Origin of the sequence: Brevundimonas sp. VNH65 (genome assembly GCF_049445955.1) — a bacterium.
Lineage (GTDB): Bacteria > Pseudomonadota > Alphaproteobacteria > Caulobacterales > Caulobacteraceae > Brevundimonas.
Genome location: NZ_JBMSDX010000005.1, coordinates 1 through 56,305 on the forward strand (window position 1 = coordinate 1; position 56,305 = coordinate 56,305).

50 protein-coding genes (1 of these 50 cut by a window edge) are annotated in these 56,305 nt (G+C 68.4%); 22 read left to right on the forward strand and 28 right to left on the reverse strand.

From position 1 onward, the window contains the following. Positions 1-130: 130 nt before the first annotated feature. Positions 131-1,219, reverse strand: a complete 1,089-nt coding sequence (locus tag ACO2Q1_RS09680) for a PA0069 family radical SAM protein (protein ID WP_409020795.1) — start codon at positions 1,217-1,219, stop codon at positions 131-133. Between the two features lie 388 nt (positions 1,220-1,607). Then, complete coding sequence (locus ACO2Q1_RS09685; protein ID WP_423329301.1) at positions 1,608-3,182, reverse strand: amino acid permease; 1,575 nt, start codon at positions 3,180-3,182, stop codon at positions 1,608-1,610. A gap of 306 nt (positions 3,183-3,488) precedes the next feature. On the opposite strand from ACO2Q1_RS09685, the gene hrpB reads away from it, so the two are divergent. Both hrpB and ACO2Q1_RS09695 read left to right on the forward strand, forming a co-directional pair. Further along, positions 3,489-5,942 (forward strand): ATP-dependent helicase HrpB, encoded by a 2,454-nt coding sequence (gene hrpB / locus ACO2Q1_RS09690; RefSeq protein ID WP_423329302.1) that lies wholly within the window; start codon positions 3,489-3,491, stop codon positions 5,940-5,942. 58 nt (positions 5,943-6,000) lie between these two features. Continuing rightward, a complete protein-coding gene (locus ACO2Q1_RS09695) occupies positions 6,001-7,293 on the forward strand; it encodes an MFS transporter (RefSeq protein ID WP_423329303.1) in 1,293 nt (430 codons plus the stop codon). Positions 7,294-7,410: 117 nt separating this feature from the next. On the opposite strand, the gene ACO2Q1_RS09700 is transcribed toward ACO2Q1_RS09695, so the two are convergent. From ACO2Q1_RS09700 to ACO2Q1_RS09730, 7 genes are all read right to left on the reverse strand, one after another. Further along, positions 7,411-7,878, reverse strand: a complete 468-nt coding sequence (locus ACO2Q1_RS09700) for a low molecular weight protein-tyrosine-phosphatase (RefSeq protein WP_423329304.1) — start codon at positions 7,876-7,878, stop codon at positions 7,411-7,413. Then, on the reverse strand, positions 7,875-9,725 hold the full coding sequence (gene mutL, locus ACO2Q1_RS09705) for a DNA mismatch repair endonuclease MutL (RefSeq protein ID WP_423329477.1): 1,851 nt from the start codon (positions 9,723-9,725) through the stop codon (positions 7,875-7,877). Before mutL ends, ACO2Q1_RS09700 begins: the two co-directional genes overlap by 4 nt. A gap of 46 nt (positions 9,726-9,771) precedes the next feature. Continuing rightward, entirely contained in the window at positions 9,772-10,656 is an 885-nt protein-coding gene (locus tag ACO2Q1_RS09710; protein WP_423329305.1) for a WcbI family polysaccharide biosynthesis putative acetyltransferase, read from the reverse strand. Then, the gene (locus ACO2Q1_RS09715; protein WP_423329306.1) at positions 10,653-11,735 is read right to left on the reverse strand and encodes a GSCFA domain-containing protein; all 1,083 of its coding nucleotides are present in this window, start codon (positions 11,733-11,735) and stop codon (positions 10,653-10,655) included. The genes ACO2Q1_RS09710 and ACO2Q1_RS09715 overlap by 4 nt, the downstream gene beginning before the upstream one ends. Positions 11,736-11,772: 37 nt before the next feature. Further along, positions 11,773-12,561, reverse strand: coding sequence for a pseudouridine synthase (locus ACO2Q1_RS09720; protein WP_423329307.1), 789 nt, complete (start codon positions 12,559-12,561; stop codon positions 11,773-11,775). Between the two features lie 69 nt (positions 12,562-12,630). After that, the gene (locus ACO2Q1_RS09725; RefSeq protein WP_423329308.1) at positions 12,631-13,122 is read right to left on the reverse strand and encodes a GlcG/HbpS family heme-binding protein; all 492 of its coding nucleotides are present in this window, start codon (positions 13,120-13,122) and stop codon (positions 12,631-12,633) included. Positions 13,123-13,153: 31 nt separating this feature from the next. Then, positions 13,154-13,768, reverse strand: coding sequence for a DUF938 domain-containing protein (locus ACO2Q1_RS09730; RefSeq protein ID WP_423329309.1), 615 nt, complete (start codon positions 13,766-13,768; stop codon positions 13,154-13,156). 220 nt (positions 13,769-13,988) lie between these two features. Here ACO2Q1_RS09730 and ACO2Q1_RS09735 point away from each other — a divergent pair, with 220 nt between their 5' ends. Beyond that, positions 13,989-15,836, forward strand: coding sequence for a phosphoenolpyruvate carboxykinase (GTP) (locus ACO2Q1_RS09735; RefSeq protein WP_423329310.1), 1,848 nt, complete (start codon positions 13,989-13,991; stop codon positions 15,834-15,836). Positions 15,837-15,900: 64 nt separating this feature from the next. Next, a complete protein-coding gene (locus ACO2Q1_RS09740; RefSeq protein ID WP_423329311.1) occupies positions 15,901-16,941 on the forward strand; it encodes an NAD(P)/FAD-dependent oxidoreductase in 1,041 nt (346 codons plus the stop codon). Here the strand turns inward: ACO2Q1_RS09740 and ACO2Q1_RS09745 are convergent, their stop codons facing one another. Then, positions 16,942-17,667 (reverse strand): TonB family protein, encoded by a 726-nt coding sequence (locus tag ACO2Q1_RS09745; protein WP_423329312.1) that lies wholly within the window; start codon positions 17,665-17,667, stop codon positions 16,942-16,944. It lies immediately after the preceding gene. Positions 17,668-17,840: 173 nt separating this feature from the next. On the opposite strand from ACO2Q1_RS09745, the gene ACO2Q1_RS09750 reads away from it, so the two are divergent. Further along, positions 17,841-18,659: a transglycosylase SLT domain-containing protein gene (locus ACO2Q1_RS09750; RefSeq protein ID WP_423329314.1), complete on the forward strand. Its 819-nt coding sequence runs from the start codon at positions 17,841-17,843 to the stop codon at positions 18,657-18,659. 60 nt (positions 18,660-18,719) lie between these two features. Then, entirely contained in the window at positions 18,720-19,865 is a 1,146-nt protein-coding gene (locus ACO2Q1_RS09755) for a DUF2336 domain-containing protein (RefSeq protein ID WP_423329315.1), read from the forward strand. A gap of 68 nt (positions 19,866-19,933) precedes the next feature. On the opposite strand, the gene ACO2Q1_RS09760 is transcribed toward ACO2Q1_RS09755, so the two are convergent. From ACO2Q1_RS09760 to plsY, 3 genes are all read right to left on the reverse strand, one after another. After that, positions 19,934-20,410, reverse strand: coding sequence for an Hpt domain-containing protein (locus ACO2Q1_RS09760; RefSeq protein ID WP_423329316.1), 477 nt, complete (start codon positions 20,408-20,410; stop codon positions 19,934-19,936). A 77-nt stretch (positions 20,411-20,487) separates the two neighbouring features. Beyond that, the gene (dprA, locus tag ACO2Q1_RS09765; protein ID WP_423329317.1) at positions 20,488-21,576 is read right to left on the reverse strand and encodes a DNA-processing protein DprA; all 1,089 of its coding nucleotides are present in this window, start codon (positions 21,574-21,576) and stop codon (positions 20,488-20,490) included. Next, positions 21,576-22,214: a glycerol-3-phosphate 1-O-acyltransferase PlsY gene (gene plsY / locus ACO2Q1_RS09770; protein ID WP_423329478.1), complete on the reverse strand. Its 639-nt coding sequence runs from the start codon at positions 22,212-22,214 to the stop codon at positions 21,576-21,578. Before plsY ends, dprA begins: the two co-directional genes overlap by 1 nt. Before the next feature lie 139 nt (positions 22,215-22,353). Here plsY and ACO2Q1_RS09775 point away from each other — a divergent pair, with 139 nt between their 5' ends. Continuing rightward, complete coding sequence (locus ACO2Q1_RS09775) at positions 22,354-23,286, forward strand: glycerophosphodiester phosphodiesterase family protein (RefSeq protein WP_423329318.1); 933 nt, start codon at positions 22,354-22,356, stop codon at positions 23,284-23,286. On the opposite strand, the gene pyrC is transcribed toward ACO2Q1_RS09775, so the two are convergent. The 4 genes from pyrC to ruvX all read right to left on the reverse strand — a co-directional run bounded on the left by pyrC (position 23,283) and on the right by ruvX (position 26,999). Continuing rightward, entirely contained in the window at positions 23,283-24,560 is a 1,278-nt protein-coding gene (gene pyrC, locus ACO2Q1_RS09780) for a dihydroorotase (RefSeq protein ID WP_423329319.1), read from the reverse strand. The genes ACO2Q1_RS09775 and pyrC overlap by 4 nt on opposite strands. Beyond that, entirely contained in the window at positions 24,557-25,537 is a 981-nt protein-coding gene (locus tag ACO2Q1_RS09785; protein WP_423329320.1) for an aspartate carbamoyltransferase catalytic subunit, read from the reverse strand. Before ACO2Q1_RS09785 ends, pyrC begins: the two co-directional genes overlap by 4 nt. A 77-nt stretch (positions 25,538-25,614) precedes the next feature. Next, complete coding sequence (locus tag ACO2Q1_RS09790) at positions 25,615-26,538, reverse strand: AEC family transporter (RefSeq protein WP_423329321.1); 924 nt, start codon at positions 26,536-26,538, stop codon at positions 25,615-25,617. Continuing rightward, a complete protein-coding gene (ruvX, locus tag ACO2Q1_RS09795) occupies positions 26,535-26,999 on the reverse strand; it encodes a Holliday junction resolvase RuvX (protein WP_423329322.1) in 465 nt (154 codons plus the stop codon). Before ruvX ends, ACO2Q1_RS09790 begins: the two co-directional genes overlap by 4 nt. Positions 27,000-27,096: 97 nt before the next feature. On the opposite strand from ruvX, the gene ACO2Q1_RS09800 reads away from it, so the two are divergent. The 4 genes from ACO2Q1_RS09800 to ACO2Q1_RS09815 all read left to right on the forward strand — a co-directional run bounded on the left by ACO2Q1_RS09800 (position 27,097) and on the right by ACO2Q1_RS09815 (position 30,408). Then, positions 27,097-28,155, forward strand: coding sequence for a tetratricopeptide repeat protein (locus ACO2Q1_RS09800; protein ID WP_423329323.1), 1,059 nt, complete (start codon positions 27,097-27,099; stop codon positions 28,153-28,155). A gap of 112 nt (positions 28,156-28,267) precedes the next feature. After that, positions 28,268-28,555 carry an Asp-tRNA(Asn)/Glu-tRNA(Gln) amidotransferase subunit GatC gene (gene gatC / locus ACO2Q1_RS09805; protein WP_423329324.1) on the forward strand — a complete coding sequence of 96 codons (288 nt, stop codon included), beginning with the start codon at positions 28,268-28,270 and terminating at the stop codon, positions 28,553-28,555. A 148-nt stretch (positions 28,556-28,703) separates the two neighbouring features. Beyond that, positions 28,704-30,182 carry an Asp-tRNA(Asn)/Glu-tRNA(Gln) amidotransferase subunit GatA gene (gene gatA / locus ACO2Q1_RS09810; RefSeq protein WP_423329325.1) on the forward strand — a complete coding sequence of 493 codons (1,479 nt, stop codon included), beginning with the start codon at positions 28,704-28,706 and terminating at the stop codon, positions 30,180-30,182. A 4-nt stretch (positions 30,183-30,186) separates the two neighbouring features. Then, positions 30,187-30,408 carry a hypothetical protein gene (locus ACO2Q1_RS09815; protein ID WP_423329326.1) on the forward strand — a complete coding sequence of 74 codons (222 nt, stop codon included), beginning with the start codon at positions 30,187-30,189 and terminating at the stop codon, positions 30,406-30,408. 41 nt (positions 30,409-30,449) lie between these two features. On the opposite strand, the gene ACO2Q1_RS09820 is transcribed toward ACO2Q1_RS09815, so the two are convergent. Then, positions 30,450-32,051 carry a leucyl aminopeptidase family protein gene (locus ACO2Q1_RS09820; protein ID WP_423329327.1) on the reverse strand — a complete coding sequence of 534 codons (1,602 nt, stop codon included), beginning with the start codon at positions 32,049-32,051 and terminating at the stop codon, positions 30,450-30,452. A 120-nt stretch (positions 32,052-32,171) separates the two neighbouring features. Here ACO2Q1_RS09820 and gatB point away from each other — a divergent pair, with 120 nt between their 5' ends. Beyond that, positions 32,172-33,683: an Asp-tRNA(Asn)/Glu-tRNA(Gln) amidotransferase subunit GatB gene (gene gatB / locus ACO2Q1_RS09825; protein WP_423329328.1), complete on the forward strand. Its 1,512-nt coding sequence runs from the start codon at positions 32,172-32,174 to the stop codon at positions 33,681-33,683. A 15-nt stretch (positions 33,684-33,698) separates the two neighbouring features. On the opposite strand, the gene ACO2Q1_RS09830 is transcribed toward gatB, so the two are convergent. From ACO2Q1_RS09830 to ACO2Q1_RS09840, 3 genes are read right to left on the reverse strand one after another with little or no spacing between them, the layout of a single operon-like run. Next, a complete protein-coding gene (locus ACO2Q1_RS09830) occupies positions 33,699-37,046 on the reverse strand; it encodes an error-prone DNA polymerase (protein ID WP_423329329.1) in 3,348 nt (1,115 codons plus the stop codon). Then, the gene (locus tag ACO2Q1_RS09835) at positions 37,043-38,596 is read right to left on the reverse strand and encodes a Y-family DNA polymerase (protein WP_423329330.1); all 1,554 of its coding nucleotides are present in this window, start codon (positions 38,594-38,596) and stop codon (positions 37,043-37,045) included. The genes ACO2Q1_RS09830 and ACO2Q1_RS09835 overlap by 4 nt, the downstream gene beginning before the upstream one ends. Beyond that, positions 38,508-39,230 (reverse strand): ImuA family protein, encoded by a 723-nt coding sequence (locus ACO2Q1_RS09840; protein ID WP_423329331.1) that lies wholly within the window; start codon positions 39,228-39,230, stop codon positions 38,508-38,510. The genes ACO2Q1_RS09835 and ACO2Q1_RS09840 overlap by 89 nt, the downstream gene beginning before the upstream one ends. Before the next feature lie 232 nt (positions 39,231-39,462). On the opposite strand from ACO2Q1_RS09840, the gene pyk reads away from it, so the two are divergent. From pyk to ACO2Q1_RS09855, 3 genes are read left to right on the forward strand one after another with little or no spacing between them, the layout of a single operon-like run. Further along, positions 39,463-40,899 carry a pyruvate kinase gene (gene pyk, locus ACO2Q1_RS09845; protein ID WP_423329332.1) on the forward strand — a complete coding sequence of 479 codons (1,437 nt, stop codon included), beginning with the start codon at positions 39,463-39,465 and terminating at the stop codon, positions 40,897-40,899. 48 nt (positions 40,900-40,947) lie between these two features. Continuing rightward, a complete protein-coding gene (locus ACO2Q1_RS09850; protein WP_423329333.1) occupies positions 40,948-41,976 on the forward strand; it encodes a DNA adenine methylase in 1,029 nt (342 codons plus the stop codon). A gap of 51 nt (positions 41,977-42,027) precedes the next feature. Next, a complete protein-coding gene (locus ACO2Q1_RS09855; RefSeq protein ID WP_423329334.1) occupies positions 42,028-42,282 on the forward strand; it encodes a hypothetical protein in 255 nt (84 codons plus the stop codon). A gap of 30 nt (positions 42,283-42,312) precedes the next feature. Here ACO2Q1_RS09855 and ACO2Q1_RS09860 read toward each other — a convergent pair whose 3' ends face one another. Continuing rightward, a complete protein-coding gene (locus ACO2Q1_RS09860) occupies positions 42,313-43,395 on the reverse strand; it encodes a 5-(carboxyamino)imidazole ribonucleotide synthase (RefSeq protein ID WP_423329335.1) in 1,083 nt (360 codons plus the stop codon). Continuing rightward, positions 43,396-43,884: a 5-(carboxyamino)imidazole ribonucleotide mutase gene (purE, locus tag ACO2Q1_RS09865; protein ID WP_423329336.1), complete on the reverse strand. Its 489-nt coding sequence runs from the start codon at positions 43,882-43,884 to the stop codon at positions 43,396-43,398. 131 nt (positions 43,885-44,015) lie between these two features. On the opposite strand from purE, the gene ACO2Q1_RS09870 reads away from it, so the two are divergent. From ACO2Q1_RS09870 to ACO2Q1_RS09880, 3 genes are all read left to right on the forward strand, one after another. Further along, entirely contained in the window at positions 44,016-44,621 is a 606-nt protein-coding gene (locus ACO2Q1_RS09870; RefSeq protein ID WP_423329337.1) for a GGDEF domain-containing protein, read from the forward strand. A 114-nt stretch (positions 44,622-44,735) separates the two neighbouring features. Next, positions 44,736-46,136 carry a pyridoxal-phosphate dependent enzyme gene (locus ACO2Q1_RS09875; RefSeq protein WP_423329338.1) on the forward strand — a complete coding sequence of 467 codons (1,401 nt, stop codon included), beginning with the start codon at positions 44,736-44,738 and terminating at the stop codon, positions 46,134-46,136. A gap of 4 nt (positions 46,137-46,140) precedes the next feature. Then, positions 46,141-47,301 (forward strand): cystathionine gamma-synthase, encoded by a 1,161-nt coding sequence (locus ACO2Q1_RS09880; protein ID WP_423329339.1) that lies wholly within the window; start codon positions 46,141-46,143, stop codon positions 47,299-47,301. Positions 47,302-47,311: 10 nt separating this feature from the next. Here the strand turns inward: ACO2Q1_RS09880 and ACO2Q1_RS09885 are convergent, their stop codons facing one another. From ACO2Q1_RS09885 to ACO2Q1_RS09895, 3 genes are all read right to left on the reverse strand, one after another. Beyond that, positions 47,312-49,864 carry an ATP-binding protein gene (locus tag ACO2Q1_RS09885; RefSeq protein ID WP_423329340.1) on the reverse strand — a complete coding sequence of 851 codons (2,553 nt, stop codon included), beginning with the start codon at positions 49,862-49,864 and terminating at the stop codon, positions 47,312-47,314. Between the two features lie 65 nt (positions 49,865-49,929). Then, a complete protein-coding gene (locus ACO2Q1_RS09890) occupies positions 49,930-50,643 on the reverse strand; it encodes a TorF family putative porin (protein ID WP_423329341.1) in 714 nt (237 codons plus the stop codon). Positions 50,644-50,676: 33 nt separating this feature from the next. Next, positions 50,677-51,609: an NAD(P)H-dependent flavin oxidoreductase gene (locus tag ACO2Q1_RS09895; protein WP_423329342.1), complete on the reverse strand. Its 933-nt coding sequence runs from the start codon at positions 51,607-51,609 to the stop codon at positions 50,677-50,679. A 143-nt stretch (positions 51,610-51,752) separates the two neighbouring features. Here ACO2Q1_RS09895 and queF point away from each other — a divergent pair, with 143 nt between their 5' ends. Both queF and ACO2Q1_RS09905 read left to right on the forward strand, forming a co-directional pair. Further along, positions 51,753-52,214: a preQ(1) synthase gene (gene queF / locus ACO2Q1_RS09900; protein ID WP_423329343.1), complete on the forward strand. Its 462-nt coding sequence runs from the start codon at positions 51,753-51,755 to the stop codon at positions 52,212-52,214. 68 nt (positions 52,215-52,282) lie between these two features. Next, a complete protein-coding gene (locus ACO2Q1_RS09905) occupies positions 52,283-52,888 on the forward strand; it encodes a hypothetical protein (RefSeq protein ID WP_423329344.1) in 606 nt (201 codons plus the stop codon). A 3-nt stretch (positions 52,889-52,891) separates the two neighbouring features. Here the strand turns inward: ACO2Q1_RS09905 and ACO2Q1_RS09910 are convergent, their stop codons facing one another. After that, entirely contained in the window at positions 52,892-53,776 is an 885-nt protein-coding gene (locus tag ACO2Q1_RS09910; RefSeq protein WP_423329345.1) for an oxidoreductase, read from the reverse strand. A gap of 152 nt (positions 53,777-53,928) precedes the next feature. On the opposite strand from ACO2Q1_RS09910, the gene ACO2Q1_RS09915 reads away from it, so the two are divergent. Together ACO2Q1_RS09915 and ACO2Q1_RS09920 are read left to right on the forward strand one after the other, a co-directional pair. Next, positions 53,929-54,822, forward strand: coding sequence for an AraC family transcriptional regulator N-terminal domain-containing protein (locus ACO2Q1_RS09915; RefSeq protein ID WP_423329346.1), 894 nt, complete (start codon positions 53,929-53,931; stop codon positions 54,820-54,822). 9 nt (positions 54,823-54,831) lie between these two features. Next, positions 54,832-55,692, forward strand: a complete 861-nt coding sequence (locus tag ACO2Q1_RS09920) for a DUF817 domain-containing protein (RefSeq protein ID WP_423329347.1) — start codon at positions 54,832-54,834, stop codon at positions 55,690-55,692. Here the strand turns inward: ACO2Q1_RS09920 and ACO2Q1_RS09925 are convergent. Next, positions 55,689-56,305: the 3' portion of a methyltransferase domain-containing protein gene (locus tag ACO2Q1_RS09925; RefSeq protein ID WP_423329348.1), read on the reverse strand. Its footprint extends 322 nt past the window's final position; the window shows 617 of its 939 coding nt (coding positions 323-939); its start codon lies beyond the right edge, outside the window — the gene reads right to left on this strand; its stop codon occupies positions 55,689-55,691. The genes ACO2Q1_RS09920 and ACO2Q1_RS09925 overlap by 4 nt on opposite strands.

Below are 56,305 nucleotides of genomic sequence, written 5' to 3' on the forward strand. Positions count from 1 at the left end.
ACCGGCCTCCTGCTCCCGCAGGATCCCGATGATCTGCTCTTCCGTGAACCGTGACCGCTTCATTCTGTCCGTCCTTTCGAGGGGCGGACTCTAGCTATTCCTGGAGGAGTTTCAGGGGGTCACGTCATTGCTATTCGAACAAATCTCGTTGAGCTCTTGCATCGGCTGGAACGCGAAAGCGGCTCTCGTCGAGAGTTCGGCGAGGACTATCCAAACTATAACGTCTCACCGCCGCCTTGAAACGGGACGCGATCAGGTCTGCGACCGGGCCGGTTCCCCTCATGCGCTGGGACCAGTCGGGATCGTAGTCGCGGCCGCCTCGGGTTTGGCGGATCAGGGACATGACGCGCCGGGCGCGGTCGGGGCGGGCGTCCGCCAGCCATTCGCGGAACAGGTCCTTGATCTCCAGCGGCAGGCGCAGAGTCACATACATGGCGCTCGTGGCGCCGGCTTTCTTCGCGGCCTCCAGCACTGCTTCCATCTCGTGATCGTTCAGACCGGGGATAACGGGGGCGAAGCCGACGCCCACCGGGCAGCCCGCGTCGGCCAGGCGGCTGACGGCCTCCAGCCGTTTCGCCGGGGTGGAGGCGCGGGGCTCCATCGCTCGGGCTAGGCCCCTGTCCAGGGTGGTGATGGAGATGAAGGCCGAGCACAGTCCTTCGCGCCCCATGGCCCCAAGAATGTCGGCGTCGCGGGCGATCAGCACCGACTTGGTGATGATGCTGAAGGGATGGCTGAAGCGCTGCATTACCTCCAGCACGCCGCGCGTGATCTTCAGGTCGCGCTCCACCGGCTGATAGGGATCGGTGTTGCCACCTATGTGGATGCGTTTGCAGACGTATTTGCGTGCTGACAGCTCCTGTTCCAGGAGACGCGCGGCGTCGGGCTTGAAGAAGATCCGGCTCTCGAAATCCAGGCCCGGGGATAGGCCCATGTAGGCATGGGACGGGCGAGCGTAGCAGTAGGAACAACCATGGGCGCAACCTGTGTAGGTGTTGATGGAACGTTCGAAGCCGACGTCGGGGCTCTGGTTCCGGCTGATGATGGTGCGGGAGCGGAGCGGGGCGACCGTCGTCTCGACCTGGATGGAAGCGGGGGCGTCGTCGGCGGTCCAGCCGTCATCGAAGGCCTCGACCTGGGTGGCTTCGTAGCGGCCGCTGCGGTTCGATTTGGCTCCACGGCCCCGGGCGGCGGGTGTCAGTTTCGGGGCAGCGGTCATGTCGGTGTAACCAGGTGGTAAAGCCAGCCATGTTCACAGCCCTTGTAGGGGTTGATGGACCGGTCGAAGCCGACGTCCGGGCTCTTGTTGCGGGCGATGATGGTCCGGGCGTTTTCCGGGGTCAGAGTCGTCCGTAGAGTCGGGATCGCGGGATCGTCGGAAGTCCATCCGTCGTCGAAGTCCTCCCTGATTTGGGGTTCGTAACGGCCGGTTATGTTGGACCGGGCGCCACGTCCCTTGGTCGGCAGAGGTTTCGTCGCCGGAACGGACATGACGCCAATGTAGTGCGACGAAAGAACAAAGCAAGAACATTTGTTCCGCTGTCCGCAGATAAGCAAAAAGGCCCGGGATCGCTCCCGGGCCTCTCTGTGGTTCGATTGTCGCTGGATCAGCTGATCGGCGGAACCGGCGGCGGCGGAGCGTCGGAGTCCGTCTCGTGGACCTCGACCAGGCCGCGACCGACATGGCTCTTGCGGATGCCGTAGGCCAGATAGATCAGCAGGCCCACGCCGCCCCAGATCGGCAGCACCATCTTGGCGTCGTGCGGCAGGTTCCAGAACAGAGCCAGACAGCCGATCGCGGACAGGGGGGCGATGATCCAGACCGCCGGCGTCTTGAACGGACGATGACGGTTCGGCTCCCTCACCCGCAGCATCAGCACGGCGATTGACACCATGAAGAAGGCGAACAGGGTGCCCGAGTTCGAGATGTCCGCCAGCTTACCCACCGGGAACAGGGCGCCGGCGATGGCGACGGCGATACCGGTGGCCAGGGTGACGATATAGGGCGTCTTCCATTTGGGATGGATCTTGGTCAGCCCTTCCGGCAGCAGGCCGTCACGCGCCATCACGAAGAAGATGCGGGTCTGGCCATAGATCATCATCAGGATGACCGAGGGCAGGGCCAGCATGGCCGCGAGGCCCAGGCCGTTGCCGACGACCGGCCAGTTGATCTCACGCAGGACGTGGGCCAGGGCTTCGTTCGAGCAGACCAGGCGGCTGGCGTTTTCGGCCAGCGAGCAGGCGGCGACGAAGGCGGGCGAGCCCGGCTGGACCGCCTCGCCGGCGGGGCCGACGACCGGCTGGGCGCCGATCGCGCCAATCGCCCCGACGGCGACCAGCAGGTAGAAGATGGTGCAGATCGCCAGCGAACCGATCAGGCCGATCGGCACGTTGCGCTGCGGATTCTTGGTTTCCTCGGCCGCCGTCGAGACGGCGTCGAAGCCGACGTAGGCGAAGAAGATCGAAGCGGCGGCGCCGACGATGCCCATGCCCGACGACGTGCCGAACAGGCCGTTCGGGGCGAAGGGGGTGAAGTTTTCGGTCTTCAGCACCGGCAGGGTCAGGACGATGAAGATCGTCAGGGCCGCGACCTTCACCGCCACCAGGATGGCGTTGACGCGGGCCGATTCCGTCGTGCCGATCATCAGCAGGCAGGTCACGCCCAGGGCCACGATGATGGCGGGGACGTTGATGATGCCGACCGAGAAGTCCGGGCTGGGGATGAAGCCGTTCATGCTCCAGGCCGGCCCGGCCTGTAAGGCGTCAGGCCAGTCGAACCCTAGCGCGTTTTCTATCAACCCCAGCACATAGCCGGACCAGCCCACCGACACGGCCGAGGCGGCGACGGCGTATTCCAGGATCAGCGCCCAGCCGACCATCCAGGCCAGAAGTTCGCCCATGACGGCGTAGGTATAGGTGTAGGCCGAGCCCGAAACCGGCGCCATCGACGCCAGTTCGGAGTAGCAGAGCGCCGCCACGGCGCAGACGGCGCCGGCGATGACGAAGCTCCACATCATGCCCGGTCCGGCCTTCTGCGAGGCCGCCGCGGTCAGGACGAAGATGCCGGTGCCGATGATGGCCCCGATGCCCAGAAGCGTGAGTTGGACAGGACCCAGCGACCGATGAAGCGATTTCTTCTCGGCCGTGGCCAGAATCGCGTCGAGCGATTTAACGCGCCACATGAATTACCCCTCGATGAGTTTCCCGGCCCCCCGCCCGTTGCTGGCGCGCCGGTTTGGGCGGACGCTAACCACGGACGCGGCCAGGCGCAACGCGCATTTCGGGGGTGTGGCGTCATGACGACGCTTTCGTGAACGCTGAAACGAGGCGTTTGGCCTACCGCGCCTCGCGCGACTTGAGGCCGGGATGGTTCGGTCTATCGCGCATTGCGCTACATGAGGCCGGGGATGGGTGCGGCCTACCGCGCTTCGCGCTAGTTGTGGCCGGGATGGGTGCGGCCTATCGCGCTTCGCGCTAGTTGAGGCCGGATGCTGCCGATCCACGCCGTTCTCGATGACCTGACCGCCGCCATGGCCGAGCATCCTGCCGTGGTCCTGGCGGCGCCGCCGGGCGCGGGCAAGACGACGGTCGTGCCCCTGGCCCTGCTGGATCAGCCCTGGCGGGGCGACGGACGGGTGCTGGTGCTGGAGCCGCGCCGCATCGCCGCCCGCGCCGCCGCCGAACGGATGGCCGCGACCCTGAATCAGGCGACGGGTGAAACCGTCGGCTATCGCACCCGTCTGCAAAGCCGCGTCGGGCCGAACACGCGTATCGAGGTCATCACCGAGGGCGTCTTCACCCGGATGATCCTGGACGATCCGGAGCTGTCGGGCGTGGCCGCCGTCCTGTTCGACGAATTCCATGAGCGAAGCCTGGACGCCGATCTGGGTCTGGCGCTGGCGCGTGACGCCCAGTCGGCCCTGCGGCCGGACCTGCGACTGCTCGTCATGTCTGCGACGCTCGATATCGCCGGCGTGTCGCGCCTGCTGGCGGCGGAGGATGGGACGCCTGCGCCGGTCATTCAGGCCGAAGGTCGCGCCTATCCGGTGACGCCGGTCTATCTGGGTCGCAACCCGGCCGAGCCTTTGGAAGCCGCCGTCGCCCGCGCCGTGCGCCAGGCGCTGGCGGGGGAGAGCGGCTCCGTTCTGGTCTTCCTGCCGGGACAGGGCGAGATCCATCGCACCGCCCGGCTGCTGGCCGATCAGGTCCGTGACCCGTCGGTCGATGTCGTCGCCCTGTACGGCGCCCTGGACAAGGCCGAGCAGGACCGGGCCATCGAGCCGGCGGCGCCCGGACGCCGTAAGGTGGTGTTGGCCACCTCGGTCGCCGAGACCAGTCTGACCATCGAGGGCGTGCGGGTGGTGATCGACGGCGGCCTGTCGCGCGTGCCGCGTTTCGATCCGGCGGGCGGTCTGACCCGGCTGGCGACGGTGCGCGTCAGCCGGTCCTCGGCCGAACAGCGGATGGGGCGCGCGGGCCGGACGGAGCCGGGCGTCTGCTACCGCCTGTGGGACGAGGAACAGACGCGCGGTCTCATTCCCCACCAGAACCCGGAGATTCGCGAGGCCGACCTGACCGGATTCGCGCTCGATCTGGCCCGCTGGGGCGCGCGGTCGGCCGAGGGGCTGGACCTGCTCGATCCGCCGCCCGCCGGGGCCTTCGCCGAGGCGCGGAAAGTGTTGACCCGGCTGGGCGCGCTGGACGCCGCCGGCGGCCTGACCGCCCACGGGCGCCGTCTGACCGGGATTCCCCTGTCGCCGCGCCTGGCCCATCTGGTCGCGACCGCCGCCGACGACGGTCAGGCCGCCCTGGGCGCCCGGGTCGCCGCCGTTCTGTCCGAGCCGGGGCTGGGCGGAAACGACCCGGACCTGCGTGAGCGGCTCCGCCACCTCACGCGCGACCGCTCGCCCCGCGCCCGCGACGCGCTGAAGCTGGCCGAACGCTGGGCGCGGGCGGCGGGGGGCGGGAAGGGGGACGAGGCCGCCGCTTTCGACACCGAACCGGGCCGACTGGTCGCGGCGGCCTTTCCCGAACGCATCGCCAGGGCGCGCGGCAAGCCGGGGGAGGTGCTGCTGGCCTCTGGTCGCGGGGCGTTCCTGGATCCGACCGACGCTCTGGCCCGTGAACCCTTCCTGGCCGTGGCCGAGGTCGGCGGCGGCGACGCCCGTGATCGCATTCGTCTGGCGGCGCCCGTCGACCCCGCCGATCTCGAGGCGCTGGTCCAGGAAGAGGAACGTGTGGTCCGCGAACCCTCGGGCCGCATGACGGTGCATCGGCTGCGCCGCATCGGCGCGGTGGTGCTGGAGGACAAGATCGTCGGCCCCGCCGATCCGGCCCGTCTGGCCGAGGCCCTGCGGTCAGAGGTGCGGGATCGGGGTCTGGGCGCCCTGAAGTGGGGCGAGCGGTCCTCGGCCCTGCGCGCCCGGCTGGGCTTCGTCGCCGCGTTTGAAGAGGGCTGGCCGGACGTGTCCGACGACGGCCTGATGGATCAGGTCGAGACCTGGCTCTGGCCCGTTCTGGATCGGGCCCGGACGCTGGAGACGATTCCTGATGCGGCGCTGGAGGACGGTCTGCGAACCCTTGTGCCCTGGGACCGCCATCAGGCGCTGGACCGGCTCGCCCCGCCGCACCTGAGCACGCCTCTGGGCTCGGTCGCCATCGACTATGGGGCCGAGGGTGGTCCGCGCGTGGATATCCGGGTGCAGGAACTGTTCGGCGTGACCAGCCACCCGACCATCGGCGACGGTCGCGTTCCCCTGACCCTGGCCCTGCTGTCGCCCGCCCGGCGGCCGATTCAGATGACGAAGGACCTGCCGGGATTCTGGCGCGGCTCGTGGAAGGACGTTCGATCCGAGATGCGCGGCCGCTATCCGCGTCATCCCTGGCCCGAAAACCCGGCCGAGGCCCCGCCGACGAACCGGGTCAAGCCGAGGGGGACGTAGGACGGCGGCCCAATCGGCGCTTGACGCGCCTGAGAGCGGGTCGCATCCAAGCGAGACCATGACCGACGTCGCCGAACCGAAGAAGACCTCCAACGCCCGGGTGCTGTTCGCCAGCCTGATCGGGACGACGATCGAGTTCTTCGACTTCTACATCTACGCCACGGCGGCGGTGCTGGTGTTCCCGACCCTGTTCTTCCCGGGCGGCGATCCGACCACGGCGATGCTGAGTTCGTTCGCCACCTTCGCCATCGCCTTCTTCGCCCGACCCGTGGGGGCGCTGGTGTTCGGGCATTTCGGCGACCGCATCGGGCGCAAGGCGACCCTGGTCGCGGCCCTGATGACCATGGGTCTGTCCACCGTCGCGATCGGCCTGTTGCCGACGCACGCCCAGGCGGGGGTGATCGCGCCCCTGCTGCTGGCCCTGTGCCGCTTCGGCCAGGGGCTGGGTCTGGGCGGGGAGTGGGGCGGGGCGGTGCTGCTGGCGACCGAGAACGCCCCTCCGGGCCGCAAGGCCTGGTTCGGCATGTTTCCGCAACTGGGCGCCCCGATCGGCTTCATCCTGTCGACCGGGACCTTCATCGTGCTGACCGCCGTCCTGCCGGAGGCGGACTTTCTGGCCTGGGGCTGGCGCATTCCGTTCGTGGCCAGTGCGGTGCTGGTGCTGGTCGGCCTCTGGGTGCGGTTGCGGATTCACGAGACCCCCGAGTTCCAGCGCGTCATCGACCGCGCGGAGCGGGTGCAGGCCCCGGCCGTCACCCTTTTTGCGCGCCACAAGACGGCGCTGGTGCTCGGCGCCCTGGGCGGCACGACGACCTTCATCATCTTCTACCTGCTGACCGTGTGGGCCCTGGCCTGGGCCACGGGGCAGATGGGTCTGGCGCGCGCCGACATCCTGCCGATCCAGTTGATCGGGGTGCTGTTCTTCGCCGCCTTCATTCCGATCGCCGCTCTGGCCGCCGACCGCTATGGTCAGTTGCGGGTGCTGATGGCGGCGTCCGTGGCCATCGGCCTGTTCGGCTTTCTGGTCGCGCCCCTGTTCGGCCTGGGCCTATCGGGCCTGCTGATCTTCTTTGCGCTCGGGTTCGCGCTGATGGGCTGCACCTATGGCCCGCTCAGCGCCGCCATGGCCCGGCCGTTCCCTGCGCAGGTGCGCTATACGGGGGCGTCGATGGCCTTCAACCTGTCGGGCATCCTCGGCGCCTCGCTGGCGCCGTACATCGCCACGACCCTGGGCAAGAGCCACGGCCTGGGGGCGGTCGGGCTGTATCTGACAGGTGCGGCGGTGCTGACGGCCCTGGCCCTGTGGGCCATGACGCGCCTGCCGAACGAAGAAGGGACCGGCTCCACCTGATCCGGTCGTCTCCGACCCAAGTCCTGTCGGCGAACAGCTTCGTCGGTCGGTCACGACGAATCTCATGACTCCCGGATGCTAGCCGTCGGTAGGCGAGCTCGGGATGGCGAAGGGCGCTCAGTCGCCGTTTCTGAAACGTTCGACCAGCGACTTCGCCCCGGCGGTCACATCGACCCAGGTCACTTCAAAGCCTGCGTCATCGCCAAAGTAGGGGTCGGCCACCGACTCGCCCTTTCGGCCCGGCACATGGTCCAGCAGCAGGCTGAGCTCGGCGGTGGCGGTCTCGGGCGCGAGACGGCGCAGGTTCGCCAGATTGTCGGCGTCCATGGCTACGATATGGGTGAAGCGGGCGAAGTCGGCCGGGACGACCTGACGTGCTCGCAGGCCCGAAGCGTCCGCCCCATGCCGCAAGGCCACCGCCTGGGCGCGGTCATCGGGCGGCTCGCCGGCGTGCCAGTTGCCCGTTCCGGCGGAATCGACGACCAGATCGAGGCCCAGCCGTCGAACCTCGGCGCGCAGGGCGACCTCGGCCAGTGGCGAGCGACAGATGTTGCCGAGGCAGACGAAGAGGACCGAGGGCTTCATCGCCGCCCGAACAGCCGTTCGAGATCGTGCAGCTTGAGCTCCACATACGTCGGGCGGCCGTGGTTGCACTGGCCCGAATGTGGCGTGGCCTCCATTTGGCGCAGGAGCGCGTTCATTTCGGGGGCGGAGAGGACGCGACCGGCGCGGACGCTGCCGTGGCAGGCCATGGTTCCGCAAACCTCGGCCATGCGCTCCTTGAGCGAGAGGGCCGCGCCGTGTTCGGCCAGATCGTCGGCGATGTCGCGGACCAGGCCCTGAACGTCGGTGTCGCCGAGGAGGGCGGGAGTTTCGCGCACCAGAACCGCCCCGCCGCCGAAGGGTTCGACGATCAGGCCCAGTTCGGCCAGTTCCTCGGAGCGGGCGACGACGCGCTCGGCCTCGGCGGGGTCGAGTTCGACCACCTCGGGCGTCAGAAGGGCCTGACGAGTGACGGCGCCTCCGGCCATCTGCGCCTTCATCCGCTCATAGACGAGCCGTTCGTGGGCGGCATGCTGGTCCACCACCACCAGGCCGTCGCGGGTCTGGGCCACGATATAGGTGCCGTGCAACTGGGCGCGGGCGGCGCCGAGGGGGAGGTCGATGTCGGACAGGGGCGTGGGTTGCGGGGTGTGGGGTGTGGGGTAGGAGGGTTCGACGCGGGCGCTGCGCTCGTTCAGGCCTGGAATGATCTGGGCGGTCGCCGTTGCAGGGGCCGCCCAAGCGTCCCAGCCGCTGTAGCCGGAAGCGGATGCCCCCACACCCCACACCCCATTCCCCACGCCCGTCTGAACGCCCGAGTGCGAGCGAAACCCTGCCATGACGTCGGCCGCGACGGTGGTGCTGGCCCGGTGGCCGGCGGCGTGGAGGGCATGTCGCAGGGCGCCCACGATCAGGCCTCGCACCATAGCCGGATCGCGGAAACGCACCTCGGCCTTGGCCGGGTGGACGTTCACATCAACGAACAGCGGGTCGATGTCGATGAACAGCGCCGCCGCCGGGTGCCGGTCCCGGGCGAGGAAGTCGGCGTAGGCGCCGCGCAGGGCCCCCTGCAGCAGGCGGTCGCGCACCGGGCGGCCGTTGACGAACAGATACTGATGCTGGGCGTTGCCGCGCGAATAGGTCGGCAGGCCTGCATATCCCGACAGGCGGATGCCGTCGCGCGACTGGTCGATCAGCAGGGCGTTGGCCTCGAAGTCGCGCCCCAGCAGGGCCGCGAGGCGTTTCAGGCGGCCCTCGTCGCCCGGCTGTTCGGCGGGCAGGCGCAGGACCGTCTTGCCGTCCAGATCGAGAGTGAAGGCGACGCCCTCGTGCGCCATGGCCTGGCGCTTGATCTCCTCCGAGATGGCCATGGCCTCAGCCCGTTCGGACTTCATGAATTTGAGCCGGGCGGGCGTGGCGTAGAACAGGTCGCGGACCTCGACGCGGGCGCCGTTCGGACCGGCAAAGGCGGCGGGCGCGACCGGGCGCTGGTCGCCGCCTTCCACAGCGATGGCCCAGGCTTCGGCGGTGTCACGCGCCCGGCTGGTGATGGTCAGCCGCGCCACCGATCCGATCGAGGGGAGCGCTTCGCCCCGGAAGCCCAGAGTGTTTATGCGAAGGAGGTCCACATCGCCCGCATCGTCGGGCTCGAGCTTGGAGGTGGCGTGACGCTCGACGGCCAGGGGCAATTCATCGACCGGAATGCCCTTGCCGTCATCGGCGATCAGGATGCGCGCCAGGCCGCCACCGTCCGCCTGGATCTCGATGCGGCCAGCACCGGCGTCCAAGGCGTTCTCGACCAGTTCCTTGATCGCGCTGGACGGCCGTTCGACCACTTCGCCGGCGGCGATGCGGTTGACGGTCTCGGGCGGGAGGCGGCGGATGGGCATGGAGACCGGAAGATAGGCGCGGCGACGGATTCGCGCCACGCCGGGATCAGCGTCTGATCAACCGCTCCAGGGTCTCGTGCGCCGCATCATGGCGCCAGGACCGGACTTCGCTGAGGTCCTCGGTGCGGTAGTGGGCGAAATCCAGGGCGATATAGTCCCGCAGGCTGAGGTCGCGAGGCTCGTCGCCGTTCATCCGCTTCTGGAACATCCATCCGCCCGGAAGTTCGAGCCGCTTGGCCAAGGGCGGGAAGATCGGCGAGGTGAAATGCTGAGCCAGCATGTCGTCCACGCCCGTCGGCGGCGTGATGCCCTGATCGAGGAGACCGGCGCGCACAAGAGCTTCGACGGCCAATTCGGACAGCACCGCGATGGTCGGGTGATTGTTCGTGTGCATGAAGACCTCGCCGGTCGCCAGCCATCGATCGACCTTCGCTTCAAAGTCATAGCCGGCCGCGCGACCCCGGTCGGCCAGCAGACGGCGTGAGGCCGAGAAGGCGTCGAAGTAACCCAACTCGGCGAAGATGTGCGCGTTGAACAGTCGCTCGACACGCCCCTCGTCCAGGCCCATCTGGTAGCCGGTCAGCGTGATCAGGGAATGATAGTCGGTCATCGCCCCCTTGAAGATTTCGCCCTTGCGGGTCGCATAGGTCAAATCGGGGTGCAGGCCGGTGAACGAAAAGGTAGGCAGGTAGATCACCTGTCCAGCATGTCCTTCCAGCGCAGCCGGAAGCAGCACGCTTTCGGCCGGATATTCGATCTGAGTGACGATGGTGTCGAAGCCCTGAACCCGCTCGAGGATTTCGGCTTCTGAATATGGGGCGCCGACGTGGTAGGCCTCGACGTGCAAATCGGGCAGCAGCGCACGTGTTGTGGACTGGAAGCCGGACACCTGACAGCTCCCGACGAAGGCGATGCGATGAGGGGCGTTCACAGGCTGCGCTCGATCTCTTCTTCGTCACAAATCAGCTGACCGAGTCGCTTCATGGACTCGGCCTGGGCGGCGACGGCTTCGTCTGTGGCGTGCTTCACAGAAGGAAGGACCGGCTCAGAGACCTGCTCGCCGTCTTCGCGCATATAGTGGCGAGCGAAGGCCTGCATCACATAGGCGACGCCCTCGGGGCGGACCTCCCTGAGATCTTCAGCGAAATAGGCACCTCGCGTGTGGGCGCCTGTGATCATCTCGTAGGAAGGGAAGTAGTCAACGCCGTCATGGGTGCGCGAAACCTCATCGGCCGTCACGCGGAGAGCGGCTTTGCTATAGGTCGTCGCGGTCAGTACATGTCGGTCCTCATAGGTCGCGATAAGCGGGACCGGGGACACCGTGAGCAGGATGCGAACGCCTGGATTCACGCGGCGAAGCCGGGTGATGAAGTGGTCAAGATCGGCCTGCATCTCCGCCACCCCGAAGTTGTGGAAGCGGTATGACGACGGATCAACGCCCGGCGCGACTACGCCCGGCGCGATGGGGAAGGCCGCGCCGTCGACGGTCGAGAGCCAGGATTCGGTCAGGCCGAGGGTGAAGATGAAGACGTCGCAGTCCTCGAAGATGGTTCGTACGGACGCCAGATGGGCGTCGCGCTCCTGCACCAGTTGTTCAACGGTCTCAAATCCATCGCTCTGGATATAGGGGCGGAACGGATCGACATATCGGCCGTCTTCCCGAAGCCAGGCCGTTTCGACAGGTTCGAAAGTGGCATAGGCGCGCTCGAACAACTGGAGCAACTGGCGGACGGTATAGATGTTGCCGTAGCGTGCAGAAAAGACACCGTAATTTTCATTCTGGCTGAAGGCGAAGGCCGGTTCGCGCTCGGTGACCATATAGCGATAGCGCTGACCCGACAGGGTGCGGGCGATGTGTTGGGCGAAACAGCTTCCTGCCGTGGCGATCTGATGTGAGCGGGCGATCGCCACCTTCGGGCTGACGATAGGATCGACGTCGGTCGAAGCCGGTGTTGCGACAGCCTTGCGCCAGAATTGATGGTCCGGCTTTCCGCGGTAGGGGTTGGGCATCCGTGGTCCAGTGCGAGCTCGGGGAAGCCCCGATGGATTAGCGCGCGCCAGAGTCGCGCACAACCGGGCGAGGGGTGAGCAGCGCGGTCCGTTCTCCTTCGCTCAGACCTCTCCACCGGCCTTCGGCCAGGTCGTCCAGGGTGATCGGCCCGATACGGATGCGGAGCAGATCGACGACCCGCAGGCCGACGAGGTCGCACATGCGGCGGATCTGGCGCTTGCGGCCTTCCTTGAGGATGAAGCGCAGGCGTTGAGGTTCGACCTGGGTGACGCGGGCGGGCCTGAGCTTCCGGCCGTCCAATTCCAGGCCGTGACGGAGGCGGGTGAGGGCGGTTTCGGTCACGCGGCCTTCGACGACGACCAGATATTCCTTCTCGAGGTCGCTGTCGGGGCCGATGACGGCCTTCGCCACCACGCCGTCGGTCGAAAGCAGCAAGAGGCCGCGCGAATCCTCGTCGAGTCGTCCGATGGGCGGCAGCGAGGCGTCGCGGGCGGGCGGCTGGCCGGGGCCGTCGAGGCGGTCGCGGGTCAGGAGGCGCACGGCGGGGATTTTGCCCGGCTCGGGCTGGCCGGAGACATAGCCGACCGGCTTGTGCAGCACGATCGTCATGCCTTGCGCGAGTTCGGCCTGACCGGCGGCGTCCAGGGCGACGGTCTGGCCGGGTTCGACCTTGCGACCCGCGTCCTGGACCACGGCGCCGTCGATGGCGACGCGACCGTCGGCGATCAGGGCGTCGGCCTCCCGGCGCGAACAGACGCCGGCCTGGGCCAGCCATTTGTTCAGGCGCATGGGCTCGGCGCCGTCATGGGTGCGGGTCCAGGACATGGGGCGTCAGTGACAGGCGGCGGCCCATGGCGTCAATGCGAACATCGACGACGCCCCAGCGCCGTGCATTCAGGGCTTGAGGGCCGCCAGGGCGATTTCGTCGTCCTCGGCCGGAGTGCCTCCCGAGACGCCCAGGCCGCCCACGACGCGACCATCGACGACGATCGGCTGGCCGCCGGCGATCGGCATGACGTCGTCGTTGCCCAGGGTGGGGGTTCGACCGCCGAGGACCCGGGTCTCGAACACGGCGGTCGGGATGCGATAGCGGGCCGACGTCCGGGCCTTGCGTTGGGCCACATGGGTCGAGCCGTACTGGGTGTCATCCATCTTGGCGAACGCCACCAGTTCGCCTGAGGGCTCGACCACGGCGATCGACATGCGGAAGCCCCGGGCGCGGGATTCCTCGACGGCGCGCTGGAGCAGGACCTGGGCGTCGGTCAGGGAGATGGGCGCCCCATAGGTCGGGGCGGCGGCCGGTGCGGCCGGGGTCTGGGCTGAAGCGGCTCCGGCGGCCAGTGCGCCGGCGGCGGCGACGGCGCCGAGGGTCTTGTTGAGGTTCATGGTCTTCTCCCTGTTGTGTCGAGTTGGATCGTCAGGCGCGGCGGAACAGAAGCATCAGATTGTTGGCGGGCATGGCGACGCGGCGCGTCAGAACCAGACCGTCGGCCCGGGCCAGGGCGACGACGGCGTCGCGGTCGCGCAAACCCCAGTCGGGGTCGCGACGCTTCAGGTCGGCGTCGAAGGCGAGATTCGTGGGCGCGGTCTCGACCTCGGCCTCCACATAGGGGCCGTAGAGGACGAGAAGTCCGCCGGGGGAGGTCAGAACGGCGGCCGCCCCCGCCATCAGACCCTCTGTCGCGAGCCAGGGGCTGATGTGCACCATGTTGATGCAGACCACCGCGTCGAACGGACCGGACGGCCAGGTCGAGGGATGCGACGCGTCCAGCGACAGGGGCGGGTTCAGATTGGGCGAGGCCGCCGTCGCTCGCCAGGCGTCGATGCTGGCGCGGGCCGAGGCGTCCGGGTCGGACGGGGTCCAGTCGATGTCGGGAAGCGCCTGGGCGAAGGCGAGGGCGTGCTGGCCCGTGCCGGCGGCGATCTCCAGCACCCGGCCCCGAGCGGGCAGGTGAGACCGCAGCACCGACAGGATCGGGCCTGAGTTACGGACGGCGGCGGGCGATTCCCGCGCTTCGCTCTGATGCGCCATCGGCGACTCCCCCATAGGGCGTGAGACAGTCATACCGGTGACAACGGTGTCAGGCGACCAGAAAGCACTGCCTGATCGCCGCAGCCCTGTCGGTGTCAGGTGAAATCGTGCCGAAGTTGACCCCGGAAAGGGGGGCATGTCTTTTGTTACAGTAACATCACGTCATGTTTCTTTCGGTCGAGGGGGCGAAGACCGCCCGGCCGGGTTCAGGAGCCGTCCATTGTCCGCAGTCGAAATCGAAGCCGGCGTCGCCACGCCCGGCCTTTTCCCCGCGCCCACCCGTCACGCCCGACTGATCGCCTGGGTCGAGCAGATCGCCCTGCTGACCCGCCCCGCCCGTGTGCACTGGTGCGACGGCACGGAAGCCGAGAAATCTGCGATCGTCGCGGACCTGATCGGCCGCGGCACGCTGAAGGCCCTGGATCCGGTCAAGCGGCCGGGCAGCTACTATGCCGCCTCCGATCCTCGGGACGTCGCCCGCGTCGAGAGCCGGACGTTCATCTGTTCCGAGGATCCGCTGGACGCGGGGCCGACCAACAACTGGTCCGATCCGATCGAGATGCGGGATCGGCTGGACGGCCTGTTCGACGGCTGCATGGAAGGGCGCACGATGTATGTCGTGCCTTTCTGCATGGGGCCGCTGGGATCGAAGATCAGCGCCCTGGGCGTCGAGATCACCGACAGCGGCTATGTCGCCCTGTCGATGGGCGTGATGACGCGCATGGGTCGTGCGGCGCTGGAGCAACTGGGCGATGACGGCATGTTCGTTCCGGCCGTGCACACGCTCGGCGCGCCCCTGAAGCCGGGGCAGCAGGACGTGGCCTGGCCGTGCAATGAGGAGAAATGGATCGTCCATTTCCCGGAGACGCGCGAGATCTGGTCGTACGGCTCGGGTTACGGCGGCAACGCCCTGTTGGGCAAGAAATGCTATGCCTTGCGGATCGCCTCCGTCATGGCCCGCGACGAGGGCTGGCTGGCCGAGCATATGCTGATCCTCAAGCTGACAAGTCCCGAGGGGCTGGTGAAATATCTCGCGGCCGCCTTCCCGTCGGCTTGCGGCAAGACGAACCTGGCCATGCTGCAGCCGGCGCTGGACGGCTGGAAGGCCGAGACGGTCGGCGACGACATCGCCTGGATGCGGTTCGGCGACGATGGACGGCTGTACGCCGTCAACCCGGAGGCCGGCTTCTTCGGCGTGGCGCCGGGCACCAGCCGCAACACCAACAAGAACGCCCTGGCGACGCTGGCCACAAACACCGTGTTCACCAACGTCGCCCTGACCGAAGACGGCGACGTCTGGTGGGAGGGTCTGACCACGGAGGCGCCCGCCAACCTGACCAACTGGAAGGGGCAGGTCCACGACCCGGCTTCCGGAGAGCCCGCCGCCCATCCGAACGCGCGTTTCGCCTCGCCTGCGTCCCAGTGCCCGACGATCGCGGATGAATGGGAGGATCCGCGCGGCGTGCCGATCGACGCCATCCTGTTCGGCGGTCGTCGGGCGTCGGCTGTGCCGCTGGTGACCGAGGCGTTCGATTGGGAGCACGGGGTGTTCATGGGATCGACCGTGGCGTCCGAGGGGACGGCGGCGGCCGAGAACAAGGTCGGCGAACTGCGACGGGACCCGTTCGCCATGCTGCCGTTCTGCGGCTACAACATGGGCGACTATTTCGCCCACTGGCTGGAGCTGGGCCGGAAGTCGGACGCGGCGAAGCTGCCGAAAATCTTCTTCGTGAACTGGTTCCGCAAGGACCGGGACGGCGAGTTCGTCTGGCCGGGATTCGGCGATAACGCCCGGGTGCTGAAATGGATCGTCGAGCGTCTGGACGGTCGCGCCGAGGCGACCGATACGCCGGTGGGTCGGGTGCCCAGCCGTGAGGCGCTGGATCTGTCGGGCCTGGATCTGTCGGACGAGGCGATCCAGACCCTGCTGCATGTCGATGCCGAGGTCTGGACCGAAGAAGCCGGACTGATCCCGGAGTTCTTCTCGATCTTCGGCGACCGGCTGCCGCCCGCCTTGTGGCGCCAGCATCGGGCGCTGGTGCAGCGACTGGAAGCCGCTCGGGTCTGAAGGCGACCGGCGTCGCCTGCGCGGCGACCTTGAAATCGCGGGCGGCGCGGCCGAAACAGCGGCTGTGACCGCTCCCCCGCCTGTTCGTTCGTCTGATGATCTCGCCGAGACGCTCGTCGTCGGGGCGGGCGTGCTGGGTCTGTGCGTCGCCGCCGAACTGACCCGACGAGGGTGGGACGTCCAGGTGCTGGACGCCGGTGGCGCCAACGCCTCGGCCGTGGCGGCCGGCATGATCGCGCCGGCCCTGGAATCCGCCGTGGAAAACGTGTCGGCCGAGCGGGCGGCCCTGTTGCGGCGTGCGGCCGATCTTTGGCCGGAGTTCGCCGCAGCTGTGGGAATCTCCCTGCACCGAGAGGGGGCCGTGTGGCTGGGCGAAGGCGTCGAGGAGATCTCCGACCGACTGGATGATCTGGGGTTCAAGGCCGTTCGGCGGGGGGATCGGCTTGTCGTCGACGGTGAATCGCGGGTCGAGGCGGAGCCGGCCCTGGCGGCGCTGAAAGCGCGGCTCCGTCATCCGGTCAGGATCGGACGGGTCCTGTCGATCGACAGGGCCGACGACGGATGGCGGGTGGCTCACAGCGACGGCCAGGTGCTGGCTCGGAGGCTGGTGCTGGCGACGGGCGCGGCGGCGGCGGTTCCTGGAACGCCGGAGGAGGTCGCGCGGCGTATCGCGGCGATCCAGCCGATCGGCGGGATGACCGGTCGTATAGAGCGCGCCTTCGATGCCGGAGTGGTGCGCGGGCGGGGCGCCTATGCGGCGACCGGCCCTGGCGGCACGATCCTCGGGGCGACCATGGCGTTCGGCGATCGCGATCCGGTCGCCGGAGGTCCGGATGGCGAGGCGCTGGTGCAGGCGCTGAGGGCGTTTTCCGGTGTTCAGATCGCCAGCGACCAGGTCGACTGGCGGGCCGGAGTGCGGGGAGCGACGGCGGACGGCCTGCCCCTCGCCGGGGCGGTCGAGACACCCGATCTGTTCCTTGCGCTGGCGCCGCGCCGCAACGGCTGGCTTCTGGGTCCGCTGGTCGGACGGGTCGTGGCCGACGCCATCGAGGGGCGGGCGCCGTCGCTGGACGCCGCGCCCTTCGACCCCTTGCGCGCCCTCTGATCAGTCCGTCAGGCCGAAGCGCACGGTGAAGACGACCGAGGCGCCGTCGACCGCCTGGCCATCCACGGTGCGCGGGCTCATCCGGAAATAGCGGGTGAGGCCCAGCGCCGCCCGGCCGAATCCCTGGCGACCCGGAGTCTCGGAGGCCACGGCGCAGCCGTTGAGCGTGCCGTCGACACGGACCTGGCAGCGCAGGGAGGCCGAACCGCCGATCCCGTCCGCAAGAGCCCCGTCAGGATAGGCGCGCGACATCTGGGCGGCGGACGGACGGCTGACCCAGTCCGGCCGGGTGATGACCGCCGGCGGCGGGATTGTCGGCGTCGTGGCCACACCCGGAGACGGCGCGGGCGGCGTCGGCGTCGTCAGGTTGATGACCGGGCCGACCGCAGGCGCGGGATTGTCCGTGATGACGGCGGGCAGGGTGACGGGCGGGGTGAAGGGCGTCGGCTCGGGCCGGTGGATGGGCGGATTGGCCGCCGGGCGTTCGGGCGACGGCAGCGGTGGTATGATCGGCCGCTCCATGGTGATCTGGACCGCCGGCGGGAGGGTCGTGTCGGGCTCCGCCAGATTCAGTTCGAACCGCTGATGATAGAGCGCGACGCCGACGCCGACGTGGGCCAGGGCCACGGCGGTGAAGACGAGCAGGGTGGATCTGGGAAGCGGTCGGCGACGTTCGGCGTAGTCGATGGGGCTGACCAGTCCGGGGCCGCCGGCGGTGCGTATCATCATAGTCGTCAGGCCTCTCAAAGCCGCCCCCGACCCCGCCCGAGACGGAAGTGCGCGCCCGGCCTGTGGCCGTATTTGGGCACGGCGGAGCTTATCGTCGATCACCTTGACGGTTGGTTGGGGCTGTTAAGATTTACGTTCTGTTAACCATGATTGGCGAGCCTCCGGGCATTATGACCGTAGGCGCGATTCCCTCTGGCGGCGGCGTGGAAGCGGCGATCCGTCGTGCGTCGCGCGCAACCGGCGTGGATTTCGATTTCCTGCTCAAGACGGCGCGGCGTGAAAGCGCCCTGAACCCCGCAGCGCGGGCGCGGACCTCGTCGGCGGCGGGTCTGTTCCAATTTATCGAGCAGACCTGGCTGGCGACGGTGAAACAGGCCGGCCACAAGCACGGCTATGGGCAGTACGCCGACCTGATCCATCGCGGCGGCGACGGTCGCTGGCGGGTCGAGGGCGCGGCGCGCAACGTGGTCATGGACCTGCGGTTCGACGCCCAGGCCGCCTCGACGATGGCGGCGGAGCTGACGGCGTCGAACGCGGCCTATCTGCGGGGACGGACCGGACAGGAGCCGGGCGCGGGCGACCTTTACGCGGCGCACTTCCTGGGACCGGCGGGGGCGGCCAAGCTGATCGAAACGGTGCGGTTCAGGCCGGACGCCAGTGCGGCGTCCCTGTTTCCCGAAGCGGCGGCGGCCAATCGGTCGATCTTCTATCGTGCGGGCCGGTCGGCGACGGCGGCCGAGGTCTACGCCAACCTGAACCGGACGGCCGGCGAAGGCGCGCCTGCTTCGAGCGCGGGGGAGCCGAAAGGGCCGCCGAGCGATAAAGAGCGGGACACGATGCTGGCGGCCCGCCTGGACAAGCTTAAGCAGGACCAGATGCTGCTGGCCATGTTGCTGGGCCAGGACGGAGAGGCGCGGGCGGGCTTCGGCGGCGCCTTCGGGCCCGGTGCGGCGTCGTCCAAAGACGCATCGGGAATGCTCTCAGGGTAAACCGGGCGTTAATCACGTCGGGCGCAACGTCAGCCGAGCCCCGATTCCGAAGAGTCGATGATGACCGCCTTTCAAGCCCGCGTGACCGACGCCGATCTGCGCCGCATGATCAAGGCGACCGACGATGACGACCGTGCTTCGGCGGCGCACAAGCTGTGTCGCAGCATGGACCGGGCCGATCTGACCGAGGAAGAGCGGGCTGCGGCGCACAAGATTTTGCGGATGTTGGCCGAAGATGCGGCCGAACTGGTGCGGCGGGCGATGGCGGTGACGCTGAAGGCGTCGGACCTGATCCCTCATGACGTGGCGCGCCGCCTGGCGGCCGACGTCGATTCGATCGCCCTGCCGATCATCGGTTTTTCGCCGGCTTTCACGGACGATGATCTGATCGAGATTATCGAGGCCGGGTCGCCGATCCGCCAGATCGCCATCGCCGGGCGCGCCTTCGTCTCGCGCGACGTCGGCGAGGCCCTGAGCGTCGACGGGTGCGAAGAAGCGGTGCGGACCCTGGCGTGCAACGACAACGCCGACCTGTCGCAACGGGCGATGGCGACCAGCCTGGACCGGTTCGGCGACGCGCCGGAGATCATCGCCGCCCTTGCCTATCGCAAGGTTCTGCCGGTCGAGATCACCGAACGGCTGATCGCCAGCGCCAGCGACGCCGTGCGCGAACATCTGATGACGCGGCACGCCGTGGCTCCGGAGACGGCCATCCGTCTGGCGGGCTTCGCCCGGGAACGTGCCACGGTCGATCTGATCGACCAGGCGGCGGACAACGCCGACTTGCCGCGCTTCGTGGCGCAGTTGAACGGGCGGAAGGCGCTGACCGCGTCGCTGCTGTTGCGCGCGGTGGCGCGGGGCCAGATGGCGCTGTTCGAACATGGTTTGGCGGAGTTGGCGTCCACACCCCATTCGCGGGTCTGGCTGATGGTTCACGACGCGGGGCCGCTGGGTCTGCGCGCCATCTATGACCGGGCAGGTCTGCCGCCGCGGTTGTTTCCGGCCTTTCGCGCAGGGGTGGACACCTGGCGCAGTCTGCTGGCCGAGGGCGGGCAGGTGACGGGCGAAGCCTTCCGCCAGCAGATGCTGGAGCGATATCTGACCCAGCGACCGAATGCGCCGCGTGAGGATCTGGCCTATCTGATGGAGCGGCTGGACCAGGCCGTAAATGAACCCGGGATGCTGAGCGGCCGGCGCGCGGCGTAGATCGCCTACGGAGCATGAAAACGCCCGCTCCGGCTGGAGCGGGCGTTTTCAATTGGTCGGCGCGCGGATTAGCCGAGGTGTTCGGCGACGCGGGCCTCGAGCGCTTCAGAAAGCACCCTGCCGGTCGGATGGTCGTCTGTCTTGATCTCGTCGCGGACGACCGCCTTGATGGCGTCGATGTGGGCGTCGACCAGCACCATCGGAGCGGTGCTGCGCTTTGAGGCGTCATCCAGAAGCTTGCACAGCGATCCGGCCAGCCGGGTGACGAGCGGATATTGATAGGTCGTGCCGAGGCCCTTGAGATCATGGGCGCGGCAATAGAGGCTTTCGCCGGCGGTCGGGGTCATGCCTTCCGCGTGAACCGTGGCCTGAGCGGCGTCCAGCTTGACCAGTTCATCATTGAGCCATTGTCCGAACTGGGCCGACATGGCCTGAAGGGCGGCTTCGGCCTTGGCGATGGCGCTGGCGTCGATGCCGCCGAACCCGCCGCCGATCTTCAGGCGGAGATTGTTCGGAGGGCGGATGACTTGGGCGGCGTTACTCACGGCGGGCTCCCCATACGGCGATGATCCACAATGGGCGCGGGGCGATTAAGGAACGGTGACCGCCGGAAATGACGGGTTCAGGCGGTCGCCAGGCCGCCGGGCAGCAGACTTGCGCGTCCGCAAAGGCTGAGCTCCAGCAGGGCGGCGGCGACGATCTGGATCGGCAGGCCGGTCGCTCGCGCCAGCTCATCCCGGGGCGTCGGCGTGGGGGAGAGCAGGGCGGCGATGCGATCAAGCACCTGCGCCTCGATGTCGCCGGAGTCGATGACAAAGGGGTCGGCGGGCGGTTCACCGAGGCCGGGCAGGGTGTGGAAGGCCCGCAGCACGTCCTCCACGCCCTCGCAAAGAATGGCGCCGTGTCTCAGAAGGTCGTTGGGACCTTTGGACCGGGGGTCCAGGGGTGAGCCCGGCACCGCGAAGACGTCGCGGCCCTGTTCGGCCGCCAGCCGGGCGGTGATGAGGGAGCCTGAGCGGATTTCCGCCTCCACCACCACGACCCCGCGCGAAAGGCCGGAGATGATGCGGTTGCGGCGCGGAAAGTCGCGCGCCTGGGCGCGGGCGCCGACGGCGCTTTCGGACACGACGCAGCCCACGTCGATGAGGCGGGCGTAGAGGTCGGCGTGTTCCGGGGGGTAGACGTCATCGACGCCCCCGCCCAGCACCGCGACCGTTCCGGTTTCGAGCGCGCCCAGGTGGGCGGCGGCGTCGATGCCGCGCGCCATGCCGGAAACGACCGCAAGCCCGGCCTGGCCGAGGCCTTCCGCCAGCCCGCGTGCGATGCGCTGGCCGCCGGCGGAGGCGATGCGGGCGCCGACCACGCCCACCGCCTCTCGGGCGAGCAGCCCGGATCGCCCCCGCGTCCAGATAACAGGCGGTGGCGGATCGACCGCAGCGAGGGCGGCCGGGTACTCCGCGTCGCCCAATACGATCAGCGTCGCGCCGAGACGGGCGCCGGCCTCGATTTCGGCCTCTATGCGATCGACGGACGGCAGGGTTGACGCTCGTGAGCCGCCGCGCGCGATGAGACCGGGCAGGGCGTCGACCGCCCGGCAGGCCGATCCGTAACGCGAGAGCAACTGGGAAAAGGCGACCGGACCGACCTGATCGGTGCGGGCGAGGCGAAGGCGCGCGAACCGCTCGGCCTGATCGAGCGGGGCGGCGGTCATCAGGCCCTGGAGGCGCCGATGCGGGGCTCCGCGCCCTTGAGCAGCCGGCCGATGTTCTCGTGATGGCGGATGTAGATCAGGAGGGCGGTGAAGACCGCCAGGGCCGTCAGCCCCGCCGACGTGGGAAGGCCGAGGGCCCTGACCGGAAGCAGCGTGAAGACCGGCGCCGCCGCAGCCGCGACCAGGGCGGCCAGGGAGGAATAACGCAGGGCGAAAGCCACGATCAGCCAGGTCGCGCCGGCCATCAGACCCAGCGGCCAGTGGGCGGCGAACAGCAGACCGAAAAAGGTGGCGACGCCCTTGCCGCCCTTGAACTTGAGCCAGACGGGAAACAGGTGGCCGAGGAAGGCCGCGCCGCCGGCCACGGCGCCCGCCAGTTCGGATCCCAGCAGCCAGCGCGCCAGCAGCAGGGCGGCGGCGCCCTTGCCGGCGTCGAGGATCAGGGTGGCCAGGGCCAGGTCCTTGCGCCCGGTGCGCAGCACATTGGTGGCGCCGATGTTGCCGGACCCGATGTTGCGCACATCGCCGGCCCCGCCCAGCCGCGTCAGGATCACGCCGAACGGGATCGAGCCGAGCAGATAGCCCCCGGCCGCCGCAACAGCCAGCGTGCCCAAGGCAATGGCCGCCAGATCCTGCACGATGATTCGCTCCCCCGCCTTTACGGGCGGCACGATGCGTCGGCGGTGCGGCGCGGGCAAGGGGCGGGTGTCGCGGAAACGACACTTGACCCGTCCGGTCGCATCGCGAATGTCGGCGCCAGTCGAAGTCGAGGGCACCATGATCCGAGTGACAACTGCGGCCGTGGTCGGCCTGACAGCCTGTATGGCGGCCACGGCCTGTGCGGCGCCGGACCCGGCGACGGCGCGAGCGGAAGGGCCGGCGCTCGCGCCCTATTTCGACTGTGTCCGGGAGAAGGGGGTGGCGATCTCCGCCCATCGCGGCCAGCCGTCGCCGGACGCCGCCGAGAACGCCGTCTCCTCGATCCTGGCCACCGGCCGCGCGATCCCCGGCGCCATCGTGGAGATCGACGCCGCCCTGACCCGCGACGGCCATCTGGTCCTGATGCATGACGAAGGCCTGGATCGCACCACGACCGGTCGCGGCCGGGTGGCCGATCTGACGCTGGCCGAGGTCAAGGCGGCGCGCTTGAAGACGCCGCGTGGGCGGACCCTGGCGGAATCCCCGCCGACCCTGGCCGAGGCCCTGAGCGCGGCGGGAGATGTCGGGGCGATCGCGAGCATCGACCTGAAACCGGCGGACGAGGCCGCTACCCTGGTCCTGGCGCGGGCGGTGATTGATGAGGTGCGCAGGGTCGGCGCACAGGACCGCGTGATCCTGATCACCTATTCGGACGTCACCGCACGGGCCGTCGCCGCCGAGGCACCGGAAATGATGATATCCGCAGGGGTGACCCGGGACGAGGATCTGGTCGGCCTGAACCCGGCGCAGATCCTGGCCTGGACCGGGACGCGCGAGGAACGACCGGCGGTCTGGCGCGCGCTGAAGGCGTCGGGCGTCGAGGTTCAGTTCGGCACCCTGGGACCGGATGGTCGCCGACGGGACGACCTGTACGCCGCCGACGGCGATCCGTCTGAATATCGCGACCTGTTCGAGAACGGCGTGACCGTGATCGCCACCGACACCCCTCTGGCGGTTCGGCGGGTTCTGGCGCCGGAGGTGGCGGCGGCGGCGGCCTGTCCGCGAGGCTAGAAGATGCGACGGCCGCCGACCCAGGTCCCGGCGACCTTGCCCTGAAGGCGTCGGCCGTCGAACGGAGAGTTCTTGGATTTGGAACGCAGAGCGGCGGCGTCGATGACGACGGGAGCATTCGGGTCAAACAGGACGAGGTCGGCGGGGGCGTCTTCGCTCAGGGCGCCGGCAGGCAAGCTCAGGAGACTGGCCGGGCCGGCCGTCACGGGGCGCAGCAGGTCCAGCAGATCGAGACCGGCCTCGTGGTGCAGCGACAGGAGGGCGGGCAGGAGGGTCTCCAGTCCCACGGCGCCTGGGGCGGCTTCGGAGAAGGGTCGACGCTTGTCTTCCGCCGGCGCCGGGCTGTGGGCCGAGGTCACGACGTCGATCAGGCCCTCGCGCAGAGCTTCGATCAGGGCCTGACGGTCCGCTTCCGTGCGCAATGGCGGGTCGAGGCGGAAGAAGGTGCGGTAGTCGCCGAGATCGATCTCGTTGAAGCACAGGTGGTTGATCGAGACGGAGACAGCCACTTCAAGGCCCTTGCGACGGGCGCGCGAAAGGGTCTCCAGCGCGCCTTCGGTGGAGATCTGATCGACCAGGAAGCGGACACCCGTCTGCTCGACCAGGGCCAGGTCACGCTCCAGCTGGATACGTTCGGCGATGGCCGGAGAGCCGGAAAGGCCGAGGCGTGACGCCATTTCGCCTGACGTCGCGACACCGCCCTCGGTCAGCCAGGGCTCGGCCGGTCGACAGGCGATCAGGGCGTTGAAGCTGGTGGCGTAGCTCATCACACGCTGAAGCGTGCGGGTGTTGGCGATGACGCTGTCACCGTCGGTGAAATACAGGGCTCCGGCTTCCTGCATCAGGCCGATCTCGGCCATGCGCTGGCCCTGGCGTCCCTGGGTCGCGGCGCCGGCGGCGCGGATGTTCACCAATCCCAGCGCGGCGCCCCGACGCTGGATGAACTCGATCATCGCCGGGTCATCGAGGGCCGGATCGGTGTCCGGCTGGATCACGAGGGTGGTCACCCCGCCGGCGGCGGCCGAGAGGCTGGCCGATTTCAGGGTTTCACGCGGCTCTGCGCCGGGCTCGCCGGTGCGGACGCGGATGTCGATAAGGCCGGGCGCCAGGCACAGGCCGTGGGCGTCGATGATTTCGACACCGGCCGGGCGTTCCGTCGCCTGGCCGTGGATGACCTCGCTGATGCGGCCGTCCTCGATCAGGACGGCGCCGGGGCCGTCGTAGTCCGATGCGGGATCGAGCAGGCGGGCGTTGACGATGGCGAGGGCGGTCATCGATCGTCTCCGATCCGCGCCGAGAGTGAGGCCAGGACGGCCATGCGTGCGGCGACGCCCATCTCGACCTGATCCTGGATCAGGCTGACGGACAGGTCGTCGGCGACGTCGGAATCGATCTCCACGCCCCGGTTCATCGGTCCGGGATGCATGACCTTCGCCCCCGGCGCGGCCCAGGCCAGTTTCTCGCGGTCCAGGCCCCAGAAGCGGAAATACTCGCGGGTCGAGGGCACGAGGGCGCCCTCCATACGCTCTAGTTGCAGCCGCAGCATCATGACGACGTCGCAGCCGGCCAGGCCTTCGCGCATGTCGTGGAACACCTCGCAGCCCCAGCGATCAGCGTCGCCGGGCACGAGGGTGGGCGGGCCGATCAGCCGGACCCGACATCCCAGCATCGAGAGGAGGATGACGTTCGAGCGCGCGACCCGGCTGTGGGTGATGTCGCCGCAGATGGCGACCGTGAGCGAGGTGACGTCGCCAAAGGCGCGGCGCAGGCTGAGAAGGTCCAGCAAAGCCTGGGTCGGATGTTCGTGACGGCCGTCGCCGGCGTTGACGACGGCGCAGCCGACCTTCTGCGACAGCAGGGCCGCCGCGCCCGAGGCGGCATGCCGAATGACCAGGATGTCGGGCTTCATGGCGTTCAACGTGACCGCCGTGTCGATCAGGGTCTCGCCCTTCTTCACCGAGGATGCGGCGACCGGCATGGTGACCACATCGGCGCCGAGACGTTTGGCGGCGATCTCGAACGAGGAACTGGTGCGGGTCGAGTTCTCGAAGAACAGGTTCACCACGGTCCGGCCGTGCAGCAGGTCGAGGGCCTTTGACGACTGCCGGTTAAAGTCGACGAAGGCGTCGGCCAGATCCAGCAGATCGGCGGCGGACGCCGCGTTCAGATCGCCGGCGGACAGGAAATGGGGGCGGGGGAACGGAACCAGCCGCTCCTGGATCATCGACTCGGTGACGGCGGGCTGGGTCATCGAGGGGTCGCTATAGAGTGAAATCGGTTCGGATGCGAAGCGTCAGAGCGCAGATTTCGCGCGAGACCCCGGTCAGATCACCCCAAATGGAACAACGCCAGCAGGATCGGGATGATGATCGCGCTGGCGACCGTCGTGGCGGCGATGACCCCGGCCATCAGCTGGGCGTCGCCGCCCATCTGACGCGCCAGCATGTAGGAGGCGGCGGCGCCGGGCGCGGCGCCGCACAGCAGCGCCAGACCCTGGGCCAGTTCGTCGCCGCCGAAGGCGCGGCATAGACCCCACATCAGGAACGGCATGATCCCGAGCTTGACGAAGCTGACGCCGGCGATGGTCCATTTGCGGCGCGCGACCTCGGCGAAGCTGAGGCCTGCGCCGGCGACGATGAGGCCCAGAGGCAGGACGGCGGAGCCGAGCAGTTCCAGCGTCTCGGAGATGCCGGGGATGCTCGGGACGCCGGCGAAGTTCAACGCCAGGCCGGCCAAGCAGGCCATCAGCACCGGATTGGCGAGCATGGCCTTGAGCAGGGCCAGTGGCCGCACGCCGCGCTGGTCGGCGCCCCAGCGGGCCAGGACGGCGACACAGGCGATGTTGGTGACGGGAATGATGGCCGCGATCATCACCGCCGCCAGGGCCAGGCCCTGGGCGCCGTAGGTGGTCTGGATCACCGGCAGGAAGACGAAGCTGTTCCAGCGGATGACGCCCTGGAAGACGCTGGTGTAGGCCGGGCCGTCGACGCTGAGCAGGGGCCGCACGAAAAGGGCGCCGGTCGCAACGATCAGAATGGCCACGACGGCGGCGCCGGCGGCGGCGGGCGCGCTGCCGCCGGACAGGTCGGCGTGCCAGATCGCGGGCACGAGAAAGCCCGGGTACAGCCAGTTGATCGACAGCTTCTCGATCGGCCGCCAGGTCGCGTCGGGCAGGAAGTCCGACTTGCGAAGGCCGTAGCCCAGGGCGATCAGGATGAAGACTGGAACGATCCCGGCCAACAGGGCGGTCACGGCCGCAACCTGTCGAGCGCCCCTTGCAGAATCCAGGCGGCGGCAGTGCGATCAACCACCTGGGCGCGGCGCTTGCGGTTCAGATCCAGGTCCTCGATCAGGAATCGTTCCACGGCGCTGGTGGACAGGCGTTCGTCCTGAAAGGCGACGTTGACAGGGCGGAATCGTTCCAGGTTGCGCGCGAAGGCGCGGCAGGACTGGGCGCGGGGACCCTCGGTGCCATCCATGTTGAGGGGCAGGCCGATGACGAGGGCCGAGACGTTTCGTTCATCCATCAGCTTGAACAGGCGTTCGGCCTCGGCGGTGAACTTGGTCTTGCGGATCAGCTCCAGCGGGCTGGCGATGATGCGTCCGCCGTCGCTGACGGCGACGCCGATGGTCTTCTCGCCCAGATCGAGCCCCATCCAGGCCGTGTTCGGTGGGCAGGCGTCGGGCAGGTCGGCGAGGTCGAGGACGGGCATTGACGCGCGTTAGAACGAAACGGCGACGAATGCGAACGCTTTGACCTTTCGCCGACGGCGTCGTCAGTTTTCGACGTCCTCGGGGAGAGGCAAGAGCGTGTATCGTGACGAGATGAAATCCGGTCTGGTCATCGCACTCTCCATCGGGGCTCTGGTCGCCTCGGCTTCCGGCGGCAGCGCGCAGACAAAGCCGGCGTCGGAGGCGCGGAGCGGGAGCAGCGTCGGCGGGGTGCAGGCCGCCAATCCGTTCTCGGTTCCCCCGGCGGTGCGTCGCCTGGCGCCGGACGAAATCGAACAGGCCATGACCGCCTATCGCCAGGCGCAGACGCTGACCGAGGCCGGAGCATTCGCGGAGGCGGAAGCCCTGTATCGGCTCGCCGCAGGGATATTCATCGACAGCTATGGGGCCGATCATCCGATCACACTGGAGATCCTCGGGCCGCTGATCGGCAATCTGATGACCCAGGGAAAGGCAGAAGAGGCTGCGGAAATGCAGGAGCGGGCCCTGGGCGGCCTGTCCGCCTTCTATGGCGCGGACAGCGAGCAGGCGGTCACGGCGCGGCGTCGCCTGGCCATGGCCTATCTGCGCACCGAGACCCCGATACGCGCCGAGCCGGTGATCCGGCGGTTGATCGAGGCTCAGGCCGACGATCCGCAGTGGACGGCGATCAATTTCATCACCCTGGGTCAGATGCTGAACACGGCGAACCGTCCTCAGGAGGCGGAGCAGGCGCTTCGCCAGGCCCTGTCATTGATCGACGGCGGAAAGGTCGAGCCGCGTCTGGCGCCGTCGGCACGGGCGCAGCTGGCGGACAGCCTGAAGCTGCAGCGCCGCTTCGACGAGGCCGGCGTGGAGTTGCGCCGCGCGATCGAGGAACGAGGCTTCGGCCCGGGCGGAGCGGAGGCGGGGAACGTCTTCGCCGTGGACTGGTACGTCACCCTGGCTGACATTCTGGACAGCGGTGGTCGGGGTGCGTCCGAAGAGTCCTTGTCGGTATGGCGAGAAGCCGGACGTCGCGCGGCGGCGCGTCAGGCGCGGGTGGCTGATCGGTCACGGCGGCGCGAACAGGCCGGGTTCGCTCATGTATTCCAGACCTTGGTGGCGCGGGCCTGGGCGAGGGCCGAGGCTGACCGCTCGGCGGCGGACGGCGCATAGCCGAGCTCCGGCTTTCTGATCGCCTTGTGAAATCGGGACGGCGCCGTTACTCAACGCCGCCTGTTCGCCCGTGTTAGGGTGACGCCTCACACAGAGATCATCGGAGGGCCGAATGGCCATCGACGCCGAGACGGTGCGCAAGGTCGCGCACCTCGCCCGCATCAAGACCCCGGAAGATCGCCTGGCGCCGTTGGCCCAGGAACTGACCGGCATCCTGGCCTGGATCGAGCAGCTTGATGAAGTGGATATCGAGGGAGTCGAGCCGATGACGTCGAACGTCAGCCAGCCCTTGCGTCTGCGCGACGACGTCGTGTCGGACGGAGACAGGGTCGAGGCGGTGCTGTCGAACGCGCCGAAGGCGGCTGAAGGGTTCTATGTCGTGCCGAAGGTGGTCGAATAGTCAATCTCCTTTCCGTCATCCTCGGGCTTGTCCCGAGGACCCATGGCGGGTTCAGATGACGGCTGCGGATTTTGAGCTGCGGTGCGCGCGGCGGAATGGGCCCTCGGGACAAGCCCGAGGGTGACGGATTTTTGGATTTGGCTACGGAATGTCTGATCTCACCAAACTCACCCTAAAAGCCGCCGTTGACGGCCTCAAATCCAAGTCCTTCAGCTCGGCCGAGATCACCCGCGCCTTCCTGTCCAACATCGAGGCCGCCAATCCGACCCTGAACGCCTATGTCGAGGTGACGGCGGACAAGGCGATGGACATGGCCGCGGCCGCCGATGCGCGCCTGGCCAAGGGCGAGGGCGGGGTGCTGGAGGGCGCGCCGCTGGGCATCAAGGATCTGTTCTGCACCGAGGGCGTGCAGACGACGGCCGGGTCGAACATGCTGCGCGGCTTTGTGCCGCCCTATGAATCGACGGTCACCGCCAACCTGTGGCGTGACGGGGCGGTGATGCTGGGCAAGCTGAACATGGACGAGTTCGCCATGGGCTCGTCGAACGAAACCTCGGCCTTTGGTCCGGTGGTCAATCCCTGGAAATCGAAGGGTTCGAACGCCGACCTGACGCCGGGCGGCAGCTCGGGCGGTTCGGCGTCTGCGGTGGCCGGCGACCTTTGCCTGGCCGCGACCGCGTCCGACACCGGCGGTTCGATCCGTCAGCCGGCGGCCTTCACCGGCACGGTCGGGATCAAGCCGACCTATGGCCGCGCCAGCCGGTTCGGCATGGTCGCCTTCGCCAGTTCCCTGGATCAGGCCGGACCGATCGCGAAGACGGTCGAGGATGCGGCCCTGCTGCTGAACTCCATGTGTTCGTTCGATGCGAAGGATTCCACCAGCCTGGACGTCGAGACGCCGGACTGGACCCAGTCGGTCGGCCAGTCGGTCAAGGGCCTGCGCATCGGCGTGCCGCGCGAATATGTCGTGGACGGCATGCCCGCCGAAATTCAGGCGCTGTGGGATCAGGGCGTGGCCTGGCTGAGGGACGCGGGCTGCGAGATCGTGCCGATCAGCCTGCCGCACACCAAATACGCCCTGCCGGCCTACTACATCGTGGCCCCGGCCGAGGCCTCGTCGAACCTGGCCCGCTATGACGGCATGCGGTTCGGACATCGGGCCGAGAGCGCGGCCAATCTGACGGACCTCTATGAGACCAGCCGGGCCGATGGCTTCGGCAAGGAGGTCCAGCGCCGTCTGACCATCGGCGCCTATGTGCTGTCGGCCGGCTTCTACGACGCCTTCTATGTGAAGGCGCTGAAGGTGCGCCGCCGCATCGCCGAGGACTTCGACAATGTCTGGGACCGGGTCGACGCCATCCTGACGCCCTCGACGCCGTCGGCGGCCTTCGCCCTGGGCGACAAGCAGATCGATCCGGTGAAAATGTACCTGAACGACGTCTTCACGGTGACGACCAACCTCGCGGGACTGCCGGGCATTTCAGTGCCGGCGGGCCTGGACGCCGGCGGCCTGCCGCTGGGCCTGCAGGTGATCGGCAAGGCGCTGGACGAGGCGACCGTATTCCGGGTCGCCGGGGCGCTGGAGAAGGCCGCAGGGTTCACCGGCAAGGCCGAGAAGTGGTGGTGACGGCGTGATCCGTATCGCCGCGATCCTGATCTGTATCGCGGCGAGCGGCATGCTCTTGCTCATCCCTGCATTCGTCCTGACGTTCGCTCATCTCTTGCCCGGCGAGATCATCGTCATCAGCCCGCTCGGTTATGCGTTGTTGGCGGTGTCAGCTGTGTTGGGTCTGGCGCTGTTGTGGGCGGCCTGGAAAGTCTTTCGCACGCCACAGCGAGGTCAGCTGGATTGAAGGCGTAGGGGCCGCCGGGCGAACCGGCGGCCCTTTTCGCATCAGCGACCGCCGTCGGCCGCGCCCTTTTCGATCGGCGTCCAGTCGCGCACGAACTGTTCCAGCAGGCGCACGCTGAAGCCGGCCGAACCGTCGGGTTTCCAGTCATTCGGGCCGCCATAGGCCATGTTGGCGATGTCCAGGTGAGCCCAGGGGATGTCGCGGCTCAGGAACTCGCCGATGAACCAGGCGCCGGATCCTGCGCCCGCTCCGCCGGCGCCCGAGTTCTTGATGTCGGCGATGGTCGACGACGTGTCCTGGGCGTAGCTGGGGTGCAGGGGCAGGCGCCACAGGCCCTCGCCGGTCGCGGCCGAGGCGGCAGTCAACTGATCCGCCAGGGCGTCGTGGCGGCTGAACAGCCCTGCATAGTCGTCGCCCAGCGCCCCGCCGACCGCTCCGGTCAGGGTGGCGACATCCACGACCGCCGCCGGGTTCAGGTTGCGCTCGGTCCAGACCAGGGCGTCCGACAGGACCAGCCGCCCCTCCGCGTCGGTCGAGATGATCTCGACCGTCTTGCCGTTCATGGCGGTCAGGACGTCGCTGGGCCGGATGGCGCCGCCGTCCGGCATGTTCTCGACCAGGGCGGCGACCGCCACGACGTTCACCGGGGCGCCGGATTTGGCCAGGGCCAGGGTCGCGCCGACGACGGAGGCGGCGCCTGACATGTCCATCTTCATATTGCCCATGCCGGCGCCGGGCTTAATGGAGATGCCGCCGGTGTCGAAGGTGATCCCCTTGCCGACAAGGGCGATCGGGCCGCCGTCGGGCGCGCCGCGCCCCTGATAGCGGACCACAAGAAGGCGCGGCGGGCGCGCCGATCCCCGGCCGGCGCCGAGCAGAACGCCCATGCCGAGCCTCTGCATGGCGGGGACGTCCAGCACCTCGATGGTCACGCCGGGCAGGTCGCGGAAGGCGGCCCGGGCGCGTTCGACGAAGACTTCGGGATAGACGATGTTGGCGGGCTCGTTCGAGATGTCGCGGGTCCAGGTCATGGCCTCGACCAGACCGGCGCCGCGCGCACGATAGGCGGCCTCGGCGGCCTGGGCCTGAGGCGTGACGATGGTCAGGCCGCCCGGCGCCTCAGCCGAGCGGGCCGAGGCCTGGTGCAGGTTGGAGCGATAGTGGCCGATGCCCATTCCGGTCGCGAGACCGGCCGCCTGTTCGGCGGACAGGGCGGGCGCCATGACCGTGGCCGGGCCCTTGTCCGACATCACGGCGCGGCCGGCGACGGCGCCGCTCCACTGGACGTCCGCCGGTCCGGCCTCGGACCCCAGGCCGAGGATCAGGATGCGGTCCCAGGCGCCGATCCCGCGCAGGCTGAGGCTCTGGCGCGCACCGTATCTGAAGGCCGCCGAGCCGAGGGCGCGACGCACGGCGTCGATTTCGGCCAGGCCGGTCAGGGCGTCGAGGTCAGCCTCGCTGCGCAGCGGGAGGATGAGCGTGCCCTCGGCGGCGCCAGGCTGGACGGCGAAGGCGACCGCGCGCTGGGTCGGGGCGGCGGCGACGCCCGGTGCGGCGGGCTGGGCGATCGCGACGGCGGGCATGCCAGCGGCGAGGGCGAGGACGGAGGCGGCGACGGCCAGCCGGCGACGGGCGAAGAACATGGAGAACAGCCTTGTGAACAGCGAAGCCGCCACTATGGAATGCGCGCGCGCCACGGAGAATGCGGCGATATGCGCAGGTGGGGTCTCCCGCTTGGGCCAGACAGCGGTTATGGGAACCGAATGACCGATACGACCACGACGACCGAAACCTCCAAACTGATCCAGGGCCGCACGGGCGCCTGGGAAATCGTCATGGGGCTGGAGATTCACGCCCAGGTGGCGTCGAACGCCAAGCTGTTCTCCGGGGCGGCCGTGGGTTTCGGTGCGGCGCCGAACAGCCAGGTGTCGCTGGTGGATGCGGGATTTCCCGGCATGTTGCCGACGCTGAACAAGCGCTGTGTCGAACAGGCGGTGAAGACGGGCCTCGGCCTCAACGCGAAGATCAACGCCTTCAGCCAGTTCGACCGGAAGAACTACTTCTATCCCGACCTGCCGACCGGCTATCAGATCAGCCAGCTGTATCACCCCATCGTCGGCGAGGGCGTGATCGAGGTGGAGGGCGAGGACGGCGAGTTCTTCAACGTCGGCATCGAGCGGCTGCATCTGGAGCAGGACGCGGGCAAGCTGATCCACGACCTGTCGCCGACCGAATCCTATGTCGACCTGAACCGGGCGGGCACGGCCCTGATGGAGATCGTCTCCAAGCCGGACCTGCGCACGCCGGACGAGGCGGTCGCCTATGTGAAGAAGATCCGCACCATCCTGATCTACCTCGGCACCTGCGACGGGGACATGGAGAAGGGCAATCTGCGCGCCGATGTGAACGTGTCGGTCTGTCGTGAGGGCGGGTACGCGAAGTTCAAGGCGACCGGCGACTTCAGCCACCTGGGCACGCGCTGCGAAATCAAGAACGTCAACAGCTTCCGCTTCATTTCTCAGGCGATCAACTACGAGGCGCGGCGCCAGATCGAGATCCTGGAGGACGGCGGAAAGATCGTTCAGGAGACCCGTCTGTACGATCCGAACCGGAACGAGACGCGGTCGATGCGGTCGAAGGAAGAGGCGCAGGATTATCGCTATTTCCCGGACCCGGACCTTCTGCCGCTGCAGCTGGAACAGGCGTGGATCGAAGAGATCAAGGCCGGCCTGCCGGAACTTCCCGACGCCAAGCGCAAGCGTCTGATGGCCGAATACGGGCTGTCGCAGTACGACGCCATCGTCCTGATCTCGGATCAGGCCAAGGCCGACTATTTCGAGGAGGCCGCGAAAGGTCGCGACGCCAAGCTGGTGGCCAACTGGGTGACCAATGAGGTCTCGGCCCGTCTGACGGCGGCGAACATGGAGTTCAGCCAGAACCCGCTGCCCGCCGCCTACATCGCCGAACTGGTCGAGCTGATCGAGACCAATGTCATCTCCTCGAAGATCGCCAAGGAGGTGTTCGATCACGTCTGGAACGGCGAAGGTTCGCCGGCGGAGGTGGTCGAGAAGCGCGGCCTGAAACAGGTCACCGACACCGGGGCGATCGAGAAGGCGGTGGACGAGATCATCGCCGCCAATCCGGACAAGGCGGCGGCCGTGGTCGAGAAGCCCCAGGCCATCGGCTGGTTCGTCGGTCAGGTCATGAAGGCGACCGGCGGCAAGGCCAATCCGGCGGCGGTCAACGACATCCTGAAGGCCAAGCTGGGACTCTGACGTCCGGTTCGGCGCTCAGTGGAAGTCCCGAGAGCCGGGCAGGATCTTCAGGTTTCGGGGGTGCTGGGGGCGGATGAATTCGTCGGCGCCCGACAGCTGGACGACGGGTTCGTGGGCGTCGGACAGGCGATTGAGTTCGGCGGTGCGGTCCCACAGGCGCTGGGCCATGAGATGGACGACGCCCTCGGGGCTGCGTTCCGCCACGCCTTCGATCTCGAGCAGGCGGGCCGCCATGACGATGCGGCGGTGGGCCTCGAAGGTAGGAATCCACAGGACGGCGTTGGTGACGCCCGTCTCATCCTCCATCGTGATGAAGACGGCATTGCCCTTGCCCGGCCGCTGGCGCACCAGCACGATCCCGGCCGTCCGGGCGCGTGAGCCGGAATATTTCATCGCCTGGACTTCGGCGCAGGTCCGCAGTCCCTCGGCGGCGAAGGCGGGGCGCAGGATCGCCATGGGGTGCGACTTCAACGACAGGCGCGTGGTCTGGTAGTCGGCGGCGACGTGTTCGCCCAGGGCCATGAGGGGCAGGCGGGCGTCGGGCTCCTCGCCCAGTTCCCTGGCGTCGGCGGCGGCGAACAGCGGCAGGGCGTCGTCGTCGGGCAGACGACGTACGGCCCACAGGGCCTCGCGCCGGTCCAGGCCCATCGAACGAAATGCATCGGCGTCGGCCAGTTTGCGTAGCGCCGCGACCGGCAGGCGGGCGCGGCGCATCAGGCCCTCGATCGTGTCGAACGGCCGGATGCGGGCCAGGACCAGATCGTCGGCCCAGGCCTCGCGGAAGCCGTCGATCTGACGAAACCCCAGACGCAGGGCAGGACGGCGCACGGCAGGACGGCCGTCGGCCGTGTCGTCCTCGAGGGTATTGTCCCAATGCGACCGGGCGACGTCGATGGGGCGGACCTCGACGTCGTGTTCCTGGGCGTCGCGCACGATCTGGGCCGGGGCGTAGAACCCCATCGGCTGGCTGTTCAACAGGGCGCAGGCGAAGGCCGCCGGATGCCGGCATTTGATGTAGCTGGAGACATAGACCAGCCGCGCGAAACTGGCGGCGTGGCTTTCGGGAAAGCCATAGGAGCCGAAGCCCTTGATCTGGTCGAAGCAGCGCCGGGCGAAGTCGGGATCATAGCCGCGCGCGATCATCCGCCCGACCATCCGGTCCTCATAGGTGTGCAGGGTGCCGTCGCCCCGGAAGGTGCCCATGGCCTTGCGCAGACCGTTGGCCTCCTTGTCCGAGAACTCGGCGGCGACCATGGCGACCTTCATCGCCTGTTCCTGGAACAGGGGCACGCCCAGGGTGCGGTCCAGCACCTTTTTCAGTTCGTCGGGATCATGGGGTGGGGCCGGGCTGGCGTAGAGCACCGCCTCTTGCCCGTTTCGTCGCCGCAGATAGGGATGGACCATGTCGCCCTGGATCGGACCCGGCCGGACGATGGCGACCTGGATCACCAGATCGTAGAACCGGCGCGGCTTCAGCCGGGGCAGCATGTTGATCTGGGCGCGGCTCTCGACCTGGAAGACGCCGATGGAGTCGCCCTTGCAGAGCATGTCGTAGACGTCAGCCTGTTCGGCGGGGACCGAGGCGAGGTCGTGGCTGACGCCCTCGTGGGCGGCCATCAGGTCGAACGCCTTGCGGATGCAGGTCAGCATGCCCAGGGCCAGGATATCGACCTTCATCAGCCCCAGTTCATCGATGTCGTCCTTGTCCCACTCGATGAAGGTGCGGTCGGCCATGGCGGCGTTGCCGATGGGGACCAGCTCGTCCAGACGCCCGCGCGTCAGGACGAAGCCGCCGACATGTTGTGACAGGTGTCGCGGAAAGCCGAGAAGGCGCTCGGCCATGTCCACGGTGCGGCGGATCTCGGGATTGTCCGCCTGCATCCCGGCCTGGGCGATGTCGCGGTCGGGGATGGAGGCGCCGTAGCTGCCCCACTGGCCGGCGGCGAGGCGGGCGGTGACATCCTCGGACAGGCCCATGGCCTTGCCGACCTCGCGGATGGCGCTGCGGGGACGGTAGCGGATGACGGTGGCGGCGATGCCGGCGCGGTCGCGACCGTAGCGATCGTAGATGTGCTGGATGATCTCCTCGCGCCGCTCGTGCTCGAAGTCGACGTCGATGTCCGGGGGCTCGTTGCGGTCGGCCGACATGAACCGCTCGAACAACAGTTCGTTGTGGGCGGGATCGACGCTGGTGATGCCCAGGACATAGCAGATGGCGGAATTGGCCGCCGAGCCGCGGCCCTGGCACAGGATGCGCTTGTCCTCGGCGACGCGGACGATGTCGTGGATGGTCAGGAAATAGGGCGCCAGGTCGCGCTGGGCGACATAGGCGAACTCCTTGGCCAGGGTCTCGATCACCTTGTCGGGCGCGCCGTCGGGATAGACGCGGTCCAGACGCTCATGGACCAGGGCCTCCAGATGGCTCTGGGGGGTACGGCCGGGGGGAATGGGCTCCAGCGGATAGACATATCTCAGCTGGTCCAGGTCGAAGATGGGACGGCGCAGGAACTCCAGGGTTTCGGCGACGGCCTCGGGCGCGTCGGCGAACAGGCGGAGCATCTCTTCGGGCGGCTTGATCCAGCGTTCGCCGTTGGCGGCCAGGCGGCGACCGGCCTGGTCGAGGGTCACGCCCTCGCGGATGCACGTCAGGACGTCCTGAAGGTCCCGCTGGATCGGATCGTGATACAGGGCGTCGTTGACGGCCAGCAGAGGGACGTCGGCCGCCAGGGCCGCCGCCTTCATCCGCGCCAGCCGTCGGCGGTCGTCGCCGCGCCGGTGCAGGGCGGCGCCCAGCCACACCGCGCCCGGTCGGGCCTCCTTCAGGCGGTTGAGAAGATGGGGCGTGGCCTCGGAGAGCCTTTCGGGCAGGGCGATCAGCAGCAGGCCCTCGGGCGCGGCCAGCAGGTCCGGCAGGCGCAGGCGACACTCGCCCTTTCGCCCGCGCCGGTTCCCGACGGTCAGCAGTCGCGTCAGGCGGCCCCAGCCTTCGCGGTCCTCGGGATAGGCGACGATGTCGGGCGTTCCGTCCTCGAAGGCCAGCCGCGCCCCGGTCAGCAGGCGAAAGGGCCGGGCCAGGTCGCGAACCGCCTGGACGTCCAGTCCGGCCGACATCGGATCCTCGATCCAGCCGATCTCTCCGGGCGACCCTCCCTCGCGCTGGGCGTCGGGCGGGGCCCAGCCGTTCTCGCGCAGGGAGCGAAGGGCGCTCCAGGCGCGCACCACCCCGGCCACGGTGTTGCGGTCGCAGAGGCCCAGACCGGCGTGACCGCGCAGGACGGCGGTTAGGACCTGCCATTTCGGATGAGACGCCCCGTGCAGGAAGGAGAAGTTGCTGGCGCAGACCAGTTCCGCATACCCCGTCATGCGAACAGGCCGTGCAGATACCAGCGCGGCGGCGGATCGCCCCCGAAATGGCCGGCGCGAAACAGCCAGAAGCGCCGGCCCTGGTCGTCCTCGACCCGATAGTAGTCGCGCACCCGCTCGCGTCGCCGCCACCATTCGCCCTCGATCCGCTCAGGCCCCTCGGCGCGGACAATGCGGTGCCGGACGCGGCGCCAGTGGAACATGGCGGGCGGACTGTCGGGCGCCAGGGCGAGGGCCTCGACCGGCTGGGGCGGATCGAACAGATGCAGGGGGCGTGTCGGCGGGGCGCCGGGTTCCGGTTCAAGCCAGTCAACCTCGGCCGGACTATTTCCTCCCTTGGAGGCCGAGACCCAGGTTTCGGCGCGTTCAGGCAGATGGGAGCCTAAAGGCCGCGCCGCGGCGACCGCCTCGGGCCCAAGCCGCGCGGTCAGCCGGTCGATCAGCTGGTCAAAATCGGCCAGCGGGCGAGGCGGGGCGTCCAGATCGGGCTGTTCCGCCGCGAGGGGGCGCAGCGCGCGGGCCTCGATCCGCAACTGATCGAAGCCGAAGCCGGGATCAAGCGGGGCGGACAGGGCCGCCAGCCGCTCGCGGAACAGGCGAAACAGACCGGCGGCGTCACGCAGCGGCGAGCGAACGCCCAGACCGATCCGTCGGCGCGCCCCATCGACGCGATAGACGGTCAGGATGAACAGCCGAGCGCCCAGGCCGCGGGTCTCCAGGGCCTGCTGCGTCTCTTCCAGCAGGTCGGCGATGACCGCCTGGACGGGGTCCGTATCCAGAAGGGGTTCGGCCAGGATGCGATCGGCGAGGATCGGCGGTGCGGGGCGGACCGGGGTGATGCGGGCGTCCGCCAGGCCCAGGATCAGATCCAGCCTGTGTGGAAAACCGGCGCCGAAACGGGCGGCGAGGGGCGCCCTGGGGCGATCATCGAGATCGCCGAGCGTTTTCAGCCCGGCCCGTCGCAAGGCCAGGGCGTCGGCGGGGTTCAGCTCCAGGGCGGCGATGGGCAGGGGGCGGACGGCCTCGCGATCCCGGCCCTCGGGGACGACGCCGCCGGCCCCGAAACGGGCCAGGGCGCGGGCCGTCTGGGGCGTGCGGGCGAGGGCCAGACGCACGTCCAGACCCGCCTGATCCGCCAGGGTGCGCGCCGCCGTGATCAGGCCGGGCTCGCCGCCGAACAGATGGGCGCAGCCGGTCACGTCCAGCATGAGGCCGTCGGGCAGGTCGCGGGCGACCATGGGCGAGAAGCGGCCGAACGCCTGGACCGCCTGAACCAGCAGGGCGGCGTCGGCCTCGGCGTCGTGAGGCACGGCGTCCAGTTCCGGCGCACGGGCGCGGGCGTCGGCCAGGGACATGCCGGGCGACAGGCCGAGGGAGAGGGCGGCGCGAGACACGGCCGCCAGCCGCATGGCGCCCCGATCCTTTTCGACCAGGACGACGGGGCCTTCGCCTGTCTCGGTCTCAGGCCGCGCGCGCGCCAGCCGGTCGGCCGACAGGAAGGGAAACCAGATCGCCAGGTGCCTGCGGTTCGACGAATGACCGCTGTTCACGATCCCACTCCATGATCCATTCCCGAGGACGAAATCCGCCCCGGCTGCGCGTCAGGGCGACATGAAAGGCCGGGCGGCCCGGGGCCCTGTCGTCGCCGACGGTTTCCAGCCGCGTCGAGGGGGCGGGGTGAACACGCCATCGGGTTTCGGCGGCGCTGGGGCGCGGCTGGGCGGCGGCCCGGGCCAGAACGGCGACGGTTGCTCCCTCGGAGGCCGAAAGCGACAGGCGGCGGCTGGCGGTCAGGTCATGGGCGCGATGTTCGCCCCAGCCGCTCATGACCACTACGCCGGCCGCCCCGCTGCGCAGGGTCTCCTCCGCCGCCGCCAGCAGGGCAGGGGCGTCCCGGACGCGCACCAGGAGAACGTCGGCGGGGGCCAGTCCCCAGGCCTTCAGTCCTGTCGCATAGGGAGACCCGGCTTCGGTCCGGCGACGACTTTCCACGATCCAGACCAGAGGGCGTGTCGAGGCCCGCAGGGCCAGGGCCAGGGCGAAGCCGTCGGCCGCCGCAGCGTCTGCGGCCGAGGCGGCGTAAACCTCGTGCAGAGCGTACCGTTTCAACTCCGGCGAGCCCGGCATGCCCAGGTCGAATCCGACCTGGTCGCACGACCTGGAGGAGGACGGCGACTGTCGCACGCACAGGCTTCTGAGGTCGGGGGCTGGGGACGGCATGGCGCTTAATGTTCATGATATGTTCTCATATGCCGCTCCCGACCCCCCTGGAGTCAAGAGGGCGGGCGGACTTCGTTACAGGGACTCACATCTGGTTTCGTTTGGGGGACCGCTCTTACGATCCCGGCGTTTCATTGGCAGAAGCGGTCTGGGGAAACGCGTCGGCCGACGGCCGGGCAGAGAGATGGGACAGGTCATGAAACGTGACAGGCGCGCGCGCATCGTGGCGACCCTGGGACCGGCGAGCCGGGCGCCGGGCACGGTGAAGGCTCTGGCCCAGGCGGGGGTGGACGTCTTCCGGCTCAACTTCAGCCACGGTTCGCATGACGATCACGAGGCCGCGCTGAAGGCGGTGCGCGGGGCGGAGATCGCCCTGCAACGGCCGCTGGGCGTGCTGGCCGACCTGCAGGGGCCGAAGCTGCGTCTGGGACGGTTCAAGGACGTCGAGATCGAGGTCAAGCCGGGCCACAGGATGCGGTTCGACCTGGACCCCACGCCCGGCGACGAAACGCGGGTGCAGATGCCGCATCCGGAAATCTTCAAGGCCCTGCGCGAGGGCATGCTGCTGTTGCTGGACGACGGCCGGGTGCGGCTGCGGGTCGGCGAGCGCACGGACGAGTGGTGCGACGTCACGGTCGAAAGCGGCTCGAAACTTTCAGACCGCAAGGGCGTGGCCGTGCCCGAGGCGATCATCCCGGTGTCGGCCCTGACGCCCAAGGACCGCGAGGACCTGAACTTCGCCCTGCGCCTGGGCGTGGACTGGGTGGCGCTGAGCTTCGTCCAGAAGGCCGAGGACATGGCCGAGCTGAAGCAGATCGTGAAAGGCCGCGCCGCCTGTCTGGCCAAGATCGAGAAGCCTCAGGCCATGGCCGATCTGGAGAGCATTCTCGACTACTGCGACGGGGTCATGGTGGCGCGCGGCGACCTGGGAGTGGAGATGCCCGCCGAAGAGGTTCCGGTCGCCCAGAAGAAGATCATCCGCGCCGCCCGCCAGCGCGGCGTGCCGGTCATCGTCGCCACCCAGATGCTGGAATCCATGACCTCTGCGCCCGCCCCGACGCGGGCCGAGGCCTCGGACGTGGCCAATGCGGTCTATGAGGGGGCGGACGCCCTGATGCTGTCGGCCGAGACGGCCTCGGGCGCCTATCCGATGGAGGCCGTCGGCATCATGAACCGGATCATGGAGCGGGTCGAAGGCGACCCCCTGTGGCCGGGCCTGATGGACGCCGAACATGCCGGGATGGACGACATCGACGCCGACGCCCTGGTCGCGGCGGCGCGCAAGGCCGCCGAAGCGCAGTCGACGGCCTGTGTCGTGGTCTTCACCACCCTGGGCGGCACGGCGCGGCGGATGTCGCGCGAGCGGCCTCTGAAGCCCATCCTGGCCCTGACGCCCAAACCCGAGACGGCGCGGCGCCTGGCCCTGGTCTGGGGGCTGGAGACGCGGCTGGGCAAGGAGCCCGCCTCGCTGGAAGACGTCACCGAGGACGCCCTGTCGTCGGCGGTTCAGTACGAGATGGCCGAGCCGGGGCAGCGCGTGCTGATCCTGGCCGGGACGCCTTTCGGCGCGCCGGGGGCGGCCAATCTGCTGCGCCTGGCTCATGTGCCGACGAAGGGCCGCGCGCGGAAATAGCGGCGGCCCCTGCAAACCGGTTAGGCTGTGCGGAGAATCAGGCTCCGCATGATCAAATATCTCGGCTCGAAGCGCGCTCTTCTGGATCCCATCAAAGCCGCCGTCGGCCTTCTGCTGCCGGAGGGCGGCCGTGTCTGCGACCTGTTTTCCGGCACATCCCGGGTCGGACATGCGCTGAAGGCGGAGGGGTATTCGGTGTGGTCCAACGACCTGAACGCCTACGCCCATGTCCTGGCGACCTGTTATGTCCAGGCGGATGCGGAGCGGTGGGCGGCGTCGGCCGAGCGCGTTCTGGCTGAACTGCGCGACGTTCGACCGGACGCCGGATGGTTCACCCGGGCCTTCTGCGAGGACGCCCGCTACTTCCACCCGGACAACGGCGCACGGATCGACGCCGTTCGCGAGCGGATCGAGGCGATGGACCTCGAGCCGGAACTGAAGGCCATCGTTCTGGTCAGTCTGATGGAGGCGGCGGACCGGGTGGATTCCACCGCCGGGGTCCAGATGGCCTATATGAAGCAGTGGGCGGCGAGGGCGCTGAAGCCGCTGGAGTTGCGGCTGCCGGCCCTGCTGCCGGGTGAAGGTCGGGCGACACGGGCGGATGCGGTGGAGATCGCGGGGGAGGTCGAGGCCGATCTGGTCTATCTGGACCCGCCGTACAACCAGCATTCCTACCTGGGCAACTACCACGTCTGGGAAAGCCTGACCCTGTGGGACAAGCCCGAGACCTATGGCGTGGCGAACAAGCGGGTGGACGTCAGGACGCGCAAGAGCGCCTTCAATTCACGTCCCGGCATCGGACCGGCGCTGGAGGCGGTGATCGAACGGGTCAGGGCGCCGAACCTGGTCGTCAGCTTCAATGACGAGGGCTATCTGGCCCGGGCGGAGCTGGAGCGGATGCTGTCGGCGCGCGGGCCGGTCCAGGTGATCGAGATCGGCCATCCGCGCTATGTCGGTGCGCGGATCGGCATTCATAATCCGAAGGGCGAAAAGGTGGGGACCGTCGGGCGGCTGAGGAACGTCGAGTATCTGTTCCTGGTCGGGGAGCGGGCCGGAGCCCTCAAGGCCGCAGCCTGAACGACGGAGCCCACCGGGGAACGGCGCCGGGGCAAAGGTCGTTAATCGGCCATGACCAGTCTGCCGCTACACGCCACGTCGTCGAACCCCGAGTTCGCGCCGCTTCGCCGGGCGCCGGCTCCGGCCTATTGGAACGAGGTTCCACCGCATCCCTTCGTGCGAGGGTCCGCTGCAACGCCGATCGTTGATGCGCCGATGCCGGCGCAGCCGCTCACGGATGTGGAGACCCGCTGGCTGATCGCGGTCGGCGGCGGCGTGATGTCGGCGATCCTCGGCGCCCTGTGCGGGGCCGCCCTGTCGCTGTGAATCTGCCGAACTGAACGACGCCGTCGGGCGTCAGAGCGCGCCCAGCACGCGGTTGACGTGGGCCATCTTGCGGCCCGGGCGAGCTTCGGCCTTTCCGTACAGATGCACGCGGACGGCGGGATCTGCGGCGAGCGCCGCCCACTGATCGACCTCGTCGCCCAGCAGGTTGCTCATCTCGATGCGGGCATGGGCGTCGGTGGGGCCGAGCGGCCAGCCCACCACGGCGCGGACATGCTGTTCGAACTGGTCGCAGACGCAGCCGTCCTGGGTCCAGTGGCCGGTGTTGTGCACCCGCGGCGCAATCTCGTTCACCAGCAGGGCGCCGTCGGCCATTTCGAACAGTTCGACGCCGATGACGCCGACATAGTCGAGGCCCCCAAGAATGGATCGGGCGATCTGCTCGGCGCGGCGCTGGGTCGTGGTCGGGACCTCCGCCGGAGCCAGGGTGGTGCGCAGGACGCCGCCCGCATGGTGGTTCTCGCCGAGGGGGTAGACGGCGACCGCGCCGTCCCGGCCGCGCGCCGCGATGACCGAAAGCTCGCGTACGAAGTCGGCGGCCGCCTCAAGTATGGCCGGACGGCCGCCAAGGGCGGAGAAGGCGGATTCGGCGTCTTCGGGTGAGCGGATCCAGACCTGTCCCTTGCCGTCGTAGCCGTCGCGACGCGTCTTCAGCAGGGCGGGCAGGCCGAGCGCGTCGATCGCCGCGGTCAGTTCGGCGAGGGTCGCGACGGGCGCGAAGGCGACGGTCGGAGCCTCGGCGCCGTTGAGAAAGGACTTCTCGGCGACGCGGTCCTGGGCCGTGGCCAGGGCCAGAGGGCCGGGAGCGACGCGGGCGCCGGCCGCCTCCAGTCGTTCGACCGAGGCGGCGGGGACGTTCTCGAACTCGAAGGTCACGACATCGCAGGCCCGGCCGAGTTCGGAGAGAGCCTCTGGATCGTCATAGGCGGCGATGATCTGGCGCGCCGACACGCGACCGGCCGGGCTGTCAGGTTCGGGGTCGAGGATGATGACGTCGAAGCCGAGGCGGGACGCGGCCTGGCTGAGCATACGGCCCAGCTGACCGCCGCCGAGTACGCCGATGGTGGAGCCGGGAGGCAAGGAAGAGGCCGTCACTCAGTCCTCGACCGTTTCTGCAACGCTGTCGGTCTGGGCGTCGCGCCAGGCCGTCAGCCGGTCGGTCAGGACGGCGTCGGACAAGGCCAGGATCTGGGCCGCCAGCAGGCCGGCGTTCTTGGCCCCCGCCTCGCCGATGGCCAGGGTGGCGACGGGGACGCCGCCGGGCATCTGGACGATGGACAGCAGGGAATCGAGGCCTTTCAGCGCCTTGGACTGGACCGGGACGCCGAGCACCGGCAGTTCGGTCATGGACGCAGCCATGCCCGGCAGATGGGCAGCGCCGCCGGCGCCGGCGATGATGACCTTGAAGCCGGCCGCTCGTGCGCCCGAGGCGAAGTCGAACAGGCGTTTCGGTGTGCGATGGGCGGAGACGACGCGTGCGTCCCAGGCCACGCCCAGGGCGTCCAGGGCGTCAGCGGCATGCTTCATCGTCGGCCAGTCCGAACGGCTGCCCATGATGATCGCGACTGGAGGCGTCGTCGCCATGCGAGGCTCCTTTGAAAGCCCGTCCCATCGGGAAAGCGGCCGGTTACAGCACCCGCGTTGCGCCCGCAACCGACGGCGTTAGCATAAGGGGGCCCCGGCGCGGTTTTCGGGGCGATTCCCCGGAGTCCTTCGTGATCGACGCGGCCGCAGATCCGCCAACGGACGCCCCCGCGAACGCGACGGGCGATGAGGCGGCGCTGCGGGCCGAGGTGGAGCGGCTGCGCGCCGAGGTGGCGGCGCTGCAGGCACGGGCCGAAGCCGCCGAGGCGGCGGCCGAGCACGACGTTCTGACGCCGACGCTGAATCGCCGGGGCTTTGTAGCGGCGATCAATCGCACCATGGCCTGGTGTGCGCGATATGGGTCGCCGGCGGTGCTGGTCTATCTGGACATGGACCGCTTCAAGTCGATCAATGACCGGCTGGGCCATGCGGCGGGAGACGCCGCCCTGATCGCCGTGGGGCGTTTGCTGGCGGCCAATGTGCGCGAATCGGACGCGGTCGGCCGCCTGGGCGGCGACGAGTTCGCCCTGCTGCTGCTGAACGCCGGGGTGGAGGAGGGGCGGGACAAGGCGCGCCGGCTGGCCGAGGCGCTGGAGGTCGAAGGGTTTGTCTGGGACGATCAAACGGTGGCGCTGGGCGGATCGTTCGGCGTGCGCGCCTGGAGCGGCCACACCGACGCCGACGTCTGGCTGGCCGAGGCCGACGCCGCGATGTGGGTGAGAAAGAAAGCCCGCTGACCCGGCGGAATCGTGGTCGCGGCGGCAGGATCTTGCGCGACTTGACCTCGCCCGACGCTGCGACCAGCCTCCGCCCACGCCCGGCCTGAAGGGCGACCCCGCCAGGACCTCGACATGACCGCCGCCTCGCCCGCCTTGCCCCGACCCAGCCGCTCGGCCCTGGACCTGATCGGCCGGACGCCGGTCGTGGAGGTGACCCGCATCGACACCGGGCCATGCCGCCTGTTCCTGAAGCTGGAGAGCCAGAACCCCGGCGGATCGATCAAGGACCGGATCGCGCTGGAGATGATCGAGGTCGCCGAACGCGAGGGCTGGCTGAAGCCGGGCGGGACGATCGTGGAGGCTACGGCCGGGAACACCGGACTGGCGCTGACCCTGGTCGGAAAGCAGAAGGGTTACAACATCCTGCTGGTCATTCCGGACAAGATGTCGAAGGAGAAGATCCAGCACCTGCGGGCCATGGGCGCGGATGTGCGGCTGACGCGATCGGACGTGCCGCATGGTCACCCCGAATACTACACCGACATGGCCGAGCGTCTGGCGCAGCAGATTCCCGGCGGCTTCTACGTCAACCAGTTCGCCAATGACGCCAATGCGGCGGCGCACTTCAAGACCACTGGACCGGAGCTGTGGGCGCAGCTGGACGGCCAGATCGACGCCTATGTCGCCGGCATCGGCTCTGGCGGCACCATCACGGGCGTGGCCCAGTATCTGAAGAGTGTCGGCTCGGAGGCGCAGATCATCCTGGCCGACCCGGTCGGCTCGACCCTGGCGGGCATCGTCAATGACGGTGTTCCTGGGCCCGAGGGCGGATACACCGTCGAGGGTATCGGCCAGAACTTCGTGCCGGATACGGCCGACATGAGCCTGATCGACCGGGCGATCTCGATTGCGGATGCGGAGGCCATCGCGACGGCGCGCGAGCTGTTGCTCAAGGAGGGCATTCTGGCCGGGTCGTCGTCGGGCACCCTGATCGCGGCGGCCTTGCGCTGGTGCCGGGAACAGACCGAGCCGAAGCGGGTGGTGACCTTCGTTTGCGACACCGGCGCGAAATATCTGTCCAAGGTCTACAACGACGCCTGGCTGGCGGATCAGGGGCTGACCGAGCGCGAACTGCATGGCGACCTGTCGGACCTGATCACGCGCAAGTACAGCGACGGCGGCGTCATCTCGATCGGGCCGGAGGATACGCTGGACACAGCCTTCAAGCGGATGCGCGGCGCCGATGTGTCGCAACTGCCGGTGATCCAGGACGGCCGACTGGTCGGCATCCTGGATGAGAGCGACATTGTCCACATCATGAACACCGACGAGATCACGCGGAAGGAACGCTTCGCCAAGCCGGTGTCCTCGGCCATGACCCGCGATCTGGATACGGTTCAGGTCAAGGAGCCGCTGGACGCCCTGATCCCTCTGTTCGACCGGGATCGTGTGGCCATCGTGCTGGACGGCGAGCAGTTCGTCGGTCTGATCGCGCGCAGCGACCTGATCAACCACCTCAGCCTGAACCGTTAAGTCCATGGCCGATCTGAAGAACAGCCAGGGTTTCTCGACCCGGGCCATCCATGCGGGACAGAAGCCGGACCCGACGACCGGGGCGGTGATGACGCCGATCTACGCCACCTCGACCTACGCCCAGGAGAGCCCGGGGGTGAACAAGGGCTATGAGTACGCCCGGGGCAAGAACCCGACACGGGAGGCGTTCGAGGCCTGTCTGGCGGACCTGGAAGGCGGGACGCACGGGTTCGGCTTCGCCTCGGGCATGGCGGCGACATCCACGGCGCTGGAGCTGCTGGACGCCGGGTCGCACATCATCACGGGCGATGATCTGTATGGTGGATCGTGGCGGCTGTTTGAACGGGTGCGGCGGCGGTCGATGGGGCTGGATTTCAGCTATGTCGATCTGGGCGACCTGAGCGCGGTCGAGGCCGCGATCACGCCCGAGACCCGGCTGCTGTGGGTGGAGACGCCGACCAATCCGCTGATGAAGGTGGCGGACATCGCGGCCCTGTCGAAGATCGCCAAGGCGCATGGCTTGCTGCTGATCGTCGACAACACCTTCGCCACGCCCTGGTGTCAGCAGCCGCTGGGCCTGGGCGCCGACGTGGTCATGCATTCGGCGACGAAGTATCTGAACGGCCATTCGGATGTGATCGGCGGGGCGCTGGTGACCGGTGACGCCGATCTGGCGACCCGGATCAAGTTTCTGCAGAACTCGGTCGGCGGGGTGATGGGGCCGTTCGACGCCTTTCTGGTCAATCGCGGGCTGAAGACCCTGGGCGTCCGGATGAAGGCCCACTGCGACAACGCCCTGACCATCGCCCGCTGGCTGGAAGATCGGAAGGGTGTCGCCCGCGTGATCTATCCCGGCCTGATCAGCCACCCCCAGCACGAGCTGGCGGCGCGCCAGATGCGCGCCTTCGGCGGCATGGTGTCAGTGGTGATCGACGGCGACCTGGATCAGACGAAGCGGGTGCTGGAACGGGTGCAGGTCTTCACCCTGGCGGAGTCGCTGGGCGGGGTGGAGAGCCTGGTCAACCATCCGGCCATCATGACCCACGCCAGCGTGCCGAAAGAGGTGCGCGAGGCAGGCGGGGTCACCGACAACCTGATCCGTCTGTCGGTCGGCGTGGAAGACGTCGAGGACCTGATCGCCGACCTGGATCAGGCGCTGGGCTGACCAGCCCGCGTCAGGCGGCCTGGGTGTCGGAGCCGGGTTCCGTCGGGTCGACGCGTCCGCTGAGGGCGGTCTCGATGGCGGCGAACAGGCGGTCGGATGTGACCGGCTTCGACAGATGCCCGTCCGCGCCGGCCTCCGCGCCGGCGGCGACATGTTCGGCCATGGCGTTGGCGGTCAGCATGAGCAGCGGCGTGCGCGGCAGGCCGAGATCCTGCTCCAGGGCGCGAATGGCGCGCGTCGCGCTGAGGCCGTCCAGAACGGGCATCTGCATGTCCATCAGGACGAGGTCGAACCGCTCCTTGCGGTAAGCGTCAACCGCCTGCTGGCCGTCTTCGACCGAGACCAGTTCGACCTCGGCGACGGACAGCAGAACCTCCACGACCTTGCGATTGGCCGGGTGGTCGTCGGCGAGAAGGATGCGGAGCTCGCCCTGGGGTTCTGATGTCGAGGCTTCCGCTGACGTCGCGTCGGGGATGTCGGGCACGATCTCCACGGGCGGGAGGGGCAGGCGGACCCAGAAGCGGGCGCCTTCGCCCGGACGGCTGGCGCAGCCCATCTCGCCGCCCATCCGCTCGACCAGATCACGCGAGATGGCCAGGCCGAGGCCGGTGCCGCCGAACTGACGGGTGATGGAGCCGTCCGCCTGCTGGAAGCGGGTGAACAGGCGCGACATCTGCGCCTCGTCGAAGCCGACGCCGGTGTCGGACACGGTGATCAGGACGCGATCGTCGGGCTCTACGGTGACGGCCAGACGGACTTCACCTGCGCCCGTGAACTTGACGGCGTTGGACACCAGATTGCCGATGACCTGACGCACCCGGACGATGTCGCCCTGGACGAAGCCGGGCAGGGCGGGGTCGATGTCGACATGCAGCAGCAGGCCCTTGTCCTCGGCCCTCGCGCGCCACAGGGCGCCGATGTCGCTGATGGTCTGACGGAGAGCGAAGGGGGCGGATTCCAGCGACAGCTGACCCGACTCGATCTTGGCGCTGTCGAGAATGTCGGAGAGCAGGCGTTCCAGGGTTTCACCCGAGGACCGGATGATCTCGATCATCTCCCGCTGTCGCGGCGGCAGGGCATCGCGGCCGAGGGCGTCGGCCATGGCCACGACGCCGTTCAGCGGCGTGCGGATCTCATGGCTCATGTTCGCCAGAAACTCGCTCTTGGCGCGGTTCGCCGTCTCGGCGCGGGCGCGGGCCTCGCGCAGGCGGCCGGCCTGCCACGCCAGCCAGACCAGGGCGCCGAGCGCGGTCAGCAGGAACAGGGCCACGACCGCCACCAGCCAACGCTGGCTGTCGATCACGACCTTCTGCAACCGCGCGTTCGATCCGGCCGTCTGCAGTTGAAGGCGGCGCTCGTCCAGTTTTTCCTGCATGTCGCCGGTGACCTGGGCGATGCCGGCGCTGAAGCGGCGGGTGTCGTAGACGTCCTGCGCCAGGCGGTAGTCCTGAAGCAGGTCGAAGGCCTCGCGCGCCCGGCCGGTGGCGAACATCAGTTCGGCTTCGACGTGAGGAATTTCAGACGGACCTTCCTCACGGAATTCGCCCGCGGCGACGCGGCGGCGGATTTCGGACAGATCGCGCTGGGCCTCCGCGACCCGGCCGGTTCGCGCCAGGGCGATCGCCCGCGCCGGCAGCAGGTGGGTCGCGAGGAAATCCGCCGCGCCGAGGTCCGCGGCGTAAGGCTTCAGGCAGTTCAGGACGCCGGGCCAGTCCTGGCGACCCTCCGCCGTCATCACGCAGAGGTTGGCGTCATAGGCCAGGAGGCTTTCCAGACCCGCCCGAACCGAAAGCCGATGGTGGGCTTCATAGAGGCGGCGGGCCTGGGCGTGATCGCCCAACTGCACCGCCATCCGCGTCAGGTTGTAGATGCTGTCGAAATCCGGTCGCGGGTAGGCGGGATTCGAGAACTCGACCTCGAACCTGTGAAAGGCCGCCGCCGCGCCGCCCAGGTCATTCAGCTTCATCAGGCCGACGCCGGCCACTTCCCAGATACCCGCGCGCGCCGTGGCGGCATAGGGGGCGTCAGCCGGAATTCGCGCTTCGAACTCGGTCAGGAGCCGCAGGCCCTCGCCGATCTCGTCCTCGTCCATGAGGGCCAGGGCCGCCAGTCGGACGGCGTGGGCGCCGACGAACCAGTCCGGATCGGTGTCGGACATACGGCGCATTTCGACAGCGGCCGAGGTGTCGCCGGTGTCATAGCGAATGGTCAGGACGTTCAGGTGTGCGATCTTCTGGTAGCGGAGATCGCCCAGCCGTCTGGCGGCGGCGTCCAGCCGGTTGTTCCACAAGGCGGCCTTTTCAAAGTCGCCCTGGTTCAGGAGGGTCCAGGTGACATGGTAGAGCCGATTGAGGCCTTCGCGGTCCGCGCGGTTTCGAGCCTGTTCGCCGAACAACTCCAGCTTGGCGAAGTCGGTCGAGGCGGCCCGTTGTTCAACAAAGCGTGTCAGGGCGTCGGGGTCGCGTACGGCAGGCCCTGCCGCCATGGTCGCCGGCGCGGCGACAAGCGTCAGGAGCGCCGCGCCCACGGCGGCCACGCTACGAAAAAGGCTACGGATCAACATGCGGGCCCCACCCCGCAATCAAAGCACAGGACTCGTTGATTAAGGTTTACCCGGTCCGGCGCGGGCTAGAAGGCGTAGCTGACGCTGGCGACGAGGGCGCCGTCATACTGCTCGCCCGTGGCGTCGGCGTCGTTGTCATGCCAGCGCAGATCGAGGTCGATCCCCCGCGCCGCCGCCCACGTCATCCCCAGGTTCCAGCCGGTGTAGTCGACGCCGCCGTTCTGTTCGCGCCGTCCGACCTCGGCGGAAGTCGACAGGCGAGGGGAGAGCTCCCAACCGACACGGCCGGACACCCAGGTCCAGGCGCGCGTGGAGCCTGTGCCGTCCGGCGAATGCTGGAGCCGCAGCCGTGCCTCTACCGGGCCGATGGCGCGGGAGATGTCGGCCGTGAACTCCCAGGCCGCGTCGTCAGAAGCCGCATCGGCGTCGACCTGCCATTTGTGTTCCGCATTCAGATCGACCTCGTAGCCCATCACCTCGGAGGCCCAGCCGCCGAAGACCGCAAGTTCGACCCGCGAACCGTTCGAGGCGCGGATGGTCTCGAAGGCGGGGCCTGCATAGAAGCCGGCGTCCGAGCTCCAGGTCGCGGCCCCCCAGGCGTACGGATCGCCGGCCGATTTCGAGACGTCCTTTGACCGATTGTCGGTGGCCGCTCCGATCTCAAACGCCCACGGGCTGGATGTCGCCTGAGCGGCCGAAGACTGGCCCGGGCTCAGGGCCAGGACGGCCACGGCGGACAGGAGGCCGAATGTGAAACGGGCGGGTGTAAAACGAGTCATGCGGTCACCAACGCGCGAAAGGCGCGCGGTGACTTAGCGCACGATTGATTTCTTCGCGAATTGATCCGTGGCCTGCGTATATTCGTCGCGGAGGCGTTGGATCAGCTGGGCGGCGGGCAGGACGTCATGGACCGCGCCGGCGCCCTGGCCCGCTGACCAGACGGTTTTCCAGGCCTTGGCTTCATCGCCCATGTCCAGCTTGTGCTCGGGCAGGGTCTTCGGATCGATGCCGTTCTCCTGCAGCGACTTGGTCATGAAGTTGGCCGGAATGCCCGAGACGGCCGGCGTGTGGACGATGTCGGTGGCGCCGCTTTCGATGATCATGGTCTTGTAGGCGTCCGGCGCCATGGCCTCGGTCGTGTTGATGAAGCGGGTGCCCATGTAGGCGAAGTCGGCGCCCATCATCAGGGCGGCGGCGACATCCTGGCCGGTGGAGAGACAGCCCGACAGGATGATCGTTCCGTCGAAGAACTCGCGCACCTCATTGATCAGGGCGAACGGATTGACGATCCCGGCATGGCCGCCCGCGCCGTTGGCGACCAGGATCAGGCCGTCCACGCCGCTTTCGGCCGCCTTCCTCGCATGTCGGACATTGGCGATGTCATGGAAGACGACGCCGCCGTAACCGTGAACCGCATCGACGACGTCGCGTACGGCGCCGAGCGAGGTGATGATCAGCGGCACCTTGTGCTCGACCGACACCATCATGTCGGCCATCAATCGCGGGTTGGTGGGGTGGACGATGTGATTGACGCCGAAGGCGGCGGCGTCGGGGTTCAGGCGCGATTTGATCTCGACCAGCCAGTCCCGATAGCCCTCGGTGGTCCGGGCGTTCAACGAGGGGAAGGTGCCGATCACCCCGTTGTTGCAGCATTCGACGACCAGGTCCGGCCCTGAGACCAGAAACATCGGCGCCTCGATCACAGGCAGCTTGAGACCGGATTGCAGGGAAGCGGGAATGGCCACAGCGTTCGTCTCCTCGGTGTCCCCGCCGCAAACGGTCGAGGACGTTTTGTTTCGCTACGGATAGCGGCCTGTCGTGGGGGAAGGCAATCATCCTGTGCAGCAGGCCGTTCGCACGCGGGCGGGCGATATGTTAGGCGATCGCCATGACCACAGACGTTTCCGGTCTTAGCCAACTCGGCGTCCAGACCGCAGCCCCGACCGACCCCGAAAGCGCCGTGCTGGAACGCGTGCCGAATCCGCACGCGGACACCCTGTATCTGGCCCGGTTCACGGCGCCGGAGTTCACCAGCCTGTGCCCGGTCACTGGCCAGCCCGACTTCGCCCATATCGTCATCGACTATGCGCCGGGCGACTGGCTGGTCGAATCCAAAAGCCTGAAGCTTTATTTGACGAGTTTCCGCAATCACGGCGCCTTTCACGAGGATTGCACCGTGGCCATCGGCAGGAAGCTGGTCGATCTGCTGGAGCCGAAATGGCTGCGGATCGGCGGATACTGGTATCCTCGGGGCGGCATTCCCATCGATGTCTTCTGGCAGACCGGGGCGCCGCTGGAGGGGCTGTGGCTGCCGGATCAGGGCGTGCCGACGTATCGCGGGCGGGGATAGGCGGCGTCAGGTTTCGACGGCCGCACGGTCGTCGCCCGAAGGACAGTATGGCCGCGAGGAGAAGCGCCATGTCCCGTGCCGGTATCCGCAGGTTCGTCGTCGCGATTTGGGCGGCCATCCTTTTCGCGCCAGGCGGCTCGGCTGGAGCGGATCTCCCGGAGCCAGAGATTTCCCCTAACATCGCCGCCATTCAGAAGCTGGTCGATGACTGGTATGTCGAGCAATGCGCCGGCGATCAGGGGCGACCCTACCGGCTGATGGCGCCGGGCGGCATCGAGGCGAGCCCGGCCTATACCTATCTGGATAAAGGATCGGCGGCCCTGGGACCGCGCGTCTTCGTCGCGCTGGCCGCGACCATTCCCCTGTTCCGATACGAGGTGACGCAGATCCGGGCGGATGCGCGGTTCGCCAAGATCAGGGTGCGGGAGCGCGGCTATCGCTACGCCAGTGCGGCCAAGGTCACCTATGAGCGGATGAGCGACACCCTGCTGGTGGTCGAGAGACAGGATGACGGGCGTTGGCTGGTGCTGGCGCATCAAACCTCGTCGACCGGATTTCATCCCAGCCTGGGGACGACGCCCTTGCCGGATCTGGGCCCGGATGCGCAGGGTCAGGACCGTCCGACGCCGGAACCACGCTGCGAGCGGTTCCGGCCGGACGAGTTCGTCAGCTAGGGATCAGCCCCAGGCGCTCTGGCCCGCCTCGGGGCGGAAGTCGAAGTCGCCGTCGGTCGACAGCGACAGGGCGCGCCAGGTCTCCAGCTCGGCCTGAAGGCTGGCGATCTTGCCTTCGACCATGGCGATCGCGTCCGTGCCGGCGGCCCAGCGAACCGGGGGCTTCTCGGCGTCGGCCAGAGCCACCAGAGCCTGGCCCAGGCGCGCCGGATCGCCCGCCTGATTGCGGCTGCGGCTGTCATAGAAGGCCTTCAACTGGGCTGAGACGGCGGCATAGTCGTCAATGGCGAACGAGCCGTGTCGGACGGAGGTCGGTTCCAGGAAGTCGGTGCGGAAGAAGCCAGGCTCCACGATGGTGGCGTGAATGCCGAAGCCCGCGACCTCTCCGGCCAGGGATTCGGTGAACCCCTCAACAGCGAATTTGGATGCGCAGTACAGGGCGCCGCTGGGGCCGCCGACGATGCCGCCGACCGACGAGATGTTGAAGATGCGGCCGGACCTCTGGGCGCGCATGGCCGGGAGGACGGCGCGGGTGACGTGCATCAGGCCGAAGACGTTGGTGTCGTACTGAACCTGGGCGTCCTGAGCCGTCGATTCCTCGAACAGGCCCAGATGGCCGTAGCCGGCGTTGTTGACCAGGACGTCGATGCGGCCGAAACGGGTCAGGGCGGCCTGGACGGCGGCCTCGACCTGGTCCTGGCGCGTGACGTCCAGAGAGAGGCTGAAGCGGCGATCGTCATCGGGGCCGAAGATTTCCGTGACGGCCTCACGGCGACGTGCGGTGATGACGACGCTGTCGCCGGCGTCGAGGGCGGCCTGGGCGATGGCGGTTCCGAGACCGCGCGAAGCGCCGGTGACGAACCAGACGCGGGAGGAGGGAGAGGACATGGAAGGTCTCCTGTGGTTGACCTCGCCGATATGCGCCGTCGTGAGCGCGGCCCGTAGTCAGATGGCGGCAGTGTCTTGCACGATCCCGCCAACATCGAGTGCATGAGGGCTTCGCTCTTGAGTCGCCAGGCCGGAAAGTCTTGGATACGTTCATGGAGCGATTGCACGAACTCGCCGCACTGGCCCGACGGCATATGGGCGACCGCCCGGCCGAAGGCGTCGGGCCGGTTCTGGCGCCGGGCCTTCAGCTCATCGTGTCGAGCGGCCTGACCGCCGGTCAGCAACTGGTCTATGAGCCGATGCTGTGCCTGATCGTTGAGGGCGGAAAGCGCAGCACTCTGGGGTCCGAGACCTATGACTATCGCGCCGGCGAATATCTCGTCGTATCGGCGGAGTTACCGGTCAGCGGACAGGTGATCGAGGCGCCCTATCTGGCCATCGGCATTCCGCTGGATCCGAACCTGATCGCGGAACTGATGCTGGACATGCAGGTCGTCCATGACCCGACGCCCCAGCGCGCCCTGGCCGTCTGCCGGATGGAAGATGAGATGGTCGATGCGGTGCTCCGGCTGTTGCGCCTGCTGGACCGGCCGGAACAGGCGGGCGTGCTGGCGCCCCTGATCCAGCGGGAGATCGTCTGGCGCCTTTTGTCGGGTGAGCGCGGCGGCGCGGTGCGCCAGATCGCGTCGGGCGAGGGACGCGTGACCCAGGTCAACAAGGTGATCCGGTGGATCCGCTCGCGATACGCCGAGCCGCTCAGGGTCGAGGAATTGGCGGACATGGTGGGAATGAGCGAGACCTCGCTGTTCCGGCACTTCCGGGCGGTCACCGCCATGAGCCCGTTGCAGTATCAGAAGCAGATTCGCCTGCAGGAAGCGCGCACCCTGCTGCTTACTCAGGCGCACGATGTCGCGGGCGTCGGGTTCGCCGTCGGTTACAACAATCCGTCCCAGTTCAGCCGGGAATACAGTCGGCTGTTCGGCCTGCCGCCGGGCCGGGACGCCGACCGGCTGCGCGCCGATCCGGCCCTGGCTGTGGCGGTCTAGGGGCGGGTCGTGAACACGCCTGTACGGTTGCCGATCGAAGGCTGGGGGCGTCGGCGGCTGGCTCGGGCCCAGGCGTGGGCGGATGGTTCGCGTCTGCGGGGCTGGGCGTTCGAGTTCCTGTGGTTCGGCCTGAAGCAGGCCTGGGCCTGTCTGTTCGGCGGCCTGATGCTGGCGCTGATCGTGGGGACGTTTCTGTTCTGGCCCGATGAGGCGCCGGTGTCGCGTTACGACTTCCTGGTGATCGGCGCAGTGCTGATCCAGGTCGCCATGCTGGTCTTTCGGCTGGAAAGCCGGGAGGAGGCGGCGGTCATCTTCCTGTTCCACGTCGCCGGCACGATCATGGAGTTGTTCAAGACGGCGCACGGATCGTGGATATATCCGGAGGACTCCGTGCTGCGGATCGGCGCGGTGCCGCTGTTCTCCGGCTTCATGTATGCGGCGGTCGGCAGTTATATCGCGCGGGTCCAGCGCATCTTTCACATCCGGGTGCGGCGCTATCCTCCGCTGTGGGCGACGTGGGCGCTGGCGACGGCGATCTATGTCAATTTCTTTTCACATCACTGGCTGCCGGATGTCCGGATCGGCCTGTTTGCAGCGACTGCCGTGCTGTTCGGGCCGGGGTTGTTCTATTTCACGACGGACCGGAAGCGGCGGGCGATGCCTTTGCTGCTGGGCTACTTTCTGGTGGCCCTGTTCATCTGGTTCGCCGAGAACCTGGGCACCTTCGGTCGCGCCTGGGTCTATCCGGGGCAGGAGGCCGGATGGGAGATGGTCAGCCTGGCCAAGCTCGGAAGCTGGTTCCTGCTGATGATCATCTCGGTGGTGCTGGTGTCGCTGGTGCGACGACCCGAGCCCGAGCCGGGGACCTAGTCCTCGTAGGCGGTGCTGCGCAGGAAACAGAAGGCGCGCTGATCGCGGTCATCGCGGCGGGGGTCGGAGCGGCGGTGCTCGCCGATGGTGATGTAGTCGAGCACCTCCCAGCCCGTGCGCTTGAGCAGGCGCTTGAGCCCGCCCTCGGTGAAGGTCCAGTAGTTGGTCGAGTCGCCGTTGGATTCATCGGCGTCGAGCAGATAGGCGAGCGGCACGTCGCGATAGCCGGGGTCGGCGTCGCCCGTCACATATTCCATCGGCGGATGGGAGGCGATGCGCGTGGACAGGACGATGGTCCGGGTGTTCCGGGCCAGGGTCTTCATCACGTAGAACGGATTCTGCAGATGGTAGAGAATGCCCATGAAGAAGGCGAAATCGTATTTCGCGGGCAGGGTGAAATACTGGTCCAGATCGACGCTGTGGATCTCGACCCGCGAGTTCAGCCGCTGCTTGACCAGGGCGGCGCCGCGCAGCTGGTTCATGTTGGTGGGGCCGTTGTCGATGATGTCGACCCGGCAGCCCAGGCTTTCCATGAGGAAGGCGATGTCGCCGTCGGCGGCGCCGATGTCGGCGATCCGCTTGCCGCGAAGTTGCTGGAACAGGTCGCGGCGCT

What these genes read in the sequence shown, in the direction of transcription:
- ACO2Q1_RS09680 (WP_409020795.1), bottom strand. Translation starts at nt 1,219, where the DNA reads ATGACCGCTGCCCCGAAACTGACACCCGCCGCCCGGGGCCGTGGAGCC.
- ACO2Q1_RS09685 (WP_423329301.1), bottom strand. Translation starts at nt 3,182, where the DNA reads ATGTGGCGCGTTAAATCGCTCGACGCGATTCTGGCCACGGCCGAGAAG.
- hrpB (WP_423329302.1), top strand. Translation starts at nt 3,489, where the DNA reads ATGCTGCCGATCCACGCCGTTCTCGATGACCTGACCGCCGCCATGGCC.
- ACO2Q1_RS09695 (WP_423329303.1), top strand. Translation starts at nt 6,001, where the DNA reads ATGACCGACGTCGCCGAACCGAAGAAGACCTCCAACGCCCGGGTGCTG.
- ACO2Q1_RS09700 (WP_423329304.1), bottom strand. Translation starts at nt 7,878, where the DNA reads ATGAAGCCCTCGGTCCTCTTCGTCTGCCTCGGCAACATCTGTCGCTCG.
- mutL (WP_423329477.1), bottom strand. Translation starts at nt 9,725, where the DNA reads ATGCCCATCCGCCGCCTCCCGCCCGAGACCGTCAACCGCATCGCCGCC.
- ACO2Q1_RS09715 (WP_423329306.1), bottom strand. Translation starts at nt 11,735, where the DNA reads ATGCCCAACCCCTACCGCGGAAAGCCGGACCATCAATTCTGGCGCAAG.
- ACO2Q1_RS09720 (WP_423329307.1), bottom strand. Translation starts at nt 12,561, where the DNA reads ATGTCCTGGACCCGCACCCATGACGGCGCCGAGCCCATGCGCCTGAAC.
- ACO2Q1_RS09725 (WP_423329308.1), bottom strand. Translation starts at nt 13,122, where the DNA reads ATGAACCTCAACAAGACCCTCGGCGCCGTCGCCGCCGCCGGCGCACTG.
- ACO2Q1_RS09730 (WP_423329309.1), bottom strand. Translation starts at nt 13,768, where the DNA reads ATGGCGCATCAGAGCGAAGCGCGGGAATCGCCCGCCGCCGTCCGTAAC.
- ACO2Q1_RS09745 (WP_423329312.1), bottom strand. Translation starts at nt 17,667, where the DNA reads ATGATACGCACCGCCGGCGGCCCCGGACTGGTCAGCCCCATCGACTAC.
- ACO2Q1_RS09750 (WP_423329314.1), top strand. Translation starts at nt 17,841, where the DNA reads ATGACCGTAGGCGCGATTCCCTCTGGCGGCGGCGTGGAAGCGGCGATC.
- ACO2Q1_RS09755 (WP_423329315.1), top strand. Translation starts at nt 18,720, where the DNA reads ATGACCGCCTTTCAAGCCCGCGTGACCGACGCCGATCTGCGCCGCATG.
- dprA (WP_423329317.1), bottom strand. Translation starts at nt 21,576, where the DNA reads ATGACCGCCGCCCCGCTCGATCAGGCCGAGCGGTTCGCGCGCCTTCGC.
- ACO2Q1_RS09775 (WP_423329318.1), top strand. Translation starts at nt 22,354, where the DNA reads ATGATCCGAGTGACAACTGCGGCCGTGGTCGGCCTGACAGCCTGTATG.
- pyrC (WP_423329319.1), bottom strand. Translation starts at nt 24,560, where the DNA reads ATGACCGCCCTCGCCATCGTCAACGCCCGCCTGCTCGATCCCGCATCG.
- ACO2Q1_RS09785 (WP_423329320.1), bottom strand. Translation starts at nt 25,537, where the DNA reads ATGACCCAGCCCGCCGTCACCGAGTCGATGATCCAGGAGCGGCTGGTT.
- ruvX (WP_423329322.1), bottom strand. Translation starts at nt 26,999, where the DNA reads ATGCCCGTCCTCGACCTCGCCGACCTGCCCGACGCCTGCCCACCGAAC.
- gatC (WP_423329324.1), top strand. Translation starts at nt 28,268, where the DNA reads ATGGCCATCGACGCCGAGACGGTGCGCAAGGTCGCGCACCTCGCCCGC.
- gatA (WP_423329325.1), top strand. Translation starts at nt 28,704, where the DNA reads ATGTCTGATCTCACCAAACTCACCCTAAAAGCCGCCGTTGACGGCCTC.
- ACO2Q1_RS09820 (WP_423329327.1), bottom strand. Translation starts at nt 32,051, where the DNA reads ATGTTCTTCGCCCGTCGCCGGCTGGCCGTCGCCGCCTCCGTCCTCGCC.
- gatB (WP_423329328.1), top strand. Translation starts at nt 32,172, where the DNA reads ATGACCGATACGACCACGACGACCGAAACCTCCAAACTGATCCAGGGC.
- ACO2Q1_RS09830 (WP_423329329.1), bottom strand. Translation starts at nt 37,046, where the DNA reads ATGACGGGGTATGCGGAACTGGTCTGCGCCAGCAACTTCTCCTTCCTG.
- pyk (WP_423329332.1), top strand. Translation starts at nt 39,463, where the DNA reads ATGAAACGTGACAGGCGCGCGCGCATCGTGGCGACCCTGGGACCGGCG.
- ACO2Q1_RS09850 (WP_423329333.1), top strand. Translation starts at nt 40,948, where the DNA reads ATGATCAAATATCTCGGCTCGAAGCGCGCTCTTCTGGATCCCATCAAA.
- ACO2Q1_RS09855 (WP_423329334.1), top strand. Translation starts at nt 42,028, where the DNA reads ATGACCAGTCTGCCGCTACACGCCACGTCGTCGAACCCCGAGTTCGCG.
- purE (WP_423329336.1), bottom strand. Translation starts at nt 43,884, where the DNA reads ATGGCGACGACGCCTCCAGTCGCGATCATCATGGGCAGCCGTTCGGAC.
- ACO2Q1_RS09875 (WP_423329338.1), top strand. Translation starts at nt 44,736, where the DNA reads ATGACCGCCGCCTCGCCCGCCTTGCCCCGACCCAGCCGCTCGGCCCTG.
- ACO2Q1_RS09880 (WP_423329339.1), top strand. Translation starts at nt 46,141, where the DNA reads ATGGCCGATCTGAAGAACAGCCAGGGTTTCTCGACCCGGGCCATCCAT.
- ACO2Q1_RS09885 (WP_423329340.1), bottom strand. Translation starts at nt 49,864, where the DNA reads ATGTTGATCCGTAGCCTTTTTCGTAGCGTGGCCGCCGTGGGCGCGGCG.
- ACO2Q1_RS09890 (WP_423329341.1), bottom strand. Translation starts at nt 50,643, where the DNA reads ATGACTCGTTTTACACCCGCCCGTTTCACATTCGGCCTCCTGTCCGCC.
- queF (WP_423329343.1), top strand. Translation starts at nt 51,753, where the DNA reads ATGACCACAGACGTTTCCGGTCTTAGCCAACTCGGCGTCCAGACCGCA.
- ACO2Q1_RS09905 (WP_423329344.1), top strand. Translation starts at nt 52,283, where the DNA reads ATGTCCCGTGCCGGTATCCGCAGGTTCGTCGTCGCGATTTGGGCGGCC.
- ACO2Q1_RS09910 (WP_423329345.1), bottom strand. Translation starts at nt 53,776, where the DNA reads ATGTCCTCTCCCTCCTCCCGCGTCTGGTTCGTCACCGGCGCTTCGCGC.
- ACO2Q1_RS09915 (WP_423329346.1), top strand. Translation starts at nt 53,929, where the DNA reads ATGGAGCGATTGCACGAACTCGCCGCACTGGCCCGACGGCATATGGGC.